At 63.3% G+C, this 55046-nt stretch carries 56 protein-coding genes and 1 riboswitch (1 of these 57 only partly in view); of the genes, 22 read left to right on the forward strand and 34 right to left on the reverse strand.

Annotated features, from left to right (window positions below; all coding sequences use genetic code 11):
* Positions 1–255: 255 nt before the first annotated feature.
* Positions 256–642: an AGROH133_08824 family phage infection protein gene (locus tag LPJGGPFB_RS00510; protein WP_173418250.1), complete on the reverse strand. Its 387-nt coding sequence runs from the start codon at positions 640–642 to the stop codon at positions 256–258.
* Positions 643–773: 131 nt separating this feature from the next.
* Positions 774–2978 (reverse strand): primosomal protein N', encoded by a 2205-nt coding sequence (locus LPJGGPFB_RS00515; protein WP_173418251.1) that lies wholly within the window; start codon positions 2976–2978, stop codon positions 774–776.
* Between the two features lie 178 nt (positions 2979–3156).
* Between LPJGGPFB_RS00515 and fsa the strand changes: the two genes are divergently transcribed.
* On the forward strand, positions 3157–3810 hold the full coding sequence (gene fsa, locus LPJGGPFB_RS00520) for a fructose-6-phosphate aldolase (protein WP_173418252.1): 654 nt from the start codon (positions 3157–3159) through the stop codon (positions 3808–3810).
* Between the two features lie 49 nt (positions 3811–3859).
* Here the strand turns inward: fsa and LPJGGPFB_RS00525 are convergent, their stop codons facing one another.
* Together LPJGGPFB_RS00525 and LPJGGPFB_RS00530 are read right to left on the reverse strand one after the other, a co-directional pair.
* On the reverse strand, positions 3860–4996 hold the full coding sequence (locus tag LPJGGPFB_RS00525) for an AAA family ATPase (RefSeq protein ID WP_173418253.1): 1137 nt from the start codon (positions 4994–4996) through the stop codon (positions 3860–3862).
* Between the two features lie 40 nt (positions 4997–5036).
* Positions 5037–5960, reverse strand: coding sequence for a GNAT family N-acetyltransferase (locus LPJGGPFB_RS00530; protein WP_173420911.1), 924 nt, complete (start codon positions 5958–5960; stop codon positions 5037–5039).
* Between the two features lie 134 nt (positions 5961–6094).
* Between LPJGGPFB_RS00530 and LPJGGPFB_RS00535 the strand changes: the two genes are divergently transcribed.
* Positions 6095–7030, forward strand: coding sequence for a tyrosine recombinase XerC (locus LPJGGPFB_RS00535; protein WP_173418254.1), 936 nt, complete (start codon positions 6095–6097; stop codon positions 7028–7030).
* Positions 7031–7161: 131 nt separating this feature from the next.
* Positions 7162–8241: a TraB/GumN family protein gene (locus LPJGGPFB_RS00540; RefSeq protein ID WP_173418255.1), complete on the forward strand. Its 1080-nt coding sequence runs from the start codon at positions 7162–7164 to the stop codon at positions 8239–8241.
* A 36-nt stretch (positions 8242–8277) separates the two neighbouring features.
* On the opposite strand, the gene LPJGGPFB_RS00545 is transcribed toward LPJGGPFB_RS00540, so the two are convergent.
* Positions 8278–9516, reverse strand: a complete 1239-nt coding sequence (locus LPJGGPFB_RS00545; RefSeq protein ID WP_173418256.1) for an MFS transporter — start codon at positions 9514–9516, stop codon at positions 8278–8280.
* Between the two features lie 123 nt (positions 9517–9639).
* Here LPJGGPFB_RS00545 and LPJGGPFB_RS00550 point away from each other — a divergent pair, with 123 nt between their 5' ends.
* Positions 9640–10236, forward strand: a complete 597-nt coding sequence (locus LPJGGPFB_RS00550) for a TetR/AcrR family transcriptional regulator (protein ID WP_173418257.1) — start codon at positions 9640–9642, stop codon at positions 10234–10236.
* Positions 10237–10241: 5 nt separating this feature from the next.
* On the opposite strand, the gene LPJGGPFB_RS00555 is transcribed toward LPJGGPFB_RS00550, so the two are convergent.
* From LPJGGPFB_RS00555 to sdhC, 18 genes are all read right to left on the reverse strand, one after another.
* Entirely contained in the window at positions 10242–10721 is a 480-nt protein-coding gene (locus tag LPJGGPFB_RS00555; RefSeq protein WP_173418258.1) for a DUF2867 domain-containing protein, read from the reverse strand.
* Positions 10722–10884: 163 nt separating this feature from the next.
* Positions 10885–12291, reverse strand: a complete 1407-nt coding sequence (gene lpdA, locus LPJGGPFB_RS00560; RefSeq protein WP_173418259.1) for a dihydrolipoyl dehydrogenase — start codon at positions 12289–12291, stop codon at positions 10885–10887.
* Between the two features lie 25 nt (positions 12292–12316).
* Entirely contained in the window at positions 12317–13069 is a 753-nt protein-coding gene (locus LPJGGPFB_RS00565) for an SDR family oxidoreductase (RefSeq protein ID WP_173418260.1), read from the reverse strand.
* Positions 13066–13569: a hypothetical protein gene (locus LPJGGPFB_RS00570; RefSeq protein ID WP_173418261.1), complete on the reverse strand. Its 504-nt coding sequence runs from the start codon at positions 13567–13569 to the stop codon at positions 13066–13068. The genes LPJGGPFB_RS00565 and LPJGGPFB_RS00570 overlap by 4 nt, the downstream gene beginning before the upstream one ends.
* 2 nt (positions 13570–13571) lie before the next feature.
* Positions 13572–14213: a LysE family translocator gene (locus LPJGGPFB_RS00575; RefSeq protein ID WP_173418262.1), complete on the reverse strand. Its 642-nt coding sequence runs from the start codon at positions 14211–14213 to the stop codon at positions 13572–13574.
* The gene (locus LPJGGPFB_RS00580; RefSeq protein WP_173418263.1) at positions 14210–14635 is read right to left on the reverse strand and encodes a VOC family protein; all 426 of its coding nucleotides are present in this window, start codon (positions 14633–14635) and stop codon (positions 14210–14212) included. The genes LPJGGPFB_RS00575 and LPJGGPFB_RS00580 overlap by 4 nt, the downstream gene beginning before the upstream one ends.
* A 75-nt stretch (positions 14636–14710) precedes the next feature.
* Positions 14711–15100 (reverse strand): MAPEG family protein, encoded by a 390-nt coding sequence (locus LPJGGPFB_RS00585; protein ID WP_173418264.1) that lies wholly within the window; start codon positions 15098–15100, stop codon positions 14711–14713.
* 81 nt (positions 15101–15181) lie between these two features.
* Complete coding sequence (gene odhB / locus LPJGGPFB_RS00590) at positions 15182–16423, reverse strand: 2-oxoglutarate dehydrogenase complex dihydrolipoyllysine-residue succinyltransferase (RefSeq protein WP_173418265.1); 1242 nt, start codon at positions 16421–16423, stop codon at positions 15182–15184.
* A gap of 61 nt (positions 16424–16484) precedes the next feature.
* Positions 16485–19481 carry a 2-oxoglutarate dehydrogenase E1 component gene (locus LPJGGPFB_RS00595; protein ID WP_173418266.1) on the reverse strand — a complete coding sequence of 999 codons (2997 nt, stop codon included), beginning with the start codon at positions 19479–19481 and terminating at the stop codon, positions 16485–16487.
* Positions 19482–19644: 163 nt separating this feature from the next.
* Positions 19645–20547 (reverse strand): succinate--CoA ligase subunit alpha, encoded by a 903-nt coding sequence (gene sucD, locus LPJGGPFB_RS00600; RefSeq protein WP_173418267.1) that lies wholly within the window; start codon positions 20545–20547, stop codon positions 19645–19647.
* A gap of 17 nt (positions 20548–20564) precedes the next feature.
* Positions 20565–21758: an ADP-forming succinate--CoA ligase subunit beta gene (gene sucC, locus LPJGGPFB_RS00605; RefSeq protein ID WP_077500768.1), complete on the reverse strand. Its 1194-nt coding sequence runs from the start codon at positions 21756–21758 to the stop codon at positions 20565–20567.
* Positions 21759–21869: 111 nt separating this feature from the next.
* Complete coding sequence (gene mdh / locus LPJGGPFB_RS00610; RefSeq protein WP_077500769.1) at positions 21870–22835, reverse strand: malate dehydrogenase; 966 nt, start codon at positions 22833–22835, stop codon at positions 21870–21872.
* Between the two features lie 183 nt (positions 22836–23018).
* Positions 23019–24173, reverse strand: coding sequence for a cell division protein ZapE (zapE, locus tag LPJGGPFB_RS00615; RefSeq protein ID WP_173418268.1), 1155 nt, complete (start codon positions 24171–24173; stop codon positions 23019–23021).
* A 62-nt stretch (positions 24174–24235) separates the two neighbouring features.
* Positions 24236–24778: a protease inhibitor Inh/omp19 family protein gene (locus LPJGGPFB_RS00620; protein WP_173418269.1), complete on the reverse strand. Its 543-nt coding sequence runs from the start codon at positions 24776–24778 to the stop codon at positions 24236–24238.
* A 331-nt stretch (positions 24779–25109) separates the two neighbouring features.
* The gene (locus LPJGGPFB_RS00625; protein ID WP_173418270.1) at positions 25110–25889 is read right to left on the reverse strand and encodes a succinate dehydrogenase iron-sulfur subunit; all 780 of its coding nucleotides are present in this window, start codon (positions 25887–25889) and stop codon (positions 25110–25112) included.
* Positions 25890–25906: 17 nt separating this feature from the next.
* Positions 25907–27748: a succinate dehydrogenase flavoprotein subunit gene (gene sdhA, locus LPJGGPFB_RS00630; RefSeq protein WP_173418271.1), complete on the reverse strand. Its 1842-nt coding sequence runs from the start codon at positions 27746–27748 to the stop codon at positions 25907–25909.
* A 7-nt stretch (positions 27749–27755) separates the two neighbouring features.
* Positions 27756–28136: a succinate dehydrogenase, hydrophobic membrane anchor protein gene (gene sdhD / locus LPJGGPFB_RS00635; RefSeq protein ID WP_077500773.1), complete on the reverse strand. Its 381-nt coding sequence runs from the start codon at positions 28134–28136 to the stop codon at positions 27756–27758.
* Positions 28137–28148: 12 nt separating this feature from the next.
* Positions 28149–28544 (reverse strand): succinate dehydrogenase, cytochrome b556 subunit, encoded by a 396-nt coding sequence (sdhC, locus tag LPJGGPFB_RS00640; RefSeq protein ID WP_173418272.1) that lies wholly within the window; start codon positions 28542–28544, stop codon positions 28149–28151.
* Positions 28545–28850: 306 nt separating this feature from the next.
* Between sdhC and LPJGGPFB_RS00645 the strand changes: the two genes are divergently transcribed.
* A complete protein-coding gene (locus tag LPJGGPFB_RS00645; protein ID WP_173418273.1) occupies positions 28851–29504 on the forward strand; it encodes a hypothetical protein in 654 nt (217 codons plus the stop codon).
* A 226-nt stretch (positions 29505–29730) separates the two neighbouring features.
* On the opposite strand, the gene LPJGGPFB_RS00650 is transcribed toward LPJGGPFB_RS00645, so the two are convergent.
* The 5 genes from LPJGGPFB_RS00650 to tsaD all read right to left on the reverse strand — a co-directional run bounded on the left by LPJGGPFB_RS00650 (position 29731) and on the right by tsaD (position 33396).
* The gene (locus LPJGGPFB_RS00650; protein ID WP_173418274.1) at positions 29731–30402 is read right to left on the reverse strand and encodes a class I SAM-dependent methyltransferase; all 672 of its coding nucleotides are present in this window, start codon (positions 30400–30402) and stop codon (positions 29731–29733) included.
* 66 nt (positions 30403–30468) lie between these two features.
* Positions 30469–30900 (reverse strand): EVE domain-containing protein, encoded by a 432-nt coding sequence (locus tag LPJGGPFB_RS00655; protein WP_173418275.1) that lies wholly within the window; start codon positions 30898–30900, stop codon positions 30469–30471.
* 7 nt (positions 30901–30907) lie between these two features.
* Positions 30908–31201 carry a YciI-like protein gene (locus LPJGGPFB_RS00660; RefSeq protein ID WP_173418276.1) on the reverse strand — a complete coding sequence of 98 codons (294 nt, stop codon included), beginning with the start codon at positions 31199–31201 and terminating at the stop codon, positions 30908–30910.
* A 79-nt stretch (positions 31202–31280) separates the two neighbouring features.
* On the reverse strand, positions 31281–32270 hold the full coding sequence (locus LPJGGPFB_RS00665) for an NAD(P)H-dependent glycerol-3-phosphate dehydrogenase (protein WP_173418277.1): 990 nt from the start codon (positions 32268–32270) through the stop codon (positions 31281–31283).
* Positions 32271–32301: 31 nt separating this feature from the next.
* Positions 32302–33396, reverse strand: coding sequence for a tRNA (adenosine(37)-N6)-threonylcarbamoyltransferase complex transferase subunit TsaD (gene tsaD / locus LPJGGPFB_RS00670; RefSeq protein ID WP_173418278.1), 1095 nt, complete (start codon positions 33394–33396; stop codon positions 32302–32304).
* A gap of 74 nt (positions 33397–33470) precedes the next feature.
* On the opposite strand from tsaD, the gene hemC reads away from it, so the two are divergent.
* The 6 genes from hemC to LPJGGPFB_RS00700 all read left to right on the forward strand — a co-directional run bounded on the left by hemC (position 33471) and on the right by LPJGGPFB_RS00700 (position 39354).
* Positions 33471–34400, forward strand: coding sequence for a hydroxymethylbilane synthase (gene hemC, locus LPJGGPFB_RS00675; RefSeq protein WP_173418279.1), 930 nt, complete (start codon positions 33471–33473; stop codon positions 34398–34400).
* Positions 34401–34403: 3 nt separating this feature from the next.
* Positions 34404–35114, forward strand: coding sequence for a uroporphyrinogen-III synthase (locus LPJGGPFB_RS00680; RefSeq protein WP_173418280.1), 711 nt, complete (start codon positions 34404–34406; stop codon positions 35112–35114).
* 103 nt (positions 35115–35217) lie between these two features.
* On the forward strand, positions 35218–36456 hold the full coding sequence (locus LPJGGPFB_RS00685) for a COG4223 family protein (RefSeq protein WP_173418281.1): 1239 nt from the start codon (positions 35218–35220) through the stop codon (positions 36454–36456).
* A gap of 11 nt (positions 36457–36467) precedes the next feature.
* Complete coding sequence (locus LPJGGPFB_RS00690) at positions 36468–38114, forward strand: heme biosynthesis protein HemY (protein WP_173418282.1); 1647 nt, start codon at positions 36468–36470, stop codon at positions 38112–38114.
* 27 nt (positions 38115–38141) lie between these two features.
* Entirely contained in the window at positions 38142–38624 is a 483-nt protein-coding gene (locus LPJGGPFB_RS00695) for a tellurite resistance TerB family protein (protein ID WP_173418283.1), read from the forward strand.
* Position 38625: 1 nt separating this feature from the next.
* A complete protein-coding gene (locus tag LPJGGPFB_RS00700) occupies positions 38626–39354 on the forward strand; it encodes a glutamine amidotransferase (protein WP_173418284.1) in 729 nt (242 codons plus the stop codon).
* A gap of 15 nt (positions 39355–39369) precedes the next feature.
* Here the strand turns inward: LPJGGPFB_RS00700 and LPJGGPFB_RS00705 are convergent, their stop codons facing one another.
* Positions 39370–40611: an MFS transporter gene (locus LPJGGPFB_RS00705; RefSeq protein WP_173418285.1), complete on the reverse strand. Its 1242-nt coding sequence runs from the start codon at positions 40609–40611 to the stop codon at positions 39370–39372.
* 133 nt (positions 40612–40744) lie between these two features.
* Here LPJGGPFB_RS00705 and LPJGGPFB_RS00710 point away from each other — a divergent pair, with 133 nt between their 5' ends.
* Both LPJGGPFB_RS00710 and LPJGGPFB_RS00715 read left to right on the forward strand, forming a co-directional pair.
* The gene (locus LPJGGPFB_RS00710) at positions 40745–41038 is read left to right on the forward strand and encodes a YggT family protein (protein ID WP_025425107.1); all 294 of its coding nucleotides are present in this window, start codon (positions 40745–40747) and stop codon (positions 41036–41038) included.
* Positions 41039–41042: 4 nt separating this feature from the next.
* On the forward strand, positions 41043–41360 hold the full coding sequence (locus LPJGGPFB_RS00715; RefSeq protein WP_173418286.1) for a DUF167 domain-containing protein: 318 nt from the start codon (positions 41043–41045) through the stop codon (positions 41358–41360).
* Positions 41361–41369: 9 nt separating this feature from the next.
* Here LPJGGPFB_RS00715 and ppa read toward each other — a convergent pair whose 3' ends face one another.
* Positions 41370–41906 (reverse strand): inorganic diphosphatase, encoded by a 537-nt coding sequence (gene ppa / locus LPJGGPFB_RS00720; protein WP_077500789.1) that lies wholly within the window; start codon positions 41904–41906, stop codon positions 41370–41372.
* A gap of 158 nt (positions 41907–42064) precedes the next feature.
* Between ppa and LPJGGPFB_RS00725 the strand changes: the two genes are divergently transcribed.
* The gene (locus tag LPJGGPFB_RS00725) at positions 42065–42667 is read left to right on the forward strand and encodes a hypothetical protein (RefSeq protein WP_173418287.1); all 603 of its coding nucleotides are present in this window, start codon (positions 42065–42067) and stop codon (positions 42665–42667) included.
* A 52-nt stretch (positions 42668–42719) separates the two neighbouring features.
* On the opposite strand, the gene LPJGGPFB_RS00730 is transcribed toward LPJGGPFB_RS00725, so the two are convergent.
* The 3 genes from LPJGGPFB_RS00730 to LPJGGPFB_RS00740 all read right to left on the reverse strand — a co-directional run bounded on the left by LPJGGPFB_RS00730 (position 42720) and on the right by LPJGGPFB_RS00740 (position 47023).
* Positions 42720–43226: a GNAT family N-acetyltransferase gene (locus LPJGGPFB_RS00730; protein WP_173418288.1), complete on the reverse strand. Its 507-nt coding sequence runs from the start codon at positions 43224–43226 to the stop codon at positions 42720–42722.
* Positions 43227–43432: 206 nt separating this feature from the next.
* A complete protein-coding gene (gene typA, locus LPJGGPFB_RS00735; protein WP_173418289.1) occupies positions 43433–45259 on the reverse strand; it encodes a translational GTPase TypA in 1827 nt (608 codons plus the stop codon).
* Between the two features lie 201 nt (positions 45260–45460).
* Positions 45461–47023 (reverse strand): alkaline phosphatase D family protein, encoded by a 1563-nt coding sequence (locus LPJGGPFB_RS00740; protein WP_173418290.1) that lies wholly within the window; start codon positions 47021–47023, stop codon positions 45461–45463.
* Positions 47024–47241: 218 nt separating this feature from the next.
* Positions 47242–47486: riboswitch (cobalamin riboswitch) on the forward strand.
* A 232-nt stretch (positions 47487–47718) separates the two neighbouring features.
* On the opposite strand from LPJGGPFB_RS00740, the gene LPJGGPFB_RS00745 reads away from it, so the two are divergent.
* The 6 genes from LPJGGPFB_RS00745 to LPJGGPFB_RS00770 all read left to right on the forward strand — a co-directional run bounded on the left by LPJGGPFB_RS00745 (position 47719) and on the right by LPJGGPFB_RS00770 (position 53255).
* Complete coding sequence (locus LPJGGPFB_RS00745) at positions 47719–48708, forward strand: ABC transporter substrate-binding protein (RefSeq protein ID WP_345791031.1); 990 nt, start codon at positions 47719–47721, stop codon at positions 48706–48708.
* Complete coding sequence (locus tag LPJGGPFB_RS00750) at positions 48705–49733, forward strand: iron chelate uptake ABC transporter family permease subunit (protein WP_173418291.1); 1029 nt, start codon at positions 48705–48707, stop codon at positions 49731–49733. Before LPJGGPFB_RS00745 ends, LPJGGPFB_RS00750 begins: the two co-directional genes overlap by 4 nt.
* Positions 49730–50545, forward strand: a complete 816-nt coding sequence (locus LPJGGPFB_RS00755) for an ABC transporter ATP-binding protein (RefSeq protein ID WP_173418292.1) — start codon at positions 49730–49732, stop codon at positions 50543–50545. Before LPJGGPFB_RS00750 ends, LPJGGPFB_RS00755 begins: the two co-directional genes overlap by 4 nt.
* The gene (locus LPJGGPFB_RS00760; RefSeq protein ID WP_173418293.1) at positions 50529–50981 is read left to right on the forward strand and encodes a pseudoazurin; all 453 of its coding nucleotides are present in this window, start codon (positions 50529–50531) and stop codon (positions 50979–50981) included. Before LPJGGPFB_RS00755 ends, LPJGGPFB_RS00760 begins: the two co-directional genes overlap by 17 nt.
* Positions 50978–51784, forward strand: coding sequence for a class I SAM-dependent methyltransferase (locus tag LPJGGPFB_RS00765; protein ID WP_173418294.1), 807 nt, complete (start codon positions 50978–50980; stop codon positions 51782–51784). The genes LPJGGPFB_RS00760 and LPJGGPFB_RS00765 overlap by 4 nt, the downstream gene beginning before the upstream one ends.
* A gap of 163 nt (positions 51785–51947) precedes the next feature.
* Positions 51948–53255: an amidase gene (locus LPJGGPFB_RS00770; RefSeq protein WP_173418295.1), complete on the forward strand. Its 1308-nt coding sequence runs from the start codon at positions 51948–51950 to the stop codon at positions 53253–53255.
* Between the two features lie 178 nt (positions 53256–53433).
* On the opposite strand, the gene LPJGGPFB_RS00775 is transcribed toward LPJGGPFB_RS00770, so the two are convergent.
* Positions 53434–53595, reverse strand: coding sequence for a hypothetical protein (locus LPJGGPFB_RS00775; protein ID WP_173418296.1), 162 nt, complete (start codon positions 53593–53595; stop codon positions 53434–53436).
* Between the two features lie 268 nt (positions 53596–53863).
* Between LPJGGPFB_RS00775 and LPJGGPFB_RS00780 the strand changes: the two genes are divergently transcribed.
* Positions 53864–54376: a hypothetical protein gene (locus LPJGGPFB_RS00780; protein WP_173418297.1), complete on the forward strand. Its 513-nt coding sequence runs from the start codon at positions 53864–53866 to the stop codon at positions 54374–54376.
* A gap of 448 nt (positions 54377–54824) precedes the next feature.
* Positions 54825–55046, forward strand: partial view of a DUF937 domain-containing protein gene (locus tag LPJGGPFB_RS00785; protein ID WP_173418298.1) — the 5' portion only. 936 nt of this gene lie beyond the right edge of the window; only the first 222 of its 1158 coding nucleotides appear in the window; the start codon lies at positions 54825–54827; its stop codon lies off the right edge, out of view.

The raw sequence follows: 55046 nt of genomic DNA on the forward strand, positions 1-55046 counted from the left end.
GCTTCTCTCAATTTCATCCAAGAACGGGAGTGGCGGCGAGCCGTCAACTTAACGTCCTGAATTTGCTGCAATAATTTGCGGGCTATCGAGGCCTGGCGACCCACTTCCCCCGCAATTCGCGGTTCGTCTAGCATAGGAAGTTTGGACTCGCAACACGCGAACGGCAGGAATGCGGCATAAGTCGACCCGGTTTGGCCGAATTTTGCCGTAAATTCGTTCCTGAGGATGTGAATCGCGAAAACGCGAGGCCGGCAGTCAGATCATTCCAAACACATAGGCAAGCGGAAGAATGGCAAGGGCGGCCTGCACGAGAAGTGCCACCCAGTTCCAAAGCGTGGCGCCGTTGTCGCTCATCATCGACAGGATCCGACCGAAAGCGGCAAGCGCAAAAGCGGCACCGACGGCGAGATAGACCATCGGCTGCGCGAGCAGGATGGCGGCAAGGCCAAGGCCGGCATGCATGCCGCCCATGGTCGAACGCGCCTCGGCGAGCCCCCCGCGGCGACCCTCGGTAATACCGATGCCAACGGCGCGAAAGGTAAGGCGCGGCGCAAACAGCATGACGACGCCGATCAGCGCCGCTGCCGCCGCCGCACAGAAGGCGAGAAACTCGCCGGTTTCCGTCGGAATGTAGAACTCCATGCCCGTTCCCGCAGATGAGCGCCGATCTCGATCGCCTCGCCGTGAGGTCCTTGCCTTGGCGCGACGCGTCTCAGACCTCTAGCGCAAGTCGCAGCGGTTGTGAATCGTCCACGTTTCGTTAACCACCGCGATTACAGGAAACTCTGGGGATCGATATCGAGCTGGACGCTGATCGAGCCGCGCTCCTTCGGGCCTGCCGCAATCATCGCCTTGACGAAGGCCTGCATGTCGCTGTTGCGCCGCCCGTGCACCAGGAGCCGGAAGCGGTGACGTCCGCGGATCAAAGCCAGTGGCGCCTCGGCCGGGCCGAGGATCGAAATGCCGTCCGTACGCGGCGCGGCACTGCGAAGTCCGCGGGCGTGTGTCTCGGCATCTTGACGGGTGTCGGCCGACACGATCAACGACGCCAGCCGGCCGAACGGCGGCAGCAGCGCCTTCTCGCGCTCGGCGATCTCGCGGTCGTAGAAGGCATCGGCGTCGCCCGAGACGATCGCCTGCATCACCGGGTGCTGCGGCTGGTAGGTCTGCAACAGGCCGAGGCTCTTCAGGCCGGTTCGGCCGGCACGTCCGGTCACCTGCGACAACAGCTGGAACGTGCGCTCGGCCGCGCGCGGATCGCCATTGGCAAGCCCGAGATCCGCGTCGATGATGCCGACCAGCGTCATCAGCGGGAAATTGTGGCCCTTGGCGACGAGCTGCGTGCCGATGACGATATCGGCTTCGCCGCGCGCAATCGCCTCCAGCTCCAGCCGCAGCCGCTTGACGCCCATCAGGTCGGAGGAAAGCACGATCGTGCGGGCCTCCGGAAAATGGCGCTCCACTTCTTCGGCGATGCGTTCGACCCCCGGGCCGCAGGCAACGAGGTGATCGAAGGTGCCGCATTCCGGACAGGCCTCGGGTGTCTTTTCCGCATAGCCGCAATGGTGGCACTGGATCTGGCCGCGGAAGCGATGCTCGACCAGCCAGCTCGAACAATCCGGGCACTGGAAGCGATGACCACAGACGCGGCAGAGCGTCAGCGGCGCATAACCGCGCCGGTTGAGAAACAACAGCGCCTGCTCGCCACGCTCGACCGCCTTGCCGATCTGGTTGATGAGCACAGGCGAAAGGAACCCGCCGCGGGCCGGCGGGTGCTGGCGCATGTCGACGACGCCGAGCCGCGGCAGCGCCGCATCGCCAAAACGTGTGGGCAGATGGATCGGCTTGTAGCGCCCGACCTCGCCATTGACCCGGCTTTCGACCGAAGGCGTCGCCGAAACCAGAACGACCGGAAAGCCGGTAATGCGCCCGCGCACGACCGCCATGTCGCGGGCATTGTAGAACACCCGGTCCTCCTGCTTGTAGGCCGGGTCGTGTTCCTCATCGACGATGATGAGACCCAGTTCCTCGAAGGGGAGAAACAACGCCGAGCGGGCGCCGGCGACCACGCGCACCGTGCCCATCGTCACCTGCCGCCAGACTTTTTCGCGCGTTCTGGGCGCAAGGTCCGAGTGCCATTCGGCCGGCTTGGAGCCGAAGCGGTCCTGGAAGCGCTCGAGGAAGCTCGCGGTCAAGGCGATTTCGGGAAGCAGGATCAACACCTGCTTGCCGGCGCGAAGCGTCGCCGCAATCGCCTCGAAATAGACCTCGGTCTTGCCCGAGCCGGTGATGCCGTCGATCAGCGAGACCGAAAACCCGCCCTGTTCGACGGCAGCCAAAAGATCGGCGGCCGCATCCTTCTGCGGCCCTTCGAGCCTGGGGGCGGTGAACTCGGGATCGGGCAGCGCCACCACGGGCGGCGGCGTCATGAACACGGTCTCGAACACGCCCTGCTGGGCGAGACCGTCGATGACGCTCGACGAGGCGCCGGCCGCGTGCGCCAGGCCTGAGCGAGTCCAGGCAAAACCGTCGCCGGCAGCCGCAATCACACGCTCGCGCGCCGTCGTCATGCGCTCCGGCCGCATGTCGGTCAGCCGCAGTGCCTCCACCATCGGTTCAGGATCGAAGGCGGCGGGAGCACGCAGCGCCATGCGCGCGACCAGCCCCGGTGGCGTCACCGTGTAGGTCGCGACCCAGTCGAGGAATGTGCGCATGTCGGGCGTCAAAGGCGGGCAGTCGAAGACCTTCGCGATCGACTTCAGCTTCTTCGGATCGACGCTGCTGTCGTCGTCGCCATCCCAGACGACGCCCACGACCAGGCGGGGGCCGAGCGGCACCTGAACGATCGAGCCGGGCTCGACCGCCATGCCATCCGGCACCGCGTAGGAATAGGCCTTCGACGCCGGCATCGGCACCAGAACTGGAACGACGCGACGGGCGGAAACAGGCCCGAATAAATCGGTTGAATCGCGAGTCATTTTGCCGTGACCTTGCCACGTGTTTCGGTTAAAGAAAACTGCGCTGCGAACCGCAGCCTTGCCGGCGCAGGGTTTCTCACGGTTCCACCAGAGTTTCAACGCGCGCGATCTCTGCCAAAGGAATTCCTCCCGGTAGATATGCGCCCGAACGGCAATCGTGCCCCAAGGGAGTGACCCCATGAAATTTTTCGTTGATACCGCCGACGTCAAGGAAATCCGCGAGCTGAACGATCTCGGCCTCCTCGACGGCGTGACCACCAACCCTTCGCTGATCCTCAAGTCGGGCCGTGACATCACCGAAGTCACCAAGGAAATCTGCGGCATCGTCGAAGGCCCGGTTTCGGCCGAAGTGACCGCGACCGAATATGCCGAGATGATGAAGGAAGCGGCCGTTCTGTCGAAGATCGCCGACAACATCTGCATCAAGCTGCCGCTGACTCTCGACGGCCTCAAGGCTTGCAAGGCGCTGACGTCGGACGGTCACCAGACCAACGTGACGCTGTGCTTCTCGGCCAACCAGGCACTGCTCGCCGCCAAGGCCGGCGCGACCTTCGTTTCGCCCTTCGTCGGCCGCCTCGACGACATCGCGTTCGACGGCATGGACCTGATCCGCGAAATCCGCCACATCTTCGACAACTACGGCTTCGAGACCGAAATCCTCGCGGCCTCGATCCGCACCGTGAACCACGTCAAGGAAGCCGCCCTCATCGGCGCTGACGTCATCACCGCGCCGCCGGCGACGCTGAAGGCACTGGTCAAGCACCCGCTGACCGACAAGGGCCTCGAAACCTTCCTCGCCGACTGGGCGAAGACCGGCCAGAAGATCGCCTGATTTTTCCGCGATAGACATTCGAGGGCTCCGCAGCGATGCGGGGCCTTTTTTATGCGTCATCGTCGTCCATCAGGCCGGTCAGCCGCATGCCGTCGATCCAGGTGGCGCTGTCCTTGCGGATCACCCGGCGTGCGCGGACGCCGCAGCGCTCGCGGATGGCCTCGGCCAAGCGCTCGGAATGGGTGACGATCCAGATCTGGCTGTCGCGCGCAGCACTGGCGATCATGTCGGCGAGGGCCGGCAACATATCCGGATGCAGGCTGGTTTCCGGCTCGTTGAGCGCAATGAAGGGCGGGCGACGATAGGACAACAGCGCAGCGGCCAGCGCCAGGAACCGCATCTGCCCATCGGACAGCTCGCGCGCCGAAAACGGCCGCTGCGGGAAGTCCGGGAAAACCAGTGAGAACTCGGCGAACTGGCCGGGATCGGGAACCTCGAGATGAGCCCCGCCGAACGCATCGGCGATGGCGCGATCGAGGTCGACCGTATCTTGCCGCGTGTGCCGCAGCGTCGCAAATACCGCGGCCATGTTGGTGCCGTCCTCGTCGAGCATCGGCGCCGTGACCGCCAGGCACGGCAGCCGCAGCGGCGAATCGCGATCGGTGCGAAAGCCGTGAAAGAACCGCCATTGATGGACGGCCCGGCGGAAGGTGCCGATCTCGGGATAATGCCCGGCATCGCCCAAGAGCGCGATCGCCGTCTCCGATTGCAGCGCCTGTTCGGGATAGTCTTCCATGCGTCCGCGCTCGCCGCGCACGAAGATGCCGGGACCGGAGCGTTTCATCATCGTCACCGGCCGCCGCCCGGTCTCGACGCTCAGCTCCTCCTCCTTGACCTGCGGTTCGAAGGCGAAACCTGCCGAAGCGAGCGGTGGGCGCAATCCCGCCTCGATCCGGTAGCGGAAGGTGATGGCGCGCTCCTCATCCATCAGCTCCGTCTCAAGCCGGATACGCGCCGGCTTGTCGGCGCGCCTGCGGCCGCTCCAGAGCGCCGAGGACATGCCCCCTTCCCCGGCGATCTCATGGGCAAGGCTGCCGCGCACGGCGGCCTGCACCAGTTGCAGCGCCCGGTAGAGGTTGGACTTGCCCACCCCGTTCTCGCCGATGAACAGGTTGACGCCGGTCAGATCCATGCGGATCGACTTCAGGGAGCGGTAATTTTCGGCAAACATCGAGCGAAGCAGCATGGCTGTTGCTTTAGCCTATTCCCTCAGTGACATGAAGGGATCAGGCGGCGACGGACGCGCGTGCCACCGGCCGAAACGCGGCATCGGCGTCGCGTGCCAGATCAGACACCGTGTGCCGTTCCAGGGCCTTCGTCACCTCGACTGCGTCACCATCAAGAGCCTCGGGCGCGATGAGATTGCCGATGCGGAAATCGAAGAGGTCGCCCTTCTTGTTGAGCAGCTCGTGAAACACCGTCATGTCACGCAGCTCGGTCGACCACTTGGCAAACCAGTAGAACAGGCCGGAATTGCGTGCGCTGATGTGCACCGGCAGGATCGGAAGGCCGTATTTGCGCGCGAACCCGACAGCCGACGTCTTCCAGGGTCGCTCGTTCAGCCGGCCGTCGGCCCAGTAGGCGATACGGCCTGAAGGAAACAGCACCGTCGCCTTGCCATCACCGATCGCCCGGTTGGTGACCTCCAGCGTTTCGCGGGCCTTCAGCTTGCTCTTGTGCTCCTCGCGCCATTCCACCGGGATGACCATCTCGACGAAGCGCGGATTGACGCGGATCGCATCGCGGTTGGCAAAGAACATCATGTCCGGCCGCCGGTCTTTGAGGAGATCGAAGACGGCGATGCCGTCGGCAATGCCGGTCGGGTGATTGCTGACCAGCAGGAACCCGCCCTTGTCAGGAATGCGCTCCGGCCGGTCGACGCGCATGTCGAGCGATAGGAGTGAACTCAGATGTTCGAAAGCCTGAAACCCCGGCACGTTGGCAACGGCATCGGCGAATTCCAGCGCCTTTCGATAGTTGAGAAGCGTGTAGAGAAAGGGCCGGATAACGGGCCACATCGGGTTCCTGACGATCCGTTGGCCACGCTCGGCAATAAGGGTATCGACGATGTGGCCGGGCTGCCCTTGCGAGACCAGGGCAATCACTTCAGCATAATGCGCGATCCCGTTCACCGCCGCCCGTCCCGCCATGGCCTCACCCGATTCTTTGCGGCTGAACATCGCAATTCAATATGATCTAGGGATGACAGATTCCAAGCGTGCGTTAGCAAAAACATAAGAGGCGCAAGGGCATTGTCGGTGACCGACCATCTTGGAAAGCGACAATGAACGAGCTCATCGTCATCGGCCATCCGGACCTGCTTGCAGAGCGCCAGCGATGGCTGCAAGGGCTGCTGCAGGAGCGTCGCCTGTCCGACAATACCGTCGATGCCTATGAGCGCGACACGCGGCAATTCCTGACATTTCTCACCGGCCATCTCGCCGGCCCTCCGCGTCTTTCCGACATCAGCACATTGCGGCCCGCCGACCTCCGCGGTTTCCTCGCCCAGCGTCGCAAGGGCGGCGCCGGCGCACGCACGCTCGGGCGCGGCCTTGCCGGCTTGCGCTCGTTCCTTCGCTATCTCGAACGCAACGGCCTTGCCAATGCCGCCGGTGCCGCCGCCGTCCGTTCACCGAAGCAACCGAAATCCCTGCCGAAGCCACTGACGGACCGTGAGGCGCTCAATGTCGTGACGCAGGATGCGCAGCTTGCCGAGGAGCCGTGGGTGGCCGCGCGCAACGCCGCCGTGCTGACGCTGCTCTATGGCTGCGGCCTGCGCATTTCAGAAGCGCTGGATCTGACGCCGGGGGACTTCGCCGGAACGCCGTCCTCGCTGCGCATCACGGGCAAGGGCGGCAAGACTCGCATCGTGCCGCTGATGACCGTCGCGCGCGACGCGGTCGCGACCTATCTCAGGCTTTGCCCCTATCATGCCGGCGCTGACCAGCCGATGTTCCGCGGCACCCGTGGAGCAAAACTTCAACCGGCGATCATTCAGCGCGAGATGCAGAAGCTGCGCGGCGCACTCGGCCTGCCGGACACGGCGACGCCGCACGCGCTGCGCCACTCCTTTGCCACCCATCTGCTTGCCGGCGGCGGCGATCTCAGGACGATCCAGGAACTGCTCGGCCATGCCAGCCTGTCGACCACCCAGGTCTACACAGGCGTCGATTCAACACGGCTCCTGGAGATCTACGACCGGGCACACCCCCGTGCCTGATTTTGGCCCGCGACTGAATTTGGCCCGCGCCTGAATTTGGGCAGAGACGCGCATTAACCATGTCCATTAAGGAAGCCGTGACCGACGAAGCGTAGGGTCCGCAGAACTCGGCATATAATTAGGAAGTGATCATGTATTCGATCGCCAAGCCCGTCCGTCAGCTCGCGGCCAGGGCTGCCGATATCGCCCTCTGGCTGATCGCGCTCATCCATCTGCTGCTCGCGGCAAGCCTCATTGCGGCGATCGTTTCGGTCTCGGATGCTGCGGCGGCAACGGACACCGTCTGTGGCGGCACGAACCTCCTTGCCGGCTTCGAGAAAACCGATCCCGCGAAACTCGCCAGGCTGAAGGCGGAAGCGGACGCCATCCCCAATGGCAAAGGCATTTTCTGGAAGATCGAGAAGGACGGCATCGCGCCTTCCTGGCTGCTCGGCACCATGCACGTGACCGACCCGCGCGTGCTCGCTATGCCCGAAGGCGCTTCGGAAGCCTTTGCCACGGCCACGACCGTCATCGTCGAATCCGACGAGATCATCGACGAAAAGAAGTCGGCCGCCGCGATCCTGATGCGCCCGGACCTCACCATGTTTGCCGACAACAAGACCATCAACGATTTCCTCGATGCAGACGAGCGCGCGCAGCTCGAACAGGGCCTCAAGGCGCGCGGCATCCCGCTGACGCTGGTCGCCAAAATGAAGCCGTGGATGATTGCGAGCTTCGTGGCGCTGCCGGCCTGCGAGATGACCCGCAAGGCAGCCGGCGCGTCGTTCCTCGACAAGAAGCTCGCCGAAGACGCCGTCAGCCAGGGCAAGACGCTGAAGGGGCTTGAAAGCCTTGTGGAACAGCTGGCCGCGATGGATTCGCTGCCGACGGAACTGCACCTGCGCGCCCTCATCGAGACATTGGCGCTCGGCAAGACCATCGACGACGTGCTTGCCACCACCACCGATCTCTACCTTTCCGGCGACACCGGCATGATCATGCCGATGATGAAGGCCGTGTCCGAGGATGTGGCCAGCGAGGACGCCAGCTACGCCGACTTCGAACAGCGCATCATCATCGACCGCAACAAGACGATGGCGACCCGCGCCGAGCCGATCCTCGGCCGCGGCAACGCCTTCATGGCGGTCGGCGCCCTGCATCTTGCCGGCGACGAAGGCCTGGTCGAACTGCTCAAGCGCCAGGGTTTCTCCGTCACCCGCGCCAACTGAGGCAGGTTGGCCGGCAGTGCCTGCCGGCCATCGATCTCAGGCGCCGACGCCGGTGCAAGAATCCGCCACGACGTCTGTCTCCACGGCATGCGCAGCCTCGATCCTCGACAGACGACGATAGCCGGAGAGTGCCGCGACAAGGATCAGGGCACCAGCTGCAACGCCGATGACAAAGCCGGCCTGCACCTCGAAGCGCGCCACCACCGCGCCGGCTGCGGCCGCACCCGCGGCAACCCCGATCCCAAGGCCCGTCGTCAGCCAGGTCAGCCCTTCGGTCAGCTTGGCCGGCGGCACCACCATCTCCCCCATGCTCAAAGCGACGATCATCGTCGGCGCGAAGAACACGCCGGACAGGAACATCATGGCGGCAAGGCTGGTGACGCCACCGACAAGCAACAAGGGCAAGGTGCTGGCGGCCGTCATCCCCGCGCCGATCAGAAAGAGCTTCGGCAGCGGCAAGCCGATCCTGACGGCACCGAAGGTGAGGCCGGCGATGCAGGAGCCGAGCGCGTAGAGGGAAAGTACCACGCTCGCTGCAGCCGGCTGGCCTTCCGCTTCGGCAAAGGCGACGCTGACCACATCGATCGTGCCGACGATCACGCCCATGCCGGCAAGCGCCAGGATCAGAACATGCAAGGCGGGATAACGAAGCGCTGAACCCGTGACGATGGTTTCGGGCGGCCGCACCGGCGGCTCGGTGCCTTTTTGCAGGACGAAAGCGGCAACGCCGATCCCGAGAAACACCGCTGCGGCAAGGGGGCCTGCCTCCGGGAACAACCCGACGCTGAGACCCACCGCAATGGGCGGACCGACGATGAAACACACTTCATCGAACACCGATTCCAGTGAGAAGGCCGTCTTCAGTTCGGGACGACCGCGGTAGATCTCGCTCCATCGCGCCCGGGTCATGGCCGACATGCTGGGCGCGGAACCGGCGACGAGCGCGAAGGCGAACAGCGTCCAATCCGGCGCTTTCCAATGGGTTGCGATCAGCAGACCCGCGGTGCCAAGGATGCTGAGCGCAGCAGCAATCGGCAGGACGCGACCCTGGCCAAACCGATCGACAAGCCGTGAAACCTGCGGCGCCACGAGGGCCAAGGCCAGCGTGAAGACTGCCGCGACGCCGCCGGCGAGACCATAGGACCCGCGCGCCTGGGCCAGCATGGTGATGATGCCGATCGCCATCATCGACAGTGGCAGGCGCGAAATCATGCCCGCAAGCGTGAAGCCGATCGTGCCGGGAACAGCGAAGATCTGTCCATAAGGGTTTGCCATGAAAACTCCAGCCAGCGCCGTGACCGGCGCCAGTATTGACATACGCGATGTATGCGACAGATACTCACATACGCTTCGCATGTCAATTAACATACGGGACGTATGCAAACTGGGGGATGAGCAATGGCACGGCGGGCGCGCAGCGAAATGATCGAGGAAACGCGAGGCAAGCTGGTCGCCGCCGCGCGCGAAGCCTTCGGCCGGCTAGGCTACGCCGACACCTCGATGGACGACCTGACGGCCACGGCGGGCCTGACACGCGGCGCGCTTTATCATCATTTCGGCGACAAGAAGGGCCTGCTGCGCGCCGTGGTTTCCGCCATGGACGCCGAGATCGATGAAAGGCTCAACGCCGCATCCGCGACGCCGGACCATTGGGCCGGCTTCGTCGGGCGATGCCGGCTCTATCTCGAGACGGCACTCGAACCTGACATTCAGAGGATTGTCCTGAAGGACGCCCCGACATTCCTCGGGTCTGACTATCTGGAGACAAGCAGGCACGCGTGCCACATCTCACTGACCGCAAGGCTTGCGGTGATGATGGCAGATGGCGTGGTCCACGGGGGGGACGCCGAGACGCTGGCGCACATGATCAACGGCGCCCTTGTCGATGCGGCACTCTGGATTGCCGAGGCGGATGATCCGGCCCCGCGCCTCGCCAGGGCCATCGCCAATCTCGATCTGCTGTTGTCCGGATTGAGAGCCTCCGGCCAAAGCTGATGCTCTCAATCCTGGCGGCCTGCCGCACCCGCCAGCATCGTCGGCACGATCACTTTGTGAAACGGCATTACCGCCGCCAGGTAAACACGCCCAAGCGTGTTGTGGCGCCTGATCAGCGTCGTCATGCCGACGATCTGGTTGACGGCCGACCCAGCCCTGACATCAACGACGATGCGAAAATCGAGATGAGCGTCGTTGAAGCCGAGCACGACCTCGTCGTCGTTTCGCGACAGCACCGGGAACGGACCGATCAGGCCATACTTGCCCGGAAAGGGTGCTTCAGTCTTCAGGCCGACCAGCGACACCATCCGGTTGCGAAGCTTGAGCAAGGCGCTGACCCAACCGGGCGAATTTCCGAGCGAGCGCTCAGCCGCTTCGACAGCCGTCAGCCCTTTTCCGTTGAGGGCAAGCTCGAAGCGATCGGCCCAATCGGCATCCGGCAGATGCGGGCTTGGCAGATGAACGGTGGCGGGTCTAGGTTTCATGATCCCTCGTGGCAGCATCGAGTGCAGAACCAGGAGCCGTATGAAACGGCCGATTGGAAATGCTCAGAGCGTCGGTTGTCCGTCGCAAGCGCGTGGGATCAAGGATCGCGCCGATTGACGGCGCGGAACAGGGGGCCGCTTGTCGCAGCCCCCTGCCAAATCGTCACATATGGATCGGCTTGAAGAAGGTCGACAGCGCCGCTTCCTTGACCGCTTCCGACATGGTCGGGTGTGCGTGGCAAGTACGGCCGAGATCTTCCGACGAGCCGCCGAATTCCATCAGCACGGCAATCTCGTGGATCATCTCGCCGGCGCCGAAGCCGACGATGTGGCCGCCGAGAACCCGGTCGGTTTCCTTGTCGGCGAGGATCTTGACGAAACCGTCGGTCGCCTGCATCGCCCGCGCGCGGCCGTTGGCGGTGAACGGGAACTTGCCGACCTTGTAGGCAATGCCCGCAGCCTTCAGCTCTTCCTCGGTCTTGCCGACGGAAGCCACTTCCGGCTGGGTGTAGACGACGCCGGGGATGACGTCGTAGTTCACGTGGCCGGCCTGGCCCGCGAGGATTTCGGCAACAGCAACGCCTTCGTCTTCGGCCTTGTGCGCCAGCATCGGCCCGCGCACGACGTCGCCGATGGCATAGATGCCGGTCACGCTCGTCTGGAAGTGATTGTCGATCTCGACGCGGCCGCGCGGGTCCATGACGACGCCGGCTTCGGCAAGGCCAAGACCCTCGGTGTAGGGCTTGCGGCCGGTGGCGATCAAAACGACGTCGGCGTCGAGCGTGACGGCGTCACCACCCTTGACCGGTTCGAACGTGACCTTGGCGCCCTTGCCGTCCTTGATGACGCCGGTCACCTTGGCGCCGAGCTTGAACTCCATGCCCTGTTTGGCCAGCATGCGCTGGAACTGCTTGGAGACTTCGCCGTCCATGCCGCCGAGGATCGCATCGAGATATTCGACCACGGTGACCTTGGCACCGAGACGGGCCCAGACCGAGCCGAGTTCGAGACCGATGACACCGCCGCCGACGACGATCATGTTCGCCGGAACCTTTTCGAGCGCAATGCCGCCGGTCGACGAGATGATCACCTTTTCGTCGATATCGACCTGCACGCCCGGAATGCCCGCAACGTCGGAGCCGGTGGCGATGACGATGTTCTTGGTTTCGAGGATCTGTTCCTCGCCCTTGTCGTTGGTCACCGAGACCTTACCCTGGCCAAGCACCTTGCCGGTGCCCTGGATGCCCTCGATCTTGTTCTTCTTGAACAGGAAGGAAACGCCCTCGACGTTGGCCTTAACGGTCGCGTCCTTGTGCGCCATCATCTTTCCGAGGTTGAGCTTCGGGGCTGCGACTTCGACGCCGAGCGCATCCAGACCATGGCCGGCCTGGTGGAACATTTCCGAAGCGTGCAGCAGCGCCTTCGACGGGATGCAGCCGATGTTGAGGCAGGTGCCGCCATAGGTGGCGCGCTTTTCGACGACGCCGACCTTCAGGCCAAGCTGGGCCGCCTTGATAGCGCAGACATAGCCGCCCGGGCCGCTGCCGATAACGATAAGATCATAAGCCATTGGATTATCCTTCCTTCAGGGACGGTTACCGTCCGCCGCTGACATTGAGAATGGCTCCCGTCACGTAAGTCGCCTTATCGGACAGGAGGTAAAGAACCGCATCCGCCACTTCCTCGGCCGTACCGGGTCGCTGGACGGGGATGGTTGACGCGAGATCGCGTGCCCGGTCCGGCAGACCGCCGGACGCGTGGATTTCGGTATCGATGATCCCTGGGCGAACCGCATTGACGCGCACGCCTTCGGTGGCGACTTCGCGCGCAAGACCGATCGTGAATGTGTCGATCGCACCCTTGGAGGCAGCATAGTCGACATATTGCGCAGGCGAGCCGAGTTCGGCCGCGACCGACGAGATATTGACGATGACGCCACCCTTGCCGCCATGGCGCGTCGACATCCGTCGAACCGCCTCACCTGCGCAGAGAATGGAACCGGTGACGTTGATGCGGAACATCCGCTCGAGCCGCTCGACCGACATTTCGTCGACGCGCTGGGTCGGGCCGACGATGCCGGCATTGTTGACCAGCCCATCAAGCCGGCCGAAGGCCTTGTCGGCGGCGGCGAAGATCGACTTGATATCCGCCTCGGACCCGACGTCGCCCCTGACCGCGATCGCCGAGCCACCGCCCTGCCTGATCGCGGCGACGACCGCGTCGGCGGCTTGAGCGTTCGATGCGTAGTTGACGACGACGGACCAGCCGGCCTTGGCTGCGCCAAGGCAGACGGCTGCCCCGATGCCGCGGCTGCCGCCGGTGACGAGTAGGACGGGCGCTTCCCTCATGCGGCGCACCCCTTGAGGGTGAAGGCGTCCCAGCTGTCCGTCTCGGCCTTGCCCTTGCCCCAGGCGCTCGAAGCGCGAAGGGCGGGGCCAAAATCGGGCAAAAGGATCTGGTGTGCCGCCGGCGCGGTCTCGGGCGGGATCTCAGTGATCGCGCCGGCCTTGTCGACGGAATAGACCGGCCCCTGCCAGACGGTGCAGGCACGAAGCTCCTCGCCGGTGACGTCGCCGGTAGGGCAATTGTGCATGACGATGCCGGTGGCGCGCTCCGGTTCGCCTGTGGGCATGACAACGCCATCGAGCAGCAGGCCCGGTTTCAGCACCGCGATCTTGAAATGATTGCTCGTGACCGCACTTTCCGATCCCACCGGCTCGAAGCGCAGCTCGTATCCCCCGTCGCGATCGCCATAGATGGCGCGCGCCTGGCTGCATTCCGCGCCAAGCACCGGCGTGGCAGCCACGGCGCCAAATGCAGCAATGATCAGGGAACGGGCAATGACCATGATCAGGCAGCCTTCTCCGTCGCGAGCTTGACGCCGAGCGCGATGAAGACCAGGCCGCTGGCGCGGTCGATCCACTTGCTGGCGCGGGTGAAGGCAGCGCGCATGCGCGGCGTGGTCATGAACAGGCTGACGCCGACGAACCACGCGATCAGGCAGGTCGCCATGACAAGGCCATAGCCGAACTTGATCACGATCGGCGTGTGGGCATGAACGACAGTCGAGAAGATCGACAGGAAGAAGAACACCGGCTTCGGATTGAGCGCGTTGGCGGCAAAGCCGAGACCGAAGGCCTTGACCGCGGACTGGCTCTTCGCCGGCTCGCCCGATGGGGCGGCATCAACGGAAATCTCCGTCTGTCCGGCCCTGAGCGCCTTGATGCCGATATAGATCAGGTAAGCGACGCCGCACCATTTGACGATGTTGAACAGGTAGATCGACTGCGAAATGATCAGCCCGAGCCCGAGGATCGTGTAGGTGACGTGGAACATCAGCGAGGTGCCGATGCCGAACGACGTGATGATCGCCGGGCGGCGGCCATGGACGATCGATTGGCGCATGACCATCGCCAGATCGGCGCCGGGCGAGACGATGGCGAAGGAGAAGATCGCCATCAGCGATGCGAGTTCGAGAAGATATTGGCTCATGAGTGTGCGACCGGTGCGTTGAAGGCCCAGACGTGGCCGAAGGGATCCTTGATGCGCGCATACCGCGCCTGCCAGAACGTATCCTGCGGCTCCAGCACTGTCGATGCCCCGGCGGCCGTCGCCCGCGCATAGGCCGCATCGACATCGACGGCTTCGGGCAGGTTGATGTTGATCGCCACGCAAGTGCCGCCGATGGTCAGCGGCGACAGCACGCTGCCGCCGAATTCGGGAAACTCGTCATGCAGCATCACTTCGCCGCGAAACAGCGCGAGGTTGGCGTGCATCACCCGGTGGCCGTCTTCCGCCATCTGGTGAAAGGTGTTCACCGCGCCGAAGGCCTTCTCGTAGAAGGCGATGGCCGCCAGTCCGTCCCTGACGCAGATATGGGCCTGGATGGGCGGTACGTCGGTCCCGAATGCCATGTCGTGCGTCTCCGTCCAGAGCATTTCCAGGAAAAGTGCGAAACGGTTTTCCGTCAGGAAATGCATAAAAACTAGTTAGGCAAGAATGCCTGCCAGCATCAGTACCAGCCCGGCGGCGGACACCGTCCACACGGCCGAGCGAGTGAGGCCGAGACCGCCGATATAGATCGGCAGATAGGCAACCCTTGCCCAGAACCAGAGCATCGCGCCCCACTGGGTCAGCGCATCGCTCCGGCCCGAAAGCTCGATCACCACGGCAAGCGCGATGAAGACCGGATAGGTCTCATGGAAGTTGCGCAGTGCCCTTGTGGCCCGCCCCGTAAAGACGTTCGGCTCGGACGTCACATCTCGGTTGGTATCGGCCTCGATGATGCCGTTCTGCAGCCGATAGGCGCCCGCCTGCGCCATCACATAGACGATGGCGAGCACAGCGCTCCAGAGCAGATAGGTCAGTTCCAGCGACATCGTGCGATCCGGAATGAACGAGCCCGAGAAAGAAGCGGGGGCTGCGATTGCGCCCCCGCCATTGTCTTAGAGATCGAGCCCTTAGAGGTCGAGAACCAGACGTTCCGGATCCTCGAGGCTGTCCTTGACGCGGACGAGGAAGGTAACCGCTTCCTTGCCGTCGACCATGCGGTGGTCGTAGGACAGCGCCAGATACATCATCGGACGGATGACGATCTGACCGCCGACGACAACGGGACGGTCCTGGATCTTGTGCATGCCGAGGATGCCCGACTGCGGTGCGTTCAGGATTGGCGAGGACATCAGCGAACCGTAGACGCCACCGTTGGAGATGGTGAAGGTGCCGCCCTGCATGTCGGCCATCGACAGCTGACCATCACGGGCAAGCTTGCCCAGACGGCCGATGTCCTTCTCGATCTCGGCGATTGACATCTGGTCGGCATCGCGAACGACCGGAACCACAAGACCCTTGTCCGTGCCGACGGCGACGCCGATGTGGCAGAAGTTCTTGTAGATGACGTCGGTGCCGTCGATCTCGGCGTTGACAGCCGGGATTTCCTTCAGCGCATGGGTGACGGCCTTGGTGAAGAAGCCCATGAAGCCGAGCTTCACGCCATGCTTCTTCTCGAAGATGTCCTTGTAGCGGTTGCGCAGGCTCATGACCGCGCTCATGTCCACTTCGTTGTAGGTGGTGAGCATGGCGGCGGTGTTCTGCGCGTCCTTGAGGCGACGGGCGATCGTCTGGCGCAGGCGGGTCATCTTGACGCGCTCTTCGCGAACCACGTCCTCGGTGGTCGACGGCGCACGGGCCTGGACCTTGACCGGCTCGGAAGCAGCCGGTGCCGAAATGCCCTTGGCGACGGCGGCAAGCACGTCACCCTTCAAGACCTGGCCGCGCTTGCCCGAACCATCGACCTGGTCGGCCGAGAGGTTGTTTTCGGCAAGCAGCTTGCCGGCGGACGGTGCCGGCGGCATCGAGGAGGCGGCAGACGCTGCAGCGACTGCGGGCTGCGCAGCCGGAGCGGCAGCAGCCGGCTCGGCTTTCTTTTCGGCAGCGGCAGCCGGAGCGGCGGCAGCAGCGCCAGCGCCGGCGGCGATCTGGCCGAGCAGCGCGCCAAGACCGACGGTCTCGCCGGCCTGGGCAACGATTTCGGTGAGAACGCCGGCCGAAGGTGCCGGAACTTCGATCGTCACCTTGTCGGTTTCCAGTTCGAGCAGCGGCTCGTCTGCCTTGATGGCATCGCCGACCTTCTTGAACCAGGTGCCGACGGTCGCTTCACTGACGGATTCGCCAAGGGTGGGAACGCGGATTTCTGTTGCCATGATTTTTGTTCCGTTGATCAGATATCTGTTTCTATCGATTGGCTCGTCGCCAGGGGGGGCATCAGCCCCCCAGCGCGTCCTCGAGGAAGGCGGCCAGCTGCGCCATGTGCTTCGACATCAGGCCGGTTGCCGGCGATGCGGCAGCCGGACGGCCGGTGTAGCGCACGCGCTGATACTTGGCGTCGATATGGGCGAGCACCCATTCCAGGTACGGGTCGATGAACGACCAGGCGCCCATGTTCTTCGGCTCTTCCTGGCACCAGACCATTTCCGCGTTGCGGAAGCGGCTGAGCTCGTTGATCAGCGCCTTGGCCGGGAACGGATAGAGCTGCTCGACGCGCAGCAGGTAGACGTCGTCGATGCCACGCTTCTCGCGCTCTTCGAGCAGATCGTAGTAGACCTTGCCGGAGCAGAGCACGACGCGACGGATCTTGGAATCCTTCTGCAGCTTGATCGGGCCGTCCTTGATGACTTCGGCGTCATCCCACAGCAGGCGGTGGAACGAGCTTTCGCCGGCCATTTCCGAAAGGCTCGAAACCGCACGCTTGTGGCGCAACAGCGACTTCGGCGTCATCAGGATCAGCGGCTTGCGGAAGTCGCGCTTCACCTGGCGGCGCAGGATGTGGAAGTAGTTCGCCGGCGTGGTGACGTTGGCGACCTGCATGTTGTCTTCCGCGCAGAGCTGCAGGAAGCGTTCGAGGCGGGCGGACGAATGCTCCGGACCCTGACCTTCATAGCCATGCGGCAGCAGGCAGACGAGACCGGACATGCGCAGCCACTTGCGTTCGCCCGAAGAGACGAACTGGTCGAACACGACCTGCGCGCCGTTTGCGAAGTCGCCGAACTGGGCTTCCCAGAGCGTCAGCGCGTTCGGGCGCGCCAGCGAATAACCGTATTCGAAGCCGAGCACGGCCTCCTCGGAAAGCATCGAGTTGATGACTTCGTAGCGGGCCTGGGTGGGCGCGAGGTTGGCGAGCGGAATGTAGCGGTCTTCGGTCTGCTGATCGTAGAGAACCGAGTGGCGCTGCGAGAAGGTGCCGCGTTCGCAATCCTGACCGGACAGGCGGATCTTTGTGCCTTCGGTGACGAGCGTGCCGAACGCCAGCGCCTCGGCCATCGCCCAGTCGATCCCCTCGCCGGTCGTGATCATGTTGGCGCGGTTTTCCATGAAGCGCTGGATGGTGCGGTGGGCGTTGAAGCCCGCCGGGATCTCGGCGATCTTGCGACCGATTTCCTTGAGCTGCTTCATCGGCACGGAGGTCTTGCCGCGACGCTGTTCGTCCTGGTTGTCGGCCGAGCGCAGGCCCGACCAGACGCCATCCAGCCAGTCGGCCTTGTTGGGCTTGTAGGACTGGCCAGCCTCGAACTCCTGCTCGAGATGGGCGCGCCAGTCGGCCTTCATCTTTTCGACTTCGCCTTCGCTCATCAGGCCCTCGGCGACCAGACGGTCGGAGTAGAGCTGGACGACGGTCTTGTGGGCGCGGATGACCTTGTACATCTTCGGCTGCGTGAACGCAGGCTCGTCGCCTTCGTTGTGGCCGAAGCGGCGGTAGCAGAACATGTCGATGACGACAGGCTTGTGGAACTTCATCCGGAATTCGGTAGCGATCTTGGCCGCGTAGACCACCGCTTCCGGATCGTCGCCGTTGACGTGGAAGATCGGCGCCTCGATCATCTTGGCCACATCCGACGGATAGGGCGAAGAGCGCGAGAAGGCCGGATTGGTGGTGAACCCGATCTGGTTGTTGATGATGAAGTGGACCGTGCCGGCAACGCGGTGACCGCGCAGGCCCGACAGGCCGAGGATTTCGGCAATCACGCCCTGGCCTGCAAAGGCCGCATCGCCGTGCAGCAGGAGCGGCATGACCTTGGCGCGTTCGCGCAGCGGGATGATGTCGCCTTCGAACACGGTCGCCATCTGGTCCTGCTTGGCGCGGGCCTTGCCCATGACGACAGGGTTGACGATTTCCAGGTGCGACGGGTTGGCCGTCAGCGACAGGTGAACCTTGTTGCCGTCGAATTCGCGATCGGAGGAAGCGCCGAGGTGGTACTTCACGTCGCCCGAACCTTCGACGTCGTCAGGCGCGTAGGAGCCGCCCTTGAATTCGTGGAAGATGGCGCGGTGCGGCTTTGCCATGACCTGGGAAAGCACGTTCAGACGGCCGCGGTGGGCCATGCCGAGAACGATTTCCTTCAGGCCTTCCTGGCCGCCGCGCTTGATGATCTGCTCGAGCGCCGGGATCAGCGATTCGCCGCCGTCGAGACCGAAGCGCTTGGTGCCCTTGTACTTGACGTCGATGAACTGTTCGAAGCCTTCCGACTCGATCAGCTTCTGCAGGATCGCCTTCTTGCCCTCGGGCGTGAAGTCGACGCCCTTGTCCGGGCCTTCGATGCGCTCCTGGATCCAGCCCTTCTCTTCCGGGTTGGACATGTGCATGAATTCGACGCCGATCGTCGAGCAGTAGGTGCGCTCGAGGATTTCGACCATTTCGCGAATGGTCGCGTATTCGAGGCCGAGCACGTTGTCGATGAAGATCTTGCGGTCGAGATCCTTGTCCTCGAACCCGTAGTTCGAGGGCGAAAGCTCGTTGTAGTCATCGACCGGCGCAGCAAGGCCGAGCGGATCGAGCTTGGCATGCAAGTGGCCACGGGCGCGATAGGCGCGGATCATCATGATGGCGCGAACCGAATCGCGCGTCGCCTGATGGATATCAGCAGCACTCGCCGCGGTGCCGGTGGCGGCTGCGGCTTCTTCTGCCTTCGCCTTGACCTTCTTCTCGATGACCTTTTCGACCGTACCCCAGTCGCCGTCGAGTGCGGAGACGAGTTCGCCGTTGGCGACGATCGGCCAGTTGGGCTTCTTCCAGGAGGCGCCCTTGGCAGCCTTCACCACATCTTCCGGCTTGTCGGCCAGCGCCTTGAAAAAGGCCTGCCACTCAGCCGAGACGGACGATGGATCCGTTTCGTAGCGTGCATAGAGCTGCTCGATATAGGCGGCGTTCGCGCCGTCCAGAAACGATGTGAGCTGGAATTGCTCGTTGGCCTCTTGCCTTGCCATGGGTTCTCGCGGACGTTTTGGTCCGCCTCCTGACTTAAGTTGGGATGCCGGGTTTTCCCGGTCGTTCATCATTATCGGGCGCCTCTTGTGCACCCTGCATGCGTCATAACTGCGGTCGTCGGGGCCGGCTCAAATGACCAGCCCCGACGGCGCTTATGTAAGGTCAGCCCTTGAGGACTTCGACCAGCGTCTTGCCGAGGCGTGCCGGCGACGGCGACACGCGGATGCCCGCCTGCTCCATCGCGGCGATCTTGGATTCCGCATCGCCCTTGCCGCCGGAAACGACAGCACCGGCGTGACCCATGGTACGGCCCTTCGGTGCGGTACGGCCCGCGATGAAGCCGGCCATCGGCTTCTTGCGACCCTTCTTGGCTTCGTCGATGAGGAACTGCGCCGCATCTTCTTCAGCCGAGCCACCGATTTCGCCGATCATGATGATCGAGGTCGTGGCTTCGTCGGCGAGGAACATCTCCAGCACGTCGATGAACTCGGTGCCCTTGACCGGGTCGCCGCCGATGCCGACAGCCGTCGTCTGGCCGAGGCCTTCGTTGGAGGTCTGGAACACGGCTTCATAGGTCAGCGTGCCGGAGCGCGAGACGATGCCGACCGAACCCTTGCGGAAGATCGAGCCCGGCATGATGCCGATCTTGCATTCTTCCGGCGTCAGGATGCCGGGGCAGTTCGGGCCGAGCAGGCGCGACTTGGAGCGGTCGAGACGAGCCTTGACGCGCACCATGTCGGCAACCGGGATGCCTTCGGTGATGCAGGTGATGAACGGGATTTCCGCATCGATCGCCTCGATGATCGCGTCCGCGGCACCTGCCGGCGGAACGTAGATCACGGATGCGTCCGCACCGGTCTTGTCACGGCCTTCGGCAACCGACGCGAAGATCGGCAGGGTTTCGCCCTTGGAGCCGGTCCAGGTTTCGCCGCCCTTCTTCGGGTGAATGCCGCCGACCATCTGCGTACCATAGTAGGCAAGCGCCTGTTCGGTATGGAAGGTGCCGGTCTTGCCGGTCAGGCCCTGAACGAGGACCTTGGTGTTCTTGTTGACGAGAATCGACATGTGGTCTGGTCCTTCAGTTAGCCGTTGATCGCGGCAACGATCTTCTTGGCAGCGTCGTCCAGATCGTCGGCGGCGGTGATCGCCAGGCCGGATTCGTTCAGGATCTTCTTGCCAAGTTCGACATTCGTGCCTTCGAGACGCACGACCAGCGGAACCTTGAGGCCGACTTCCTGCACGGCGGCAACGACACCTTCAGCGATGACGTCGCACTTCATGATGCCGCCGAAGATGTTGACGAGGATACCCTCGACCTTCGGGTCGGCCGTGATGATCTTGAAGGCTGCCGCAACCTTCTCCTTGCCGGCGCCGCCGCCGACGTCGCAGAAGTTCGCCGGCTCCTTGCCGTAGAGCTTGATGATGTCCATCGTCGCCATGGCAAGGCCCGCGCCGTTGACCATGCAGCCGATGTTGCCGTCGAGCGCCACATAGGCGAGATCCCACTTGGAGGCCTCGATTTCCTTGGCGTCTTCTTCGGTTTCGTCGCGCAGCGCCTTGATGTCGTCGTGGCGGAAGAGCGCGTTGCCGTCGAACGAGACCTTGGCATCGAGAACGCGCACGCGGCCGTTCTTCATGACGATCAGCGGGTTGATCTCGAGCAGGCTCATGTCCTTTTCGACAAAGGCCTTGTAGAGGATCGGGAAGAGCTTTTCGGCGTCAGCCTTGGCTTCGCCTTCGAGCTTCAGGGCCGAGGTGAGCTTGGCGAGGTCAGCGGCGGTGACGCCGGCTTCCGGGTTGATCGCGACGTTGACGATCTTTTCCGGCGTGTCGTGCGCAACTGCTTCGATGTCCATGCCACCTTCCGTCGAAACGACGAAGGCAACCTGGCCGACCGAGCGGTCGACGAGCAGCGACAGATAGAGTTCGCGTTCGATGTCGGCGCCATCCTCGATGTAGAGGCGGTTCACCTGCTTGCCGGCAGGGCCGGTCTGCGCCGTGACCAGCGTATTGCCGAGCATGTCCTTGGCATGAGCCTTGGCTTCATCGATCGAGAAGGCAAGACGAACGCCGCCCTTGGCATCGGCGGAAAGTTCCTTGAACTTGCCCTTGCCGCGACCGCCGGCATGGATCTGGCTCTTGACGACGTAGAGCGGGCCCGGGAGCGCCTTGGCAGCAGCTTCTGCCTCGTCTGCGGAGAAGATCGCGACACCTTCCGCGACCGGCGCGCCATAGCTCTTCAAGAGAGCCTTGGCCTGATATTCATGAATGTTCATGGTGTTTTTCCTGTCTGGAGCATTGTGCGGGCAGGTGGGGCACCTGCCCGCACCAATGCGGCAAAAACAAAGAGGTCGAGTGGATGCAAGCACCCGCTCGACGGGAGGCGATTACTGCTTCAGGCTCGGCGCAATGCCGATGCAGGCTTCGCAAAGACCGGCAACGGAAGCGACGGACTTGTCGAAAGCTTCCTTCTCGGCCTTGTTGAGATCGATCTCGATGATGCGCTCGACGCCGCCGGCACCGATGACGGTGGGAACGCCGACATACATGTCCTTGACGCCGTACTGGCCGGTCAGGTGAGCGGCGCAAGGCAGAACGCGCTTCTTGTCCTTGAGGTAGGCTTCAGCCATTTCGATCGCCGAAGCGGCCGGCGCGTAGTAGGCAGAGCCGGTCTTGAGCAGGCCGACGATTTCGGCGCCGCCGTCACGGGTGCGCTGGATGATTTCTTCGAGGCGTTCCTTGGTGACCCAGCCCATCTGCACGAGGTCGGTCAGCGGAATGCCGGCAACGGTCGAGTAGCGGGCGAGCGGCACCATGGTGTCGCCGTGACCGCCGAGAACGAACGCGGTGACGTCCTGGACCGAGACGTTGAATTCCTGGGCGAGGAACAGACGGAAGCGCGCGCTGTCGAGAACGCCGGCCATGCCGACGACCTTGTTCTTCGGCAGGCCGGAGAACTTCTGCAGCGCCCAGACCATGGCGTCGAGTGGGTTGGTGATGCAGATGACGAAGGCGTTCGGGGCATATTTCTTGATGCCCGCGCCAACCTGTTCCATGACCTTGAGGTTGATGCCGATCAGATCGTCGCGGCTCATGCCCGGCTTGCGGGCAACGCCGGCGGTAACGATGCACACGTCAGCGCCTTCGATGGCGGAATAGTCGCTAGCACCCGTCAGATTCACGTCGAAGCCTTCGACCGGCGAGGACTGAGCGATGTCGAGACCCTTGCCCTGGGGGATGCCGTCGGCGATGTCGAAGAGGACGATGTCGCCCAGTTCCTTCAGGCCGGCGAGATGCGCCAGCGTGCCACCAATCATCCCTGAACCGATAAGTGCGATCTTGTTGCGCGCCATGAAAGTGCTTCCTTTGTGATCCCAAACTGATCGAGGCCTGAAACGCCGCAAACGCCAAACCTTCGCCGGAAGCCATTAAACGGCAATCGTTAAAATATCAATCGATACTTTTGGATGGAACAATTTCAATCGGTTAGATGACAAAATTCTTACGTAAACGTAAGAATTTCCGTCATGCGCGCGTCACGAAACCGCAATATTTTCAGGATGTTCTGCCGCATATTCCGCGCTCTGCATCTCGATCAGCCGCGATACGGTGCGGTCGAACTCGAAGCCTTCGGTGCCTTTCTTCAGCGTCAAAAGGTGCTGCGGTTCGGCAGCGGCCGAGGCAAAGAGACGGGCGCCATTGTCGTAGAGCGTATCGACCAGCAGGATGAAGCGCTTGGTTTCATTGCGCATATGCGGCCCGAGATGCGGCACGTGGTCGACGAACAGGGTCGAATAGCGCTCGAGGATCGCCAGATAGTCGGCGGCCCCCAGCGGCTGCTGGCAAAGGTCGGCGAACGTGAAACGAGCGGCCTTTCCGGCCGCCGCCGGCACCGGGATCTTGCGCCCCTTGCGCGGCACCTCGGTGGGCGCAGCGGCAGCGCCTGCCGTCTGCCGGCTCCAGGCCTGCGCCATCGCCGCGTCGGCGTCGGGTCCGAGGGGAGAAATCCAGACCGGGCTCCCGTCCGTCTTCATCAGGCGGTAGTCCGTATCGGTGTCGAGAGAGATGATCTCGGTGTTCGCCTTCAGGAGATCGATGAACGGCAGGAAGAGCCCGCGGTTGAGACCGTCGCGATAAAGATTGTCAGGCGCCACGTTGGAGGTCGCCACGAGTACGCAGCCCTTGGCGAAGAGCTCGCTGAACAGCCGGGCGAGGATCATCGCATCGGCGATATCGGTCACCGTGAACTCGTCGAAGCAGAGAAGCCGCGCCTCGCCTAGGAGTTCCGAAGCGACAGGCGGGATCGGATCAGCCTGCTTCGTCTCGCCGTTCTTCAACTTCTGCCGATGCTTGTAGATGCGGTCGTGAACATCGGCCATGAACTCGTGGAAATGCGCCCGGCGCTTGCGCTGGATCGGCACCGCCTCGAAGAACATATCCATCAGCATGGTCTTGCCGCGGCCGACGCCGCCATGGATGTAGAGGCCCTTGACCGGCGGATGATCCTTCTTGCGCGAGGCAAAGAGCCAACCGAGCGCGTTGGTCTTGCGCGACGGCCTGCTTGCCAGAAGCTCGGCCGAAAGATGATCGAATCGTCGCGCTATCGCGAACTGAGCGGGATCGCGTTTTCGCTCGCCGCCCTGAACGAGTGTTTCGAGCTTGCGGTGGATGCTGTCGTCAGGATTGAGCACGTCTCACCCGAGCTGGACCGGAAAACGGGAAGCCCGGCGGTTGGCCGGGCTGAACCAGGTCATTAACGGCTGAGGCTGACCGGCTGGCCGCCGTTGGTCGAGCCATCGAAGCGCGCGTCGGCCGTCTTGTAGAGACGGGCGATCGCGTTGCCGGTGCGATCCTTGAGGACGACCTGCTTGCCGGCCACTTCCCAGGAACCCATGGCCGTCAGCTCGCCGGCGCAGCCACGCGTGCCGCCGCGCGAACCGCTGCCGAGGTTGGTGAGCGTCAGGAACATGTCGCAGGAGCTGCCGGCGCTCGAAACGCGCCAGTTGCCGACCATCGATTCCTTGGTCACGTCGAGCCCGCCGCCGGCGGCAGCAACCTGCGTGCCGGCCGTCTGTGCGCCACCGGCAACCGCCGTTCCAGCGGTCGGTGCAGCCGGGAATTGTGACGTGTTGCCGGTCGGATCGGGAAGCTGGTTCGACGAGACCGAAGGCACGGGCTGGGCCTGGAGGGGAGCAGGTGAAGAATCCTGGGAGCTGAAGCCACCCATGGATGTCCGCTGGCATCCGGTCAGCGCAAGCACAACCGCCAGCCCCGCCGCCGCATGAATAACCCGCATATCTTTACTCCCGATGTGTTCCGCGAACCATGATGCAACGCGATAATATAGGCCGAAATACAGCAAATCCACCTGTCAAATCAAGGGACGACGATTCAATGATACCTGTTGCAGGATTGAAACGTCTGCGGGAACGGGACAATCGCAAATTCTTGCCCGCCCGGCTGTTGCTTCGGGTGAGCGAAATGACTGTCTTGCACCGGCACAATCAACGATTGCCGAAGACAAACAAGGTCGTTCCCGACCATCTCGCTTCACGCGACGGACGGGAAACGCAAACGGCGGGCACAGGGCCCGCCGCAATATGCGATCGCTTCTGCCAGACTTCGGATCAGACCCGACGCTCGACCAGCATCTTCTTGATCTCGCCGATCGCTTTCGCCGGGTTGAGACCCTTCGGACAGGCCTGGGCGCAGTTCATGATCGTGTGGCAGCGATAAAGCCGGAAGGGATCCTCGAGATTGTCGAGGCGTTCGCCGGTCGCTTCGTCTCTGGAGTCGATCAGCCAGCGATAGGCCTGCAGCAAAACAGCCGGACCGAGGTAACGGTCACCGTTCCACCAGTAGCTCGGACAGGAGGTCGAGCAGCAGGCGCACAGGATGCACTCATAGAGACCGTCGAGCTTGAGGCGATCCTCGTGGCTCTGCTTCCATTCCTTGGCGGGCGTCGGCGTCACCGTCTTCAGCCACGGCTCGATCGAGCGGTGCTGGGCGTAGAAGTGAGTGAGATCCGGCACCAGGTCCTTGACGACGGGCATGTGCGGCAGCGGATAGACCTTCACCGCGCCGGTGACCTCATCCATGCCCTTGGTGCAGGCAAGCGTGTTGGTGCCGTCGATGTTCATCGCGCAGGAGCCGCAGATGCCTTCGCGGCAGGAGCGGCGCAACGTCAGCGTCGGGTCGATCTTGTTCTTGATATAGAGCAGACCGTCGAGCACCATCGGGCCGCAATCGTCGATATCGATATAGAAGGTATCGATGCGCGGATTGGCGCCGTCATCAGGGTTCCAGCGATAGATGCGGTATTCGCGGACATTGGTCGCGCCTGCCGGCTTCGGCCAGACCTTGCCTTCGGTCATCTGCGAGTTCTTGGGGAGAGCGAGTTCAACCATGTGCTAGTTCCTCAAGATCAGTAGACGCGTGCCTTGGGCTCGATCTTTTTCGGATCGATGCCTTCGGCGATCAGGTCGGTATGAACGGGGCGGTAGTCGAGCTTGACGTCGCCGGCCTCGTTGACCCAGGCCAGCGTGTGCTTGCGCCAGTTGACGTCATCACGGCCGCCGAGCGCGCCGCCGGTATAGTCTTCGCGGGCGTGCGAGCCACGGCTCTCCTTGCGCGCTTCGGCGCCGTAGATCGTGGTGATGGCGTTGGCCATCAGGTTCTGCAGCTCCAGCGTCTCGACGAGGTCGGAGTTCCAGATCATCGAACGATCCGTGACCTTGACGTCGGGCAGTTCCTTCCAGATCGCGGAGATGCGCTTGCAGCCCGATTCCAGCGATTCCTGGGTGCGGAACACGGCGGCGTCTTCCTGCATGGCGCGCTGCATCTTTTCGCGCAGCACCGCCGTCGGCGTCGAGCCGTTGGCATGACGCTGGGCGTCGAAACGGGCCATGATCTTGTCGCAGGCAGCAACGTTGAGCGCCGGCACCGCTTCGTTGCGATCGATAACCTGACCGGCGCGAATGGCGGCGGCGCGGCCGAAGACCACGAGGTCGATCAGCGAGTTGGAGCCGAGGCGGTTGGCGCCGTGCACCGAGGCGCAGCCGGCTTCGCCCACCGCCATCAGGCCGGGCGCGATGCGCTCGGGGTTCTGGCTGTCGGCGTTCAAGACTTCGCCCCAGTAGTTGGTCGGCACGCCGCCCATGTTGTAGTGCACGGTCGGCAGAACCGGGATCGGCTCGCGGGTAACATCGACGCCGGCGAAGATTTTTGCCGATTCCGAGATGCCCGGCAGGCGCTCATGCAGCACGGCCGGATCGAGATGGTCGAGATGCAGGAAGATGTGGTCCTTGTTCTTGCCAACACCGCGGCCTTCACGGATTTCCATCGTCATGCAGCGCGAAACGACGTCGCGCGACGCAAGGTCCTTGGCCGACGGCGCATAGCGCTCCATGAAGCGCTCGCCTTCGGAGTTGACGAGATAGCCGCCTTCGCCGCGCGCGCCTTCGGTGATCAGGCAGCCTGCGCCGTAGATGCCGGTCGGGTGGAACTGGACGAATTCCATGTCCTGCAGCGGCAGGCCGGCGCGCGCGATCATGCCGCCGCCGTCGCCGGTGCAGGTATGAGCCGAGGTTGCCGAGAAGTAGGCGCGGCCGTAGCCGCCGGTCGCCAGCACCACCATCTTGGCGGAGAAGCGGTGAATGGTGCCGTCGTCGAGGTTCCAGGCGACGACGCCGGTGCAGCGACCGTCATCCGACATGATCAGGTCGAGCGCGAAATACTCGATGAAGAATTCGGCGTTGTTGCGCAGCGCCTGGCCGTAGAGCGTATGCAGGATGGCGTGACCGGTGCGGTCAGCGGCAGCACAGGTGCGCTGCACCGGCGGGCCTTCGCCATAGTTCTGCATGTGGCCGCCGAACGGCCGCTGGTAGATCTTGCCTTCCGCGTTGCGCGAGAACGGCACGCCGTAATGCTCGAGCTCATAGACCGCCTTCGGCGCTTCCATGGCGAGATACTGCATGGCGTCGACGTCGCCGAGCCAGTCGGAGCCCTTGACGGTGTCGTAGAGGTGCCACTGCCAGCTGTCCGGTGTCATGTTCTGCAGCGAAGCGGCGATGCCGCCCTGGGCCGCAACCGTGTGCGAGCGCGTCGGGAAGACCTTGGTGATGCAGGCCGTCTTCAGGCCCTGCTCCGCCATGCCGAGCGTGGCGCGCAAGCCTGCGCCGCCGGCGCCGACGACGACCACGTCGAAGGCGTGATCGACATACTGGTAGGCCTTGCCGTTTGCAGCGGGTGAACTGTTCGATGCCATGACGAAATTACCCTGCAAAAGCGATCTTCAGGATGGCGAAAAGACAGAGCCCGCCAACCACGATCGCGAAAAATGTGTTGAGCATGAGAAGGGCGATCTTCGCGCCTTCGCCGTGCACGTAGTCCTCGATGATCACCTGCATGCCGAGCTTCATATGGATCAGGCCCGAAAGCAGGACCAGCCCCATGATGACGGCAACGAAGGGGTTCGACAGAGCCGAGACGACCTCCGCGTAGGGGGCGCCGGCGTAGCGAACGAGGAAGATGACGAAGAAGATCAGCAGCGGCACGTTGGCGACCGCCGTGACGCGCTGGCGCCAGAAGTGATCGGTGCCTTCCTTGGCGGAGCCGTAGCCGCGGACCTTGCTGAGAGGTGTGCGCATGTTCATGGTCGTGTCCCCTCAGTACCGCACGAGATAGCCGACGACCCAGATCAGCACGGTCAGTGCCACCGAGCCGACGATCGTTGCTTTTGCCATCTTGGTGGCAAAGTGCTTCTCGTAACCGTAGCCGAGGTCCCACATGAAGTGGCGCAGGCCGCCGAGCATATGATGCACCAGCGCCCAGGTATAGCCGAACAGCACCAGCTTGCCGAGAAGCGTGCCGAACAGCCAGCTCACCGAGTCGTAGGACGCCTCGCCGGATGCGGCGGCGATCAACCAGGCAGCAACGAGAATGGTGCCGAAGTAGAGCGCGCCGCCGGTAATGCGATGCACAATGGACATCACCATCGTCGGGATAGGTTTATAGATTTGAAGATGCGGCGACAGCGGCCGGCTTCTTGTGACATCCGTCATCGGAACCTCACGGAAATGCCCGGATTTCCGCCCAAAAAGTGGACGATTTTAGTCCGGTATCGCACCTGATTGTGCGCAATTCAGTCCTCCGGACCTTTAATCACCATATTGCTTAACGACAAGTGTGTTTGCAGTGCAAAATCAATTTAATCGATTAGACGAAAAGCGCCATTTTCAGGTCCGACCGAGACATGGTGCCCAATTAACGATACGCATGAAAACCACAACCAAATCCGTGACTTTCCGGCGAAATTGCCACAAAGTGCATTTAACGATTTGTTAAGCGTTTTGCGGAGGGCGGACAGAATGTTTCTGTTTCGAGCGATCCATGCGACCAAAGTTTTAGCACTTGCGGGCCTTCTTGTCGCCACCGCCTGCCTGCCGGTCCAGGCAGGAGACTGGGGTAACTCACTGGAAGTGCAGTCTCGCGGCCGACACGTCCGGCTCGATTCGCATCGCTCCTTCAGCCGCCACGAATTCGACCGCATGGGCTATCGCTCCATGCGCGGCGGCAATTCGATACCGCGCAACGATTGGACTGCGCAGAATGGGCTGCCGGACGTGAATAGCCGCGTGCGACACATCCGTCTTCCCAAATATCGTTCGTATCCCGGGCACTATGGCGAGCGTCTGCGCTATCGCGACGGCTGGGCGCGCGAGCGCTCAGTGAGCACGATCTGGACATCGGGCGACCGCTACAATCGCCGCCCGGACAGCTACGGCGGCGACGGCTTTCCCGATACGATCGGCAGCATCGGCACCTATGCCGGCGGCATCTCGGCCTATCGCGATCCGGGCAACGGCATCTATTTCAGTCAGGAAGGCAACTACCGCTATTATGACGACGGGCAGTTCGCGCCACCACCAAAGGTAAACCGCGCAAAGATCATCGTCGTGTCACCGAGAACGTTCAATCGCGCCTGTGCCTTCGAGCATGGCGTCTGCGTCATCCGGCGCTAAAGCATTTCCAGGAAAAGTGCGGAGCGGTTTTCCGTCAGGAAATGCGTAAAAACAGAGAGATAGAGCGTTTCTGTGTTTCCGTCTAAATCGGAAACGCTCTAGCGCTCGCCCGTACGCTTGGGGGCACCCGTCGGACTGGTGGCCACGCCACCTTCACGATGCCGATCATCGCGCCATCGTCGCAGGCGCTACCGAACAATCGACGAAAACGCAGCCGAAGCGTTTGTCAGTCCTTTATGGCGTCAGCCTTCGGTCGCTCGAACCGCCAGACTGTCGTGCGCTTGACCTCACTGTCCTCAAGCGCCCTTGTCACCGGCACCTCATAAGTCGCGAGCGCCGTCATCCGGTCGCGCGGACAATAGGAGCGACCGGGATCACCGACGATGACAGTCGCACCGCCGGAGACCAGCGCCGTGAACCAGGGCAGCAGGCGCTCGGCAAAGGATTTGTCGTAGAAGACGTCACCGGCGAGGTAGACATCAGCGGCCAGATCGCGGCCGGTGATGTCGTCGGCCGTGTAGGCGATCTCGACGCCGTTGAGGTCTGAATTCAGCCGCACCGCCGTCTCGGCCCACGGATCGATATCGGCGGCAAGCACCGAGGCCGCCCCCGCCTTCATCGCAGCGATCGCGACCAGCCCGGATCCAGAGGCGAAGTCGACGACGTGCCGGCCGCGCACGACCTCCGGATGATCGAGGACGTAACGCGCTAGCCCCTGCCCGCCGGCCCAGGCAAAGGCCCAGAACGGTGGCGGCAGGCCGATCTCCTCCAGCTCCTCTTCCGTTTTCAGCCAGAGTTCGTGCGCTTCCGTCGCCAGATGCAGCCGGACTTCCGGTACATGCGGCGGCGACAGAACGCCCGTGTTGGCGCGGATGAAGCTTTCGGGATCGGTCTTCAAGAAATGCTCCGTGCGTGGTCCGAATTGAGGAGAGAGGTTTTCGGTCGGATCACGCGGAAAACAAGGCTAACGCGGCGGCGTATCGAGCCCGGCCATGCGGCAGACCTCGATCCACTCGTCCTCGGTGACCGGCTGGACCGAAAGGCGCATGCTGGTGACCAGCGCCATGTTGGAAAGCTTGGGGTTGTCCTTGATTTCCTTCAGCGTCACCGGACGCGGCACGTCGCGGACGGCACGGATGTCGACGCAGTCCCAGCGGGCGTCGCCCTCGGCGGTCGAATCGGGGTGCGACAGCGCGCAGACCTCGGTGATCCCGACGATTTCGAGCCCCTCGTTCGAGTGATAAAAGAAGCCCTTGTCGCCGATCTGCATCGCCCGCATGTTGTTGCGCGCGAGATAGTTGCGAACGCCGGTCCACTCGGTGCCCTTCGCACCGGCATCCTTCTGCATCTGCCAGGACCACTTGAAGGGCTCGGATTTGTAAAGCCAGAACGCCATTCGTGTCTCAAGCCTCGGGGTTGTTGAAGACCCAGTTGAAGGCCTTGATTTCGACGTTGGAGAACAGGCCGGCCTGGGCATAAGGATCGGCTTCGGCGATAGCGCGCGCATCGTCGATCGTCTCGGCCTTGACGATCACCAGGCTGCCGGTCGGCTTGCCGTCGTCGCCGAGGAAGGGACCGGCCATCTTCAGGATGCCCTTGGCATTGAGGTCGTTGAGATAGGCGACGTGATCCGGGCGCGTGTCGAGCCGAAGCTGCAGCGCGCCTGATTTGTCGGTGCATTGAAGTGCGAAAAGCATGCTTCCTCCTTAGGTTTTCGTTTGGCGCGGGATGCGAACGGAAAACTGACTGGCACTTTTCCTCATCCCGCCCACCGGTTCATTCCTGGGTGATCGGACGGGACATCAATTGTTCAAGGGCGGTGCGCACATCGAGCCTGCCGTCGATGATCGCGGCAACCGCCTCGGTGATCGGCATCTCGACGCCGAGCTCGCGAGCGACACGGGCGGCCACCGAGGCGGCAAATGCGCCCTCGACGAGTTCGCCCTGGCGCCCGCTGGCGCGGCCATCCTTGCCGAGCGCGATGCCGAAGCGCAGGTTGCGCGACTGGTGGCTGGTTGCCGTCAACACCAAATCGCCGAGGCCCGAGAGACCGCGAACCGTATCGGCATCGCCGCCTTCGGCGACGACGAAGCGGGACATTTCCGCAAGACCGCGCGAGATCAGCGCCGCCCGGGCGCTATCGCCGAGCCCGGCGCCCTCGACGATGCCGCAGGCGATGGCAAGCACATTCTTCAGCGCGCCGCCGAGCTGAACGCCGATGCGATCTTCAGAAGGATAAAGACGGAAGGTCGGGCCGGACAGCGCTTCGGCAAGCAGCGTTGCCGTGGAATTCTCCGCGGCGGCAACCACCATCGCCGTCGGCAGGCCCTTGGCAATGTCGGCCGCAAAGCCGGGACCGGAGAGCACGCCGATACCGTGTCCCGGCAATTCCTCCAGAAGCACGTCAGTCAGGAGGCGGCCGGTTGCCTGTTCCATGCCCTTGGCACAGGTGACGATCGTTGCCGCGGCATTGATCGATGGGCCGTATTGGCGCGCGGCTTCGCGGTGCGCCTGCGACGGCATGACGAACAACACGATCTCGGCATCGCCAAGCACCGCGACATCGGCGCTGTGCTTGAGGCCTGCCGGCAGGTCGATGCCGGGAAGCGCCTGCTCGTTGCGGCCGGTCCGCCGGCATTCTTCGGCCGTCTCTTTCCGGCGGGCGAGCAGGGTCACGTCGCTGCCGTCGGCAGATGCGGCAACGGCAGCAAGCGCTGTGCCGAAGGCACCGGCGCCGACCACCACGATCTTGGGATTGGTGTTCATCGTCTGTCCATCATGCGCTGGCTGATTTCCGTCATGCCTTGGCGCCACGCTTGCCGGAACCGAGCAAGGTCTGCGCCTGTTGGTCGAGCGGCCAGCGCGAGCGTGGCGCGACATCGAGACCGTCGGCCGGCAAGCCGGCGGCAAACCGCTCGGCACCCGCCCAGGCGATCATCGCGGCATTGTCAGTGCAAAGCTGAAGCGGCGGCGCGATGAAATCGAAGCCGTTCTTGTTGCAAAGATCCTGGAGCGTCGCCCGCAGCACCTGGTTGGCGGCAACGCCGCCGGCCACGACAAGCGCCGGCTTTTCGACGGACGCATGATCCGTCTTGAACCGCTTCAAGCCGCGGCCGATCCGATCCTTGAGCGTGCGCGAGATCGCGCGCTGGAAGGAGGCGCAAATGTCGGCGATATCCTGGTCGGTCACCGGCTCCAGCGACTGGGCCGCCTGCCGCACCGCTGTCTTCAGGCCGGAGAAGGAGAAATCGAGCCTGGCATCGCCCACCAGCGGCCGCGGAAAATCAAACCGCTCGGCATTGCCGGTGAGCGCCGCGCGCTCGACGGCAGGGCCGCCGGGATAGGGAAGACCGAGGAGCTTTGCCGTCTTGTCGAAGGCTTCACCGAGCGCGTCGTCGATCGTCGTGCCCCAGCGCTCGTACTCGCCGACGCCCTTGACCAGGATAAGCTGGGTGTGACCGCCCGAGACGAGCAGCATCAGATAGGGAAACGTCAAACCATCTGTCAGCCGCGCGGTGAGCGCATGCCCCTCGAGATGGTTGACGGCATAAAGCGGCTTGCCGGTCGCCCGGGCGATCGCCTTGCCGGTCATCAAGCCGACGATCAGCCCGCCGATCAGACCGGGACCACTTGTCGCAGCAATGGCATCGATGTCGTCAAGCGTGACGCCGGCGCGTAAGAGCGCCTCCTCGATCAGCGTGTCGAGCGCCTCGACATGGGCACGCGCAGCGATCTCCGGAACCACGCCGCCATAGGCGCTATGCTCTTCCAGCTGGCTGAGCACGACGTCGCCGAGTATGTTTCCCCTGCCGTTTTCGTCGCGCAGCACGACGGAAGCGGCGGTTTCGTCGCAGCTTGTTTCTATGCCGAGGATGCGCATGGGCGGGGACATCAGGAACTACTCAAAGATTGCGGTCGCACCGAAAGGTGGGTACACGGAACTCCGGTAACAATGGATAGCCTTTGATGCAAACAAAACCTTTCCGGATCGGCACGCGCGGCAGCCCGCTGGCGCTCGCTCAAGCCCATGAAACGCGCGATCGCCTTGTCGCCGCGCATGGTCTGTCGCCGGAAATGTTCGAGGTCGTCATCCTGTCCACCAAGGGCGACCGCATCACCGATCGATCGCTCGCCGAGATCGGCGGCAAGGGCCTGTTCACCGAGGAAATCGAGCAGCAGTTGCTCTCGGGCGAACTGGATTTCGCCGTGCATTCCTCGAAGGACATGCCGACCAGACTGCCTGATGGCCTGTTCCTCTCCGCCTTCCTGCCGCGCGAGGACATCCGCGACGCCTTCATCGGCCGCACGGCACCCAAGCTGATGGACTTGCCGGAAGGCGTGACAGTCGGCTCGTCGTCGCTGCGCCGCCAGGCACTGATCCGAAGGCTCCGCCCCGACATCAATGTCATCACCTATCGCGGCCAGGTCGAGACGCGGCTGCGCAAGCTTTCCGAAGGTCAGGTCGATGCGACGCTGCTCGCCTATGCCGGCCTGAAGCGGCTCGGCATGACAGACGTGCCGACCGAACTGCTCGATCCGGAAGAATTTCCGCCGGCACCGGCACAAGGTGCGATCTGTATCGAGAGCAGGATCGGCGACAGCCGCGTCAACGACCTGCTCGCGGCCATCGACGATGCCCGAACCCATGAAGCGGTCGCCTGCGAACGCGGCTTCCTGGCGACACTCGACGGCTCCTGTCGCACCCCGATCGCCGGCCTGGCGGTCTCGGACGGCACGCATCTGCGCTTCTCCGGCATGATCCTGACGCCCGACGGTCGCACCCATCACCGGGTTACGATCGAAGGCAAGGCGGCCGACGCCATGGCACTTGGGCAAAAGGCCGGCGAACAGATCCGCGCCGACGCGGGACCGGGCTTCTTCTCGAGCTGGATCTGAATCATGCGGCTGCTCGTGACCCGGCCGCAACCCGCTGCGGAGGCTACGGCCCGCCGGCTGGAGCGCTTGGGTCACCGGCCCCAGTTGCTGCCGCTGGCGCAGGCGCAACATTTGCCGCAGGCCGCGCGAACAGCACTCGAAACGCCGCATGACGCGATCGCGCTGACGAGCGCCGAAGCTGTTCGGGTGCTGGCCGAACTTGAGGCCAATCTCACACCGCATAAGGCCAAACCCTGTTTTTGCGTCGGCGAAGCGACGTCGCGCGCGGCGCGCGCACTTGGCTTCACCCAGGTCCACCCGGCAGAAGGCACCGGAAAGAGCCTTGCGGAGCTGATCGCGGCCACGCCTTCTCGATCCGAACGACCGCTCCTCTATCTCGCAGGCTCCCCCCGCTCCAAAGGATTTGAAGCGACGCTTCGGCAGCTTCACATCGATCATGTCACCGTCGAATGCTACCGGATGCAGCCGATTACCCATCCACCGGACGCATTGACACGCCTGCTTTCCGCCGGTCGGCCAGATGCCGTGCTGCTCTATTCCAACGACACGGCGCGGCGCTTCGCAGCGCTGCTGGTCGACGTGGGCCTTGAAGCCGCCGCTTTCTCACCGCGCTACCTCTGCCTGAGTGACGCGGTTGCCGCGGCTCTACCGGAAGGAGCACCGGTCGAGATCGCCGCAAGACCCGACGAGGAAAGCCTTTTCAGCCTCCTCTAATGCTATTTCGATCAAAAAACGGAACAAGGGGGGCTTTCCCTCACCGGTCAGCCTGACTAGGTTTGTTGCGAGAACCGACAGGCAACAACGGTAGGAGGTCACCATGGTATCGGAAAACCCGCCGCGCCGCTCGAAAGCCGAGAAAGAGCCGCTGACGATCGACCTTGAAGCGGAAAAGCCCGTGGCTGAAAACACCGAGGCAACCGCGAGCCACGCAGCAGCTGCCGATGAGCCGACCGAGCCCCCCGAAGCCGATGGCGCTGCGGAAGCGCGCCTTGAAGAGGAGATCGAGGAGCAGCGCGCCGATGCGGCGGCCGCCGTCTTCACCGAAGAGCCGCCGCATATCAGTCGCACGCCCGAGGCGACAGTGGTGCAGAAACCGTCTTCGAGCGCCGGCGCGCTGGCCGCGGGTATCCTCGGCGGCCTCGTCACGCTCGCCGGCTTCGGCGTACTGCAATATGCCGGCTATATACCGGGGCTTGGCCCCGACCGAGGCGCGTCGACCGCGGAGCTCACGCTTTCGAGCGAGGTCCAGGCGCTGCGCGACCAGGTGGCCGGCATTCAGGCACCGACTGCGACCATCGACATGGCGCCGCTCGAGAACCGCCTCGCAGCCCTGGAGCAGACTGCGGCACAACCGGCTGCCAGCGGGGCGCCGGCTGCCGAGGTGACGGCTCTGCAAGCCGAAGTGACGAACCTGACCAAGGAGATCGCCGCGCTGAAATCGGGCCTCGCTGACGCGCAGCAATCCGCGACGGCGGCGAGGGCCGAACTGGCAAGCCGCATCGACACCGCCGAGCAGAAACTCAACGAGCCCGCCAATGACATCCAGGTCGCAAAGGCTGTTGCCGTGACGGCGCTCAAGAGCGCGATCGACCGCGGCGGACCGTTCCTGGCCGAACTCGACGCACTTCGCAGCATCGCGCCGGACGAGACGGCAGTAACCGGCCTCGCCCAGGATGCAACGACAGGCGTGCCAACGCGGGCCGACCTTCGGCGTGATTTTGCAGCCGCGGCTGATACGATGCTCGATACGCTCGATCAACCGGATCCGAACGAGGGCATCTTCGACCGCCTCGTTTCCAGCGCCATGTCCGGCATTCGCGTGCGCCCCGTCGGCAGCGTCGAAGGAGAGACGCCGGAAGCCGTCGTCGCCCGCATCGAGGACAAGCTGAACAACGGCGATCTCAAGGGCGCGGCATTGGAGTGGGATGCTCTGCCTGCAGCCGCCAAGACTGCCGGCGAAGCGTTCAAGGTCAAGCTTGACCAGCGTCTGCGGGTCGAGGGCATCATCGATGCGGCGGTCGCTGCAACGATGAACAAGACCGCCACTCAGGGCTGAGGAAGACAGACATGATCCGCATTTTGATCTTCATCCTGATCGTGCTCGGCCTCGGCCTCGGCTTCGCGTGGCTCGCGGATCGGCCCGGCGAACTGTCGCTCGTCTGGCAAGGCCAGCTCATCGAGATGAGCCTGATGCGTGCGGCGTCTCTGCTGATCTCACTGGTCGCCGCGGTGCTGATCGCCATCTGGCTGGTGCGTACCATCTGGCTGTCGCCGCACACCGTCACCCGCTATTTCCGCGCCCGCAAACGCGACAGGGGTTACCAGGCGCTGTCGACCGGCCTGATTGCCGCCGGTGCCGGCGACGCCAACCAGGCGCGCAAGATGACGGCGCGCACCCGCGGCCTGATCAGCGCCGACCAGGAGCCGCTGATCCACTTGCTCGAAGCCCAGACCTTCCTGATCGAGGGCAAATACGACGACGCCCGCAAGAAATTCGAACTGATGGCCGACGACCCGGAAACGCGGGAACTCGGCCTGCGCGGTCTCTATCTCGAGGCCAAGCGCCTGGGCGCCCACGAAGCGGCCCGCCAATATGCCGAACGCGCGGCGGAAAAGGCGCCGCACCTGCCCTGGGCAACGCTGGCAACGCTCGACAGCCAGAGCCAGGCCGGACAATGGGACGACGCACTGCGCCTCCTCGACCAGAGCCGGACCGCTCACGTGCTGGAGCGCAAGGACGCCGACCGCAAGAAGGCCGTGCTCCTGACCGCCCGCGCCATGACCCGTCTCGACGGCGATGCCAAGACGGCTCGCGATGACGCGCTTGCAGCGCTCAAGCTAGACGAAAACCTTGTGCCGGCAGCACTCATCGCGGCAAAGGCGCTGTTTCGCGAGGACAACCTGCGCAAAGGCGCATCGATCCTCGAAAAAGCGTGGAAGCATGAACCGCATCCCGACATCGCGCGCCTTTATGTCAGGGCACGGGGCGGCGACACGGCGGTCGACCGGCTGAAGCGCGCGAGAAAACTCGAATCGCTCCGCCCGAACAACGCGGTTGCCATGGCCGCCGTTGCCGAGGCGGCGCTGGAAGCCCGCGAGCTTCTGCTTGCCCGCACCAAGGCGGAGGCGGCCGCACGGCTGGAGCCGACCGAGAGCATCTTTCTGCTGCTTGCCGATATCGAGGAGGCCGACACCGGCGACGAGGGCCGTATCCGCCACTGGATGGCCCAGGCCCTGAAGAGCCCGCGCGACCCGGCCTGGACGGCCGATGGCGTGACCTCGCCGACCTGGCTGCCGGTCTCGCCGATCAGCGGACGGCTCGATGCATTCGAATGGAAGGCACCGTCGCTGCAGCTTGCCACACAGGTCGAGGACGGCCATCTGAACGCCGATCAAGCGATCCGCAGCTTGCCGCCAGTCTTGGCCGAGCACCATCCGGTGCCCCATGGCACGGCTCCAGCGAAACAGGTTGTCGATGCGCCCGTGATCTTCGAAGCGGTATCCGAACCTCCGCGGGAGCGCCCGGAGCCGATCAAGGTTGCGGAAGCTAGAAAACCGGCCTCGGTCGTCGAAAAGCCCCGCGAAAAAGATGGCGCCTCCAATGGCGAGCCGGTCGCCGACCCGTTCTTCGGCCGTGCCCCCGATGATCCCGGCGTGCGGGAACCGGCTGCCGGCGAGAAGCTGCCGGAAAAGACCAGTTTCCGATTGTTCTGAGTTTTGTAAGGGGCTGTGGACACAACCATGTTTGAACGCTTCCGGACGTTTCTCGAGGGCCTGACCGGCCCGACGACACGGATCGAGAGGGGCGATCCGCGCGTGGCGGTCATCGCACTCTGCATTCAGGTGATGGAGGCGGACGGCAAGATCCTTGCCTCCGAACAGCGCAAGATGCGCACTATCATCAAGCAGCACTATGCACTTGACGATGCGGCGCTCGACGCGCTGGTCGAGGCAGGCCAGTCGGCCGAAAGCGAAGCGATCGACTTCTATCAGTTCACCGCCGAAGTGAAGCGCCACCTTTCCGAAGAGCAGCGCATCGAACTGATCGGCATGCTCTGGGAGGTTGTCTATGCCGACGGCGAGCGCAGCGAGATGGAAGACCACGTGATCTGGCGGATCGCCGATCTCTTGGGTGTTTCCGGCCGGGACCGGGTGTTGAAACGACGGGAAGTTGCGGCAAGAATCGATGCGGCGGAAGAAGGCGAACCGCGACAGGAAAGCTGACATGCCGATAGCCGCCGAAACCGACAGGAAGCCCATCCTTATCGTCCTGCACCAGGAGCGATCGAGCGCCGGCCGTGTCGGCCAGATCCTCACCCAGAAGGGTTTTTCCCTCGACATCCGTCGTCCGGCGCTTGGCGACGAGCTGCCGCCGACGCTGGAACACCATGGCGGCACGATCATCTTCGGCGGCCCGATGAGCGCCAACGACGAGGAGGATTTCGTCCGGCGCGAGATCGACTGGCTGTCGGTGCCGCTGAAGGAAAACAAACCCTATCTCGGCATTTGCCTCGGCGCCCAGATGCTGGCGCGCAATCTCGGCGGCAAGGTCGCGCCGCACCATGAAGGCATGACGGAGATCGGCTGGTATCCACTGGTTGCCACCGACGCCGGCCGGGCGCTGATGGACTGGCCTGACATGGTCTATCATTTCCATCGCGAAGGCTTCGACCTGCCTGCGGGCGCCGAGCTTCTGGCAACCGGCAACACCTATCCGAACCAGGCCTTCCGCTATGGCGACAACGCCTGGGGCATCCAGTTTCATGGCGAGCTGACGCGCGCCATGATGCATCGCTGGGTGGTGCACGGCGCCCATCGCTTTGAAATGCCGGGCGCACAGATCGGCAAGGCCCATCTCGACGGGCGCATGCAGCACGACGGGCCGTTGCGCACCTGGATGGAGAATTTCCTCGACCTCATCTTCCTGCAGGCGGGCGTCAGAAACGCCGCATAGCGGCAAACCCCACCGCTAGCGACGATGCTCCGGCACGTCGAGCGTGTCGATCTTGCGCAGTTGCGGGAAGCCGAGCGCCCAGAGCACTGACACCAGCAGCGTGCCTGCACCGCCGAACGCGACGGCAAAGACCGCGCCGAAGCCCGAAGCCATCATGCCCGCACGGAATTCGCCAAGCTCGTTGGAGGCGCCGACGAACACCATGTTGACCGCATTGACGCGACCGCGCAGCTCGTCCGGTGTCCACAGCGTGATCAGGATTTCGCGCACATAGACCGAGATCATGTCGGCAGCGCCCATGATCACCAGCGCTGCGATCGACAGCCACGGCGTTGCCGACAGGCCGAAGACGATGGTGCCGAGACCGAACAGCGCAACGCCGGTGAACATCAGGATGCCCGCACGGTGGCGGATGGGGTGGGCGGCCAGCCAGATCGCCATGCCGACCGCGCCGACGCCGGGGGCGGCGCGCAGCAGCCCCAGGCCCCAGGGGCCGAGATCAAGGATGTCGCGGGCGAACACCGGCATCAGCGCAACGGCGCCACCGAGCAGCACTGCGAAGAGATCGAGCGAGATCGCGCCCAGCACCACCTTCTCCGCCTTGATGTAGCGAAAGCCGGCGGTGATCGTCTCCCAGCTCTGCACTGGGGCCTTGGAGCGGGCTGCCGGCTTCGGAATGGCAAACACCATCAGCGCCGCCGCCGCGAAGAAGCAGACGCCGACAGCATAGGGTGCAACCGAACCGAAGCCATAGATCAGGCCGCCGGCAACCGGGCCGACGATCATCGCCGTCTGCCAGGATGTCGAATTCCAGGCGATCGCATTGGGCAGGTCTTCCGGCGGCACCAGATTGGGTGCGAGCGACTGGGAAGCGGGCGCGAGAAACGCCCGCTCGATGCCGAAGACGATCAGGATCGCATAAACAGGCCAGGGCGAGAAAAGCCCGGTGACCGTCAGCATCAGCAACGCGATGGCGCACAGCGTGCTGACGGCCATGCAGATGCCCATGATCATGCGCCGGTTGTAGCGATCGGCAACCGAGCCGGTGACGAGGATCAGCACCAGCGACGGCAGGAACTGGAAAAGCCCGATCAAGCCGAGATCGAACGGATCGCGCGTCAGATCGTAGATCTGCCAGCCGACCGCGACGGAGATGATCTGGATGGCGAAGTAGGCGAGGAAGCGCGAGAAGAAATAACGACGATAGCCGACATGCCTGAAGGCGGCGAAGCGGTGCGTGGTATGAACGGCAGACATGGGGGAAACGCTCCTCGACGGTACCGATCTTTGTCCGACCTCTATTAAACATGATCGCGCACGACAAATCGGCGTACTTGCTCGTTTAGGTCTCAATGTCTACATGTCTGTCAATAACGATTTGGAGACCGGCATGATTGCTGTCATCGGCACCTTGAACTTTATTATCAACATCGCGTGGTTTCTGATCATCGCGTCCGCCATCTTTTCCTGGCTCTACGCGTTCAACGTCATCAACGTGAACAACCAGGCGATCAACATGATCGGCCGCTCGCTCTACCAGCTGACCGAGCCGCTCTATCGTCCGATCCGCCGGGTCCTGCCCAACATGGGCGGCGTCGATCTTTCGCCGCTGGTCGTGCTGGTGATCCTCTATTTCATCCAGCTGTTCCTGAACACGACGATCGCGCCGGCGCTGCTGCGCTGATCCATTGACGAGCCAAGCGTTTACCGCCCACGGCGATCACGTGCGCGTCACCGTCCGGCTGACACCGAACGGCGGACGCGACGGGATCGACGGGGTGGAGAGTGGCGCCGACGGGCAGGACCATCTCAAGGTCCGCGTGCGCGCCATCCCGGAAAAGGGTAAGGCCAACCAGGCCCTGATCGCCGTTCTCGCCAAGGAAATCGGCGTCGCCAAGAACCGCATTTCCTTCATTTCAGGCGAAACTCAGCGAAAAAAAATCCTCCGGATCGATGCCGACCCGGAGGATGTTTTAGAGCGACTTGCCGAATTGGCCGGCAAATGAGCCGAAAGCTTACTTCTTTTCGTTCGCGGCGCGCTCGACAGCTTCCTTGATCAGCTGCTTGGCGACGGCGGCATCCTTCCAGCCAAAAATCTTGACCCACTTGCCGGGCTCCAGATCCTTGTAGTGCTCGAAGAAGTGCTCGATCTGCTTGAGCGTGATTTCCGGCAGGTCGGTGTATTCATGCACCTTGTCGTAGCGCTGCGTCAGGTGGCCCGACGGAACCGCGATGATCTTTTCGTCCTTGCCGGAGTTGTCTTCCATCATCATCACGCCGATCGGGCGGACGTTGATGACGCAGCCCGGAACGAGCGGACGGGTGTTGCAGATCAGGACGTCGATCGGATCGCCATCGTCGGAAAGCGTGTGCGGCACGAAGCCGTAGTTCCCCGGATAGTGCATCGGCGTGTAGAGGAAACGGTCGACGACGAGCGTGCCGGCTTCCTTGTCCATCTCGTACTTGATGGGATGGCCACCAACGGGAACCTCAACGATCACGTTGACATCTTCTGGTGGATTCTTTCCGATGGAAATCGCGTCAATGCGCATGGACTACTCCAGGGTCAGTTGGGACGTTTGCCCGTCGGATAAAGGGAAACATGCCGCGATGCAATATAACTTTCGTCCGCAGCGCAGATTCAGCCGGTGGTTTTGTCGTGGTCGAATGGCCGGGACAGGTCGACAAATCCTGCCGAAGGGAGGTCATGATGAACGGAAAGATTGCGTGCCTGTCGCTGGTCCTGCTGTCTGCCGGATCAGCCATTGCCAATGACAGCGTCTATGTCGACGTCAGCCGCGACAAGTGCAAGACGATCGCCGAGGAGCCGGGCATGTACGCCCTGATGACCTGCCCGGGTTACGGCGACTATCCCGTCCACTTCAAGGAGATTGACGTTCGCCAGAGCTTCTCCTTCGGCCATATCGGCAAGGAATACCTCGACGGGGCATTCGAGAGCTTCATCCCCTTTAACCACGCGGGCACAATCGTGGAATGGCGCGTCGCCAAGGGCGGCGCTGCCGTCGCGGCAATTCTGCGCTGGATCATCGAAAACCCGGATCCGAAGACCGGGGAATCGATCCCCGCGCTGGAAGGGCAGGTTCTCGTCATTTCCAAGGTGGCCGAGAAGCATGACGGCAAGGGCTGCGTCGCCGGCTATGTCGATGCGCTCGCCAACCCTGATCCCAACACGATTGCCCGAAAGGTTGCCGACGAGGTGGCGCCGACATTTCGCTGTGGCGTCGACCAGGCGGCATTCCACGGCAAACGCGGCGACAAGGCCTCCGAACCCAACAACGAACTGCCGGAATGATGTTGGAATTTTCCGCTATCGCAAGAGCCGCCAAGGCCCTGCGCTTTCGGCGTCAGTTCCAGGCGAAGCCGACCTTCTTGAGGTGCTTGTCACCGAAATCTTCCATGCCTTCGGCAATATCGCTGCCGCCGGCGCCCTGGAAGAACTGATAGGCGTGATCGCTGTCCTCCAGGCACCAGACGACCAGTCCCTGGCAGCCGAGCGAGCGCAGCAGGCTCTTGGCTTCGCCGAACAGAACCCGCCCAAGGCCGATGCCCTGGTATTCCGGACGCAGGTAGATCTCGTAGATTTCGCCTTCCTGCGGCAGCGCCTTGGCGCGGCTGAGGCCGAGAGTGGCATAGCCGGCAATCGTTCCCGCGACGTCCACGACCAGCAGAGTCGCCGGACCGCGCGTCGCCTTGCGCCACCAGACTTCGTCTCGACGATTGACCATCTGGATCAGCGGGCGGTGCGGAATGATGCCGCCATAGGTCTGCAGCCATGAAACGCGATGCACGTCGGCAATTGCCGCCGCCTCTTGCGGTTCTCCAGGCCTGACCTCGATCGAAACAGTCTTCATGACTCACGACTCTAAACACACACAGGGCGAACAGGAATCCCGCCCGGGAGCCGCGTCGCGTTAACCCACAGGCAACTTTAACGGCATCCTGTGGAAGGTTAACGCCTTTTTAACTTTATCCGCAAGCCGCCCCCCGCTGGCACACACAGCAAAAAACCCCGGATCGCTCCGGGGTTTTGAAAATTGCTGGTTTTTGTCGGAAGGGCTTAAGCAGCGCCAGCCGTGCGCGACTTCTCGAAGCGCTTGCGGTCGTTCGAGTCGAGGTACATCTTGCGAAGACGGATCGACTTCGGCGTGACTTCGACCAGCTCGTCGTCCTGGATCCAGGACAGCGCCCGCTCGAGCGTCATGCGGATCGGCGGCGTCAGCTTGACGGCTTCGTCCTTGCCCGATGCGCGCATGTTGGTGAGCTTCTTGCCCTTCAACACGTTGACTTCGAGGTCGTTGTCGCGCGTGTGGATGCCGATGATCATGCCGGCATAGACCTTTTCGCCGGCTTCGATGATCATCGGGCCGCGGTCTTCCAGGTTGAACATGGCATAGGCGACCGATTCACCGGCATCGTTGGAGAGCAGCACGCCGTTGACGCGGCCACCGATCTCGCCCTTGTACGGCTGGTAGGCGTGGAACAGGCGGTTCATGACCGCCGTGCCGCGCGTATCCGTCAAGAGTTCCGACTGGTAGCCGATCAGGCCACGGGTCGGAGCGAAGAACACCAGACGGACGCGATTGCCGCCGGACGGACGCAGCTCGACCATCTCGGCCTTGCGCTCGGACATCTTCTGAACGACGACACCCGAATGCTCTTCGTCGACGTCGATGACCACTTCTTCGATCGGCTCGAGCAGCTGACCGTTGTCATCCTTGTGCATGACGACGCGCGGACGCGAAACGGCAAGTTCGAAGCCTTCACGACGCATGGTTTCGATCAGAACTGCGAGCTGCAATTCGCCGCGACCGGAGACGAAGAACGAATCCTTCTCGGAGGATTCCTCGATCTTCAGCGCAACGTTGCCTTCAGCTTCCTTGAACAGGCGGTCGCGGATGACGCGGCTCGTGACCTTGTCGCCTTCGGTGCCGGCAAGCGGGCTATCGTTGACGATGAAGGACATGGTGACGGTCGGCGGGTCGATCGGCTGTGCCGTCAGCGCTTCGGTGACCGTCGGGTCGCAGAAGGTGTCGGCGACTGTGCCCTTGGTCAGGCCGGCGATGGCGACGATGTCACCTGCATGCGCTTCTTCGATCGGCTGGCGCTCGATGCCGCGGAAAGCGAGGATCTTCGAGATGCGGCCGGTTTCAAGCAGCTTGCCGTCCTGGCCGAGAACCCGGACCGGCTGGTTCGGCTTCAGCGAACCCGAATGGATGCGGCCGGTGATGATGCGGCCGAGGAAGGGGTTTGCTTCGAGGATCGTGCCGATCATGCGGAACGGGCCTTCGGCAACCGTCGGCTCGGGAACGTGCTTGAGCACGAGGTCGAGGAGCGGTGCCATGCCCTGGTCCTTCGGACCTTCCGGCGCGACGTTCATCCAGCCATCGCGGCCCGAACCGTAGAGGATCGGGAAGTCGAGCTGCTCGTCCGAAGCGTCGAGGTTTGCAAAGAGGTCGAAGACTTCGTTGATGACTTCTTCGTGGCGTCCGTCCGGGCGGTCGATCTTGTTGATCGCGACGATCGGCTTCAGGCCGACCTTCAGCGCCTTGCCGACGACGAACTTCGTCTGCGGCATCGGGCCTTCGGAGGCGTCGACGAGAACGATGGCGCCGTCCACCATCGACAGGATGCGCTCGACTTCGCCGCCGAAGTCGGCGTGGCCGGGGGTGTCGACGATGTTGATGCGCACGCCCTTCCACTCGACCGACGTCGCCTTGGCGAGAATGGTGATGCCGCGCTCTTTTTCGATGTCGTTGGAGTCCATGACGCGTTCGGCAACGCGCTGGTTTTCGCGGAACGAGCCCGACTGCTTCAGAAGCTCGTCGACAAGGGTCGTTTTCCCATGGTCGACGTGCGCGATAATCGCGATGTTACGAATGCTCATTTTTCGTCTCGGAAGGTTTAGGGCACGCCCCAATGGGCCACGCCGCTTTTTCAATGGTCGGGCTCATACAGGTTTTTTTGCGATTGCGAAAGGGGGGCGTGCGCAAGAGACCGGCGCCGAAGACCCGACAGGCCATGGGTTTGCAACCGGAAAGGGTCGCGCCAACCGGCTCTGGAAAGGGATCAGTCAAAGCCAGAACGGTCATGCGACAGCGGCCGGATCGAGCGTCACGCGCCACAGTTCCTGGTCTTGCCGATCCATCAGGCGCACGGTCATCTGCTTCGTCTGGCCATTGATATCGACGATGCCGAAGAACTGCAGGCCGGCCGACGGCGGCAGGTTGCTGTCGACGCCTCCGCCCGATGCCTTGATGAAGCGGACATCAGGGCCGAACGTCATGTCCAGCTCCTTTGGACCATAGGTTCCGGAATGCAAGGGACCGGAGACGAACTCCCAGAACGGCAGGAAATCCTTGAAGGCCGCCCGCGACGGATCGTAGTGATGCGCAGCGGTGTAATGCACGTCCGCCGTCAGCCAGACGAGGTTGTCGATGGCATTGTCCCTGATGAAGCGCAGCAGGTCTGCGAATTCGGTTTCGCGTCCGGTCGGCGGACCATTGTCGCCGTTGGCGATGGCATCGGAGCCGCGCCGGTTGGCATAGTCGTCCCAGACGACGAGGCCGATGGGCATGTCGCAGGCGATCACTTTCCAGACGGCCCGCGAGGCGGCAAGCTCCCGTTTCAGCCAGTCCGCCTGGCGCCAGCCGAACAGGCCGCCATCCCCCTCCCCCTGATTGGGACCGCGATAGGAGCGGAGATCGACGAAGAAGACATCGAGCAGCGGACCGTAGGCGATCTTGCGGAAGATGCGGCCGGGCTGGGTCGGGACGTTGCGGATCGGCGTCATCTCGTTGAACGCCCGGCCGGCGCGGGCCGCATAGACGGCCACGTCTTTTTCCTGGTAGCGCGGATCGTCTCTGAGGTCCGTCGACGCCGACCAATTGTTCAAAACCTCGTGGTCGTCCCATTGATAAAAGGTCGGACAGACGGCGTTGAGCTCACGCACATGCTCATCGAGCAGGCTGTACTTCCACTGGCCCCGATATTCTTCCAGCGTGCGCGCCACGTCGCGCTTCTCGTGCGTGACCACCCGGTTCTTCCAGATCCCGCCGTCGCGCAAGGGTATCTCGTCGGGAATGGGATTGTCGGCATAGATAGTGTCGCCGGAATGGATGAAGAAATCCGGCTCGTGCAGACGCATCGTCGAATAGGTCTTCATGCCGACGTCGTCGATGCCCCAGCCCTGGCCGGCCGTGTCGCCGGACCAGACGAAGCGGATCGAGCGCTTGCGCAAGGGTGCTGTGCGAAACCGGCCGATGACCGGCTCGGACACCCGGTTGACGTCGTAGAGATCGGTCGCGGTGAAGCGGTAGAAGATGTCCTGGTCGGGCAGGAGATCGTCGAGCGAACACTTCACCGCGCAATCCGTCTGCGGTGTCGCGGTGAGATCGGCGAGACGAACGGGATTGGAAAAGCTTTCGGTCGTCGAGTACTCCAGGCTTACCCGCGACGGCCGGTCGACCCGCGTCCACACCATGCCGGAGCGTGTGTCGACATCCCCCGACTGGACACCATGGATGAATTCCGGCCGGCCGTAACCACGGGCATAAAACGGTGTCGCAAGACCGGAGGACGCGACAAGGCCGGCGGCACCGGCGGATAAAAGAAAGGAACGACGGGACAGCGTGGTGAGGATTTCGGCCAAACAAGCCTCCGGTTCGAGCCTCGCGAAAGCGGATTTCGCGTGTCGGACCTTTGGCTGCCCGCATGTCAGCGCGTTGACAGAGGCATGAAACAATTTGAACGGTTTCGCGACAATTCGGTGAAAGTCTGCCTTGCCGCGCTTAACGGTAAGCCGCCCCGGCACCTTCACGGCGGCGCCATTTCGACAACCTCTCGTCTTGACGTAACGCCGGCTGGAACACTAAGGGTAGCGCCGACGGTTCCCCGAAGGATGACTCTAACGGGGATTAATAGGGAACACGGTGAGGACGACCCAATAGGGACCGAGACCGTGGCTGCCCCCGCAACTGTAAGCGGAATGCCGGACACCCAAGTGGCGCGACAGCGCGCCATGCCACTGCGATCGCGTCAGACGCGTTGCGGGAAGGCAGGTGGAAGGCGCTTGATCCGCGAGCCAGGAGACCTGCCGTCAAGCAGAAGATCCAACGTCACGGGCGGGGTTGCCCGGAACAGGAGTTGTCCATGATCCGCATACCCGGCGGCTTTGCGCCCTCTTTTCCCGTTCTTCTCGACGTTTGCGATCGTTTGTCTCCCGAAATCCGACCGGCCGGCTGTCGCCGCTTCGGCTGACCCTTCGCAAGCTCACGAGAAGAGAGAATTCCCTTGAAAGCCATTTTCAATGCCGTCGGGCGCTATTGCCCATCCCTTGCCGTTTCCGTGTCCCTGCTCTTGACCGTCGCTCCCACGACCGCTCTTGCGGCCGCGACGAGCTACCCCCTGACCTTAAAGAATTGCGGCCAGGAGGTTGCCTTTAAGGCGGCGCCGATGCGCACCGCCTCGATCGGTCAGAGCACCACGGAAATTCTTTATCTTCTCGGCCTCGCCGACAAGGTCGTCGGCACCGCCGTATGGATCGGCCCTGTCATCGAGGGCTACGAGGAAGTCAACGGCAAGGTGCCGCGGCTTGCCGACAACGACCCGAGCTTCGAAAGCGTCGTTGCCACCAAGCCGGATCTCGTCACCGCGCAGTTCCAGTGGCATGTCGGGCCGGAAGGCATCGTCGCAACGCCGAAGCAATTCGCCGAACTGTCGATCCCCGTCTATGTCTCGCCGGCCGATTGCGCCGCCAAGGACAATTCCGCCGGTGGCGACGGCGTACGTCACAAATCCTTCTCGATGGACCTGATCTACCAGGAGATATCAGAGCTTTCCGAGATCTTCGATGTGCAGGATCGCGGCGAGGCCCTGATCGCCAAGCTGAAGGCGCGCGAGGAAGCCGCCCGCGGCAAGATCGCCAATGCCGACGGCAAGCTGTCGGCGGTCTTCTGGTTCTCCAGCGCCGAGATGGACATCGACCCCTATGTCGCCGGCACCAATGGCGCGCCCGGCTACATCCTGTCGGCGCTCGGCATCAAGAATGTCGTGTCCACCGAAGAGGAATGGCCGACCATCGGCTGGGAGACCATCGCCAAGGCCGACCCGAAGATCGTGGTCATCGGCAAGATGGATCGCCGCCGCTTCCCCGCCGACGACTGGGAGCTGAAGATGAAGTTCCTGAAGTCCGACCCGGTCACCAGCCTGATGCCGGCGGTCAAGGCCGACCATATCGTCATCATGGACGCCCAGGCGATGAACCCGACGATCCGCACGATCGAGGGCATCGAGGTGCTGGCCGACGCGGTCGAAAAAGCCGGCCTGGCGAAGTGAGGTTTGGGCCTCTTTCGATCAACCGCACGAGCGCCGTCCTGACGGCGCTCGCACTGCTTTTCCTGGCGCTCGCCCTTGGTGCCGCCATCGGCGAAACCGCCATCCCGCTCGACGTGGTCGGCAAGACCGTCGCCAACCGGCTGTGGGGCGCCGGATACCCGCTCGATGCGATCGACGAGGGCATCGTCTGGAATTATCGCCTCAGCCGCGCTGTCGTGGCCGCCTGCTGCGGCGCGGCACTGTCGCTCTGCGGCGTCGTCCTGCAGGCGCTGCTGCGCAATTCCCTGGCCGATCCCTATATCCTCGGCATCTCCGCCGGCGCATCGACTGGTGCCGTCGCCGTCGCCATTCTCGGCATCGGCGCAGGCATGCTGACGCTGTCGCTCGGCGCCTTCTTCGGCGCGGTCTTCGCCTTCGCGCTGGTCTCCCTCCTGGCACTCAGGGCCGGCCGCGGCACCGGCGCCATCATTCTGGCCGGCGTTGCCGGCTCGCAGCTCTTCAACGCGCTCACCTCCTTCATCGTCACCAAATCAGCCAATGCCGAGCAGGCCCGCGGCATCATGTTCTGGCTGCTCGGCAACCTCTCGGGCGTGCGCTGGCCTGATGTGGCGCTGGCCTTGCCGGTGGCGATTGGCGGCCTGCTTGTCTGCCTCTGGCATGCCCGCGCGCTCGACGCCTTCACCTTCGGCGCCGAATCGGCCGCCTCGCTCGGCATCCCGGTCAAGCGGGTCTACATCATCCTGATTTCGGCAACCGCGCTGATGACGGCGGTCATGGTCAGCATCGTCGGCTCCATCGGCTTCGTCGGCCTCGTCATACCGCATGCCGCACGCTTCCTGGTCGGCGTGCGCCACGGCCTGCTGCTGCCGGCAGCAGCACTCACCGGAGCGATCTTCATGATCGCCGCCGACATCTTGTCGAGGGTCATCATTCCCGGCCAGGTGCTACCGATCGGCGTGATCACGGCCCTCGTCGGCGCGCCGGCCTTCGCCCTCATCCTCAGTCGCGGCAGGGCCGCGTCATGAGCCTCAAGGCCGAAACTGTCTCCTGGTCGGCCGGCGGCCGCGTGATCGTCGATGCCGTCGATCTCGAGGTGATGCCTGGAGAATTCCTCGGGATCATCGGTCCGAACGGATCCGGCAAGACCAGCCTGATCTCGCTGCTCGCCGGCATCCGCCTGCCGAAATCCGGCAGTGTCAGCCTCGAAGGGCGGCCGTTTGCCAAGACGACGCGACGAGACATTGCTCAACGCATCGCGCTGGTCGAACAGCAGGCGGAAACCACCGAACGCATCACCGCCCGCCAGGCGGTCGAGCTTGGCCGCACCCCGCATCTCGGCGCGCTTTCGCCCTGGTCGATCAGCGATACCGATATCGTCGACCGCGCGCTTGCGCATGTGGGCATGAGCGATTTTGCCGGCCGCATGTGGCACACACTCTCCGGCGGCGAACGCCAGCGATTGCACATCGCCCGGGCTCTCGCGCAACAGCCACAGATCCTGCTGCTCGACGAGCCGACCAATCACCTCGACATTCACCACCAGATCGGTCTGCTCGAGCTCGTGCGTGGGCAGCCGCTGACGGTCGTGGCCGCCCTGCACGATCTCAACCACGCCGCCGTCTTCTGTGATCGTATCGCCGTCATGGATCGCGGCCGCATCGTCGCGCTCGGCACCCCGACAGAGATCCTGACGGAAGACCGCATTTTCACTGTCTTCGGCGTCGCCGCGACGGTCGAGCACGACGAGGACGGCTCGTGCTTTGTGCGCTACCGGCGCCCGCGGCCGAAACTGCACCTGATATCCGACACCATGAAGAGACATGACTATGCGCGCTAGGATCGCCACCACGCTCATTGCCTTCGGGCTGACCACCGCTCCTGCCCTCGCCGAAACCATCGAGGTCAGGATGCTCAATCGCGGCGAAAATGGCTCGATGGTGTTCGAGCCCGACTATGTCGAGCTGAAGCCCGGCGACAGCGTCAAGTTCCGCGTCGGCCACAAGAGCCACAACGCTGCCTCGATTGACGGCATGGTTCCCGAGGACTATGCCGGCTTCAAGGGCCAGATCAATGAGATCGAGGTCACCTTCGACATGCCCGGCTTTTACGGCATCAAGTGCTCGCCGCATTTCGCCATGGGCATGGTGATGTTGATCAAGGTCGGCGAGGCAGACCTGACCGAGGCCTTCCGCAAGGCCGAAGTCCCCGGCCGAGCGCGCGGCCGTTTCGACGCGATCTTCGCCCGCATGGACCAGGCCAAGGCAGCGCAATGAACCCAGCGGCTGAGGCAACCGGACCCAACCTTCGAAGAAATTTCGACCTCAAGGATGAGATCCGCGACTACTGGTCGAAGCGTTCCGAAACCTTCGACCTCGCTTTCGGCCACCGCATCCCGCCCGGCCCGGAATTTGCCGCCTGGCAAAAGCCGGTGCGCGACTTTCTCGGGGCCGAACCGCTGCGCGTGCTTGAACTTGCCTGCGGCACCGGCGAGGTGACGCGGCTGATCCACGACCTCGGCCACGACGTCACGGCGCTCGATTTCTCCGAGGCGATGCTTGCCGTCGCCCGGAAAAAGCACGCGGGCAAACCACGCCTGCGCTTCCTGCTTGCCGATGCGGAAAACACCATGGAGCCGGACGAGCGCTATGACGCCATCGTCTGCCGCCATCTGGTCTGGACGTTGACCGAGCCGCAGGCGACGCTTGGCGAATGGTTCCGCTTGCTGAAGCCCGGCGGCAAGCTGCTGGTTTTTGACGGCGACTGGGCGAAGCCGACCGCGGTTGGGCGCTTGGCGACCTTTGCGATCCGCCAGATCGATCGGGTGATCGGTCCCGACAATCACTACGACGTTGCGCTCAGCGATCGCCATGCAACGATCATGCAGAACCTGCCCTTCGGCGAAGGCCTCACCGTCGAGACGTTGCTGCCAATGCTGAAGGCTGCGGGCTTCCAGACCATCGAGCACGCATCCCATCAGCCGATCGCGGCCGCACAGCGTAAAACCGCAAACCTGCGCAACCGCCTGCGCACCTTCGTCTATCGCCGGTTCATTGTCTGCGCGCACAAGCCCGGCTGAATGGCCGGGTTGCACGGGCAGCACGCCAGCAACCGCATGGCATTTGCCGAAAGCCCTGCTATGAAGATTGCCGTCTTGGCTGACGGCCAATCTTGCGCCGTGGACCGGACGAAAAGAATCAACTCGCCGCCCGGCGACGTCAGATACCGGCAGGTTCCTCATCGTGTCCCAATCGACAACTCCCGTACGCGATCATCTCGAACAGATCCTGGCGAGGCTCGATGCCCGCCGGGATAACGAGAAGACCTATGTCAAACTCTACGCCGAAAGTGCCCGCGACGAGGCCGATGCCGCCGATCGCCGCCGCCAGATCGGCGCCACCCTTGGCCCGCTCGATGGCAGGATCGTTTCGATCAAGGATCTCTTCGACATCGCCGGTGAACCGACGCTCGCCGGCTCGATCATCAAGCGCACGGCAGCCGTGCCGCAACAGGACGCCGTCATCGTCAAGAGATTACGCGCCGCCGGCGCCGTGATCGTCGGCAAAACCCACATGACCGAATTCGCCTTCACCGCGGTCGGCCTCAACCCCCATTATCCGGTGCCCGGCAACGCGACCGATGAAAGCCTGATCCCCGGCGGCTCGTCCTCGGGTGCTGCGGTTGCAGCCGCCGAAGGCACCTGTGACATCGCCATCGGCTCCGACACCGGCGGCTCCGTGCGCATCCCGGCGGCGCTGAACGGACTTGTCGGCTTCAAGCCGACCGCCAGCCGCGTCTCCCTTGACGGCGCCTTCCCGCTTGCCCCCAGCCTCGATTCGATCGGCCCACTGGCTTACAGCGTTGCCGATTGTGCAGCGGCCGATGCCATTATGGCCGGCGAAACGGCGACAACGCTTGTACCCCGACCGGTGGCCGGCCTGCGCATCGGCGTGCCGCGCGGCCAGCTTCTGGCCGGCCTCTCCACCGCGATTGCCGCGGCCTTCGAGGCCAGCCTCGACCGCCTCGCTGCCGCTGGGGCCGACCTTGTCGAATGCAGCATCGACGATCTGATCGACCGCTTGCGGCAAGCAACCGCGATCGGCTCGATCGCTGGCCTCGAGGCAAGCCGTGTGCATGCCGACTGGCTTTCGGATGAGGCGGCACCCGTCGATACCAGGGTTTCGTCGACGCTCCGGCGCCGTTTGCTGACACCGCAGGCCGCACTCGATGCGCTGCTGGATACGAGAGCAGGTTTGGCACGCGCCATGGACGAACGGCTTTCAGCCTGCGACCTTATCGTCTTGCCGACGACGCCGATCGCCGCAGTGTCGATCGCCTCGGTGGAGACGAATGAGACGGAATATGATCGCGTCGAAGGCCTGCTCTTGCGCAACTGCCAGGTCGCAAACCAGTTCGACCTCACTGCCATAACGCTACCGATGCCGGGACTGACCCGCCCTGCAGGGCTGATGCTAGTGGGCAGGAATGGAACGGACAGGACGCTGCTGGCGACTGCTGCCTCGGTGGAAACGCTGTTGCAGGGCAACTGAGGCGGCCAGAGTCAAGGTAAGAGCGCAACGGTTGGCGCGGCCGACACGAGGCCGCTCTCGCGGTATCCGCCTGACATGTAGCCGACGAACTCTTCTGGTCGCGACCGTTTGCGGACAGCCTCCACCGACTGAGTGCAGCGGTGGAGCTTTGGTGACGAGCGAAGGTTTTCGCCTCGCCTCAGTGCATCGTTTCGCCGGAAACCTCATCGCGAAGGATGCGGAACGCATCTTCGAGCGCTGCAACCAGCACATTGGTCAGCTCTTCGCCGTCATTGTTGGTGAGGAAGAGGGCAACAGCCGCATCCTGCGGATCGGCATGGTGCTCGACATCGTTTGACATATCATTGTCCTTTGTTCGCCGTGTCACATCCCGGCTCTTGGCGCGATGGTATGGGGGCCGACTTGTGCAAAGCTGGACGAACCAACCGGTGCCTCACGCGCTGCTCGGCGACTTCGCGCATTTCCGCCCAATCGCCTCTGTTTCAGGCACTCACAGCCTCTCAGAAGCAGGCAAGCTGCCCTACGCGACACGGGGTATCGCCTTTTTTGCTCGCCCTTGCCCCCCGCGGCGCGCTAGAGGACGCGGGAGATGAACGTCGGAACTGAAAATGTCGAAGAAGCCGAAGCGCGATAACGCCCATTACGAGCAGCGATTGAAGGCGGAATTTCCCGACATCTACGGCGACGTATTGGCGGGCAGGATCTCCTCCTTGCGCAAGGCGCTTGTCATTGCCGGCCTGAAGCCGCAGCGCACCCGCCTGGAGAAACTGAAGAATTCGTGGGCAAAGGCGACACCCGGCGAGCGCGAGGGCTTCCTCACATGGCTGACGATATCAGGCGTGCTGCCCACGGCCTCTCAATCGCCGGTCGCCGACACTGCTTCTCTTCCCCCGCTCCCGGCAGGAGCCCCCATCGCCAGTGGCCGTTATCTGCTTCCTTCCACGATCACGCGCATCAAGGCGATCATGGCGAAACGCCGGCTGAAGCCCGACGACGTCATGGGTGAGATGGGCTTTTTGTCCGACGGGCAATCCCTCGCCCGTGCCCTTGCCAAAAACGCAAGCCTGAGGCTCGCGGTGATTGCCGGACTGGAGGCATGGCTGCGCACGCATGAAGACTGACCTGGACATCGAGGCCTGGCGCCGGGATCTGGCACGCGTTTATTGCCGGTCGTTGAACCTCGGGTGAGCCCGGCACAGCTGTCTGTGCGTTGAAATATGTCGTCGATAGGCAGAGGGGAGCAAATGACGCCCCGCCAAAACCGGTTGCAAATGTTCCGGAGCATCGTTCTGTGGCGGACCTCTGAGAAAAGAGGCGGACAGGCAGTAGCGGCGAAGCAATGCAGGCGCCCTTTCGCATTGGCGGCGGTCCCCTGTTTCCAAAGGTTGCCAAGAACTGGCGCAATACATCCACAGGTGCTAATATTTTGGCGCCTAGGGTTCCTGGCAAACAAATCTCGCAGTCGATAATCACATAAACGCGAATTGCTTGCAGCCAATTGCCGCGCCGTCGAGCCCCGCTCGATGAGCAGAGTCGTTTTTCGACGACATCAACGTGGAGGAAAAGCCAATGGCCAGCAATCTTGTTTCCTACATCGCGCAGATGCTTACCCCTGACATGATCGCACGCATCGCCGCCGCACTCGGCCTCGATAGCAGCAAGGTGCAGGGCGCTGTCGCCGCTGCCGTGCCGGCTGTGCTCGCCGGACTGACCGGCGTAGCCTCCCAACCGGGCGGCGCGCAAAAAATCGCCGACACCGCCAAGCAGCAAGGCGGATCGCTCGACAATCTC

This window comes from Ensifer adhaerens, from assembly GCF_013283195.1.
GTDB classification, from domain to species: domain Bacteria; phylum Pseudomonadota; class Alphaproteobacteria; order Rhizobiales; family Rhizobiaceae; genus Ensifer; species Ensifer adhaerens_G.

Excerpts from the sequence above, each read along its gene's own strand:
- LPJGGPFB_RS00510 (WP_173418250.1), bottom strand. The coding sequence starts at position 642 with ATGGAGTTCTACATTCCGACGGAAACCGGCGAGTTTCTCGCCTTCTGT.
- LPJGGPFB_RS00515 (WP_173418251.1), bottom strand. The coding sequence starts at position 2,978 with ATGACTCGCGATTCAACCGATTTATTCGGGCCTGTTTCCGCCCGTCGC.
- fsa (WP_173418252.1), top strand. The coding sequence starts at position 3,157 with ATGAAATTTTTCGTTGATACCGCCGACGTCAAGGAAATCCGCGAGCTG.
- LPJGGPFB_RS00525 (WP_173418253.1), bottom strand. The coding sequence starts at position 4,996 with ATGCTGCTTCGCTCGATGTTTGCCGAAAATTACCGCTCCCTGAAGTCG.
- LPJGGPFB_RS00530 (WP_173420911.1), bottom strand. The coding sequence starts at position 5,960 with ATGGCGGGACGGGCGGCGGTGAACGGGATCGCGCATTATGCTGAAGTG.
- LPJGGPFB_RS00535 (WP_173418254.1), top strand. The coding sequence starts at position 6,095 with ATGAACGAGCTCATCGTCATCGGCCATCCGGACCTGCTTGCAGAGCGC.
- LPJGGPFB_RS00540 (WP_173418255.1), top strand. The coding sequence starts at position 7,162 with ATGTATTCGATCGCCAAGCCCGTCCGTCAGCTCGCGGCCAGGGCTGCC.
- LPJGGPFB_RS00545 (WP_173418256.1), bottom strand. The coding sequence starts at position 9,516 with ATGGCAAACCCTTATGGACAGATCTTCGCTGTTCCCGGCACGATCGGC.
- LPJGGPFB_RS00550 (WP_173418257.1), top strand. The coding sequence starts at position 9,640 with ATGGCACGGCGGGCGCGCAGCGAAATGATCGAGGAAACGCGAGGCAAG.
- LPJGGPFB_RS00555 (WP_173418258.1), bottom strand. The coding sequence starts at position 10,721 with ATGAAACCTAGACCCGCCACCGTTCATCTGCCAAGCCCGCATCTGCCG.
- lpdA (WP_173418259.1), bottom strand. The coding sequence starts at position 12,291 with ATGGCTTATGATCTTATCGTTATCGGCAGCGGCCCGGGCGGCTATGTC.
- LPJGGPFB_RS00565 (WP_173418260.1), bottom strand. The coding sequence starts at position 13,069 with ATGAGGGAAGCGCCCGTCCTACTCGTCACCGGCGGCAGCCGCGGCATC.
- LPJGGPFB_RS00570 (WP_173418261.1), bottom strand. The coding sequence starts at position 13,569 with ATGGTCATTGCCCGTTCCCTGATCATTGCTGCATTTGGCGCCGTGGCT.
- LPJGGPFB_RS00575 (WP_173418262.1), bottom strand. The coding sequence starts at position 14,213 with ATGAGCCAATATCTTCTCGAACTCGCATCGCTGATGGCGATCTTCTCC.
- LPJGGPFB_RS00580 (WP_173418263.1), bottom strand. The coding sequence starts at position 14,635 with ATGGCATTCGGGACCGACGTACCGCCCATCCAGGCCCATATCTGCGTC.
- LPJGGPFB_RS00585 (WP_173418264.1), bottom strand. The coding sequence starts at position 15,100 with ATGTCGCTGGAACTGACCTATCTGCTCTGGAGCGCTGTGCTCGCCATC.
- odhB (WP_173418265.1), bottom strand. The coding sequence starts at position 16,423 with ATGGCAACAGAAATCCGCGTTCCCACCCTTGGCGAATCCGTCAGTGAA.
- LPJGGPFB_RS00595 (WP_173418266.1), bottom strand. The coding sequence starts at position 19,481 with ATGGCAAGGCAAGAGGCCAACGAGCAATTCCAGCTCACATCGTTTCTG.
- sucD (WP_173418267.1), bottom strand. The coding sequence starts at position 20,547 with ATGTCGATTCTCGTCAACAAGAACACCAAGGTCCTCGTTCAGGGCCTG.
- sucC (WP_077500768.1), bottom strand. The coding sequence starts at position 21,758 with ATGAACATTCATGAATATCAGGCCAAGGCTCTCTTGAAGAGCTATGGC.
- mdh (WP_077500769.1), bottom strand. The coding sequence starts at position 22,835 with ATGGCGCGCAACAAGATCGCACTTATCGGTTCAGGGATGATTGGTGGC.
- LPJGGPFB_RS00620 (WP_173418269.1), bottom strand. The coding sequence starts at position 24,778 with ATGCGGGTTATTCATGCGGCGGCGGGGCTGGCGGTTGTGCTTGCGCTG.
- LPJGGPFB_RS00625 (WP_173418270.1), bottom strand. The coding sequence starts at position 25,889 with ATGGTTGAACTCGCTCTCCCCAAGAACTCGCAGATGACCGAAGGCAAG.
- sdhA (WP_173418271.1), bottom strand. The coding sequence starts at position 27,748 with ATGGCATCGAACAGTTCACCCGCTGCAAACGGCAAGGCCTACCAGTAT.
- sdhD (WP_077500773.1), bottom strand. The coding sequence starts at position 28,136 with ATGAACATGCGCACACCTCTCAGCAAGGTCCGCGGCTACGGCTCCGCC.
- sdhC (WP_173418272.1), bottom strand. The coding sequence starts at position 28,544 with ATGACGGATGTCACAAGAAGCCGGCCGCTGTCGCCGCATCTTCAAATC.
- LPJGGPFB_RS00645 (WP_173418273.1), top strand. The coding sequence starts at position 28,851 with ATGTTTCTGTTTCGAGCGATCCATGCGACCAAAGTTTTAGCACTTGCG.
- LPJGGPFB_RS00655 (WP_173418275.1), bottom strand. The coding sequence starts at position 30,900 with ATGGCGTTCTGGCTTTACAAATCCGAGCCCTTCAAGTGGTCCTGGCAG.
- LPJGGPFB_RS00660 (WP_173418276.1), bottom strand. The coding sequence starts at position 31,201 with ATGCTTTTCGCACTTCAATGCACCGACAAATCAGGCGCGCTGCAGCTT.
- LPJGGPFB_RS00665 (WP_173418277.1), bottom strand. The coding sequence starts at position 32,270 with ATGAACACCAATCCCAAGATCGTGGTGGTCGGCGCCGGTGCCTTCGGC.
- tsaD (WP_173418278.1), bottom strand. The coding sequence starts at position 33,396 with ATGTCCCCGCCCATGCGCATCCTCGGCATAGAAACAAGCTGCGACGAA.
- hemC (WP_173418279.1), top strand. The coding sequence starts at position 33,471 with ATGCAAACAAAACCTTTCCGGATCGGCACGCGCGGCAGCCCGCTGGCG.
- LPJGGPFB_RS00680 (WP_173418280.1), top strand. The coding sequence starts at position 34,404 with ATGCGGCTGCTCGTGACCCGGCCGCAACCCGCTGCGGAGGCTACGGCC.
- LPJGGPFB_RS00685 (WP_173418281.1), top strand. The coding sequence starts at position 35,218 with ATGGTATCGGAAAACCCGCCGCGCCGCTCGAAAGCCGAGAAAGAGCCG.
- LPJGGPFB_RS00690 (WP_173418282.1), top strand. The coding sequence starts at position 36,468 with ATGATCCGCATTTTGATCTTCATCCTGATCGTGCTCGGCCTCGGCCTC.
- LPJGGPFB_RS00695 (WP_173418283.1), top strand. The coding sequence starts at position 38,142 with ATGTTTGAACGCTTCCGGACGTTTCTCGAGGGCCTGACCGGCCCGACG.
- LPJGGPFB_RS00700 (WP_173418284.1), top strand. The coding sequence starts at position 38,626 with ATGCCGATAGCCGCCGAAACCGACAGGAAGCCCATCCTTATCGTCCTG.
- LPJGGPFB_RS00705 (WP_173418285.1), bottom strand. The coding sequence starts at position 40,611 with ATGTCTGCCGTTCATACCACGCACCGCTTCGCCGCCTTCAGGCATGTC.
- LPJGGPFB_RS00710 (WP_025425107.1), top strand. The coding sequence starts at position 40,745 with ATGATTGCTGTCATCGGCACCTTGAACTTTATTATCAACATCGCGTGG.
- ppa (WP_077500789.1), bottom strand. The coding sequence starts at position 41,906 with ATGCGCATTGACGCGATTTCCATCGGAAAGAATCCACCAGAAGATGTC.
- LPJGGPFB_RS00725 (WP_173418287.1), top strand. The coding sequence starts at position 42,065 with ATGAACGGAAAGATTGCGTGCCTGTCGCTGGTCCTGCTGTCTGCCGGA.
- LPJGGPFB_RS00730 (WP_173418288.1), bottom strand. The coding sequence starts at position 43,226 with ATGAAGACTGTTTCGATCGAGGTCAGGCCTGGAGAACCGCAAGAGGCG.
- typA (WP_173418289.1), bottom strand. The coding sequence starts at position 45,259 with ATGAGCATTCGTAACATCGCGATTATCGCGCACGTCGACCATGGGAAA.
- LPJGGPFB_RS00755 (WP_173418292.1), top strand. The coding sequence starts at position 49,730 with ATGAGCCTCAAGGCCGAAACTGTCTCCTGGTCGGCCGGCGGCCGCGTG.
- LPJGGPFB_RS00760 (WP_173418293.1), top strand. The coding sequence starts at position 50,529 with ATGACTATGCGCGCTAGGATCGCCACCACGCTCATTGCCTTCGGGCTG.
- LPJGGPFB_RS00765 (WP_173418294.1), top strand. The coding sequence starts at position 50,978 with ATGAACCCAGCGGCTGAGGCAACCGGACCCAACCTTCGAAGAAATTTC.
- LPJGGPFB_RS00775 (WP_173418296.1), bottom strand. The coding sequence starts at position 53,595 with ATGTCAAACGATGTCGAGCACCATGCCGATCCGCAGGATGCGGCTGTT.
- LPJGGPFB_RS00780 (WP_173418297.1), top strand. The coding sequence starts at position 53,864 with ATGTCGAAGAAGCCGAAGCGCGATAACGCCCATTACGAGCAGCGATTG.